The following is a 55,869-nucleotide window of genomic DNA, read 5'->3' on the forward strand; positions in this document are numbered from 1 at the left end:
AGCCTTCTTCTCGGCTCCGCTGCGGCCCTGATCGCAGTATCCGGTGCGCGCGCCGCCGACGCCGTCGTCGTCGCCGAGCCGGAACCGGCTGAATACGTCAAGATTTGCGACGTTTACGGCTCGGGCTACTTCTACATCCCCGGCACCGAAACCTGCCTGCGCATCGGCGGCTATGTCCGTTACGACATCGGCGTCGGCGACGTCGGTTCGTTCGACGGTGCCAGGTCCTTCGACCATAAGGATGGCGACGAGCAGGATACCTTCTACAAGAACGCCCGCTTCACGCTGAAGACCTGGACCGGCCAGGAAACCGAACTCGGCACCTTGAAGACCTACACCGAGACCCGCTTCAACTTCGGCAACCGCAACGGCTACCCCTCGGCAGACGATCCGGCCACGGAAGCAGATGAATTCAACTCCAACCCGGCCGGCAACAAGAATGTCTCTTTGAACTTCGCCTGGATCCAGCTCGGTGGCCTGCGCGTCGGTAAGGACGAATCCGCCTTCGATACGTTCATCGGCTACGCCGGCAACGTCATCCAGGATACGCTGGTTCCCTACGGCGATTTCGACACCAACGTCGTCCAGTACTACTTCGACGCTGGCAACGGCTTCTCGGCCGTGGTCTCTCTCGAAGAAGGTTCGGGCACCGTCGGCACGATCGACAGCTACGTTCCGCATGTCGTCGGCGGTGTGAAGTACACGCAAGGCTGGGGCGCCATCACCGGCGTCGTGGCCTATGACAGCAACTACGAAGAAGTCGCCGGCAAGGTTCGCCTGGACATCACCCCGATGCAGAACCTGTCGCTGTTCATCATGGGCGGCTACGGCACCGACGACAACCTGACGGATCCGAATTACGCGATCGACGCCGGTGGCCGCGGCTTCTACAAGCAGTGGGGTGGCAACTGGGCGGTCTGGGGTGGTGGCACCTACACCATCAACGAGAAGACCTCGTTCAACGCCCAGGTCTCGTATGACGAATGGAAGAACCTCGGCGTCGCCGCGAACATCGCCTACGATGTGGTTCCAGGCTTCACGGTCACGGCCGAAGTCGACTACCTCAATGCAGGCAAGTTCGACGACGCCGACTTCTCCAACTTCACCAACGCCGACAAGAAGAGCAGCATCGGCGGTCTCCTGCGCTTCCAACGTTCGTTCTAAAAGGTCGAACCTAGCTCAAAAATTGAACCCGGCGGGCGACCGCCGGGTTTTTCTTGTAAGATACCCGAATGATGGGCTGCCGCGCGAAATCTTGAGACGATTTCTGGCGCAACCGGCAGTTCGACAAAGGCCCTGCCTTGCGCCCTGGCGGAACTTGCGCCGTTCCGGCTGGCACGCTAGCAAGAAGCCCCTCTTCTCGTGAGCTTTTGCCATGCGCCAGCGCCCTGCCCTCACGCCGCTTGTCGGCGCGCTTCCCTCCACGGTGCCGTTTGTCGGCCCGGAGGCGCAGGAGCGTGATCGCGGCCGCCCGTTTCGCGCCCGCATCGGCGCCAATGAGAGCAGTTTCGGGCCATCGCCACGCGTCATTGCGCGTATGGAGAGCGTCGCGCGTGACCAGTGGATGTATTGCGACCCCGACAATTACGATCTGAAGCAAGCAGCGGCCCGCCATCTCGGCGTCGGCGCCGAGAACGTCGTGGTTGGCGAAGGCATAGACGGTCTGCTCAGCCTGGTGGCGCGCATGTATGCGGCGCCCGGCGACGCGGTGGTCACCTCGCTCGGCGCCTATCCCACGTTCAACTTCCACATCGCCGGCGTCGGTGGCCGGCTGGTCACGGTGCCTTACGAGAACGACAAGGAAAGCCTGGACGACCTGCTGGCTGCGGTCGCCAGGGAGAAGGCGCCGCTGGTCTATCTCTCCAATCCCGACAATCCGATGGGCAGTTGGTGGGAAGCAGGCGAGATCGCCCGCTTCATCGAAGCCTTGCCGGCGACCACCATGCTGGTGCTCGACGAGGCCTATGGCGAGTTGGGGCCGGCCTCGGCGCTGCCGCCGATCGATGTCGCGCGGCCGAATGTCATCCGCATGCGCACCTTCTCCAAAGCCTATGGGCTGGCCGGCATACGCTGCGGTTACGCGGTGGCGGAAGCTGAGGTGATCCGCGATTTCGAGAAGATCCGCAACCATTACGGCGTCAGCCGTATGGCGCAGATCGCCGGCGTCGAAGCGCTTGCCGACCAGGACTGGCTGCGCAGCGTGGTGGCGCGGGTCGCTGCCGGCCGCACGCGCATCGCCGGAATTGCCGAGGCGAACGGGCTGAAGCCGCTACCATCAGCGACCAATTTCGTCACCATAGACTGTGGCCAGGATGGCGCCTTCGCGCTCAAGGTGCTGCAAAACCTGTTGTCACGCGACGTGTTCATCCGCAAGCCGATGGCGCCAGGCCTCGATCGCTGCATCCGGGTGAGTGTCGGCCTCGACCATGAGCTCGACATCTTTGCCGAGGAACTGCCCGGCGCGCTCGCCGCGGCGCGCGGGAATTAGACCGGCCGCTGCAATCATCGCCATGTGGCGACGGCACGACGCGGCGAGCGAACCAGCCGGCAGGCCGGCATCACCTGGCAGCCGGCAGAGCCCGCTATTCCTTGGCGCCACCACCGAGCAGCCGCGTGACCCGTGTCAGCGCCTCCGAAAGCTCGGCCGCTTCATCTTCGGCGAGGCCTGCAGTCAGACAGGCGAGATCACGATTCGCCGCCGCCTGAAGTGTGGCCAGCGCCGCACTGCCCCGGGCGGTCAGTGATAGAATCCGCCGACGCCGATTATCCGGATCGGTACGCAGTTCGGTCAGGCCAGCGGCCATGAATTTCCTCAGGATCCGCATGAGATGGGCCGGCGGGAGTTGGAGTTCGCCGGCAAGGGCCGATGCAACAGGCGCAAGATCGAGATGGAATGCCCTCGCCAGAAAACCCGCCTCGCCGCCGGGGCCAGCAGAAACGTCGGCTGACCGGCGGCCGAGTTCGAACAGCAGCCTGGCTTCGACCAAAGTGTACGCGCTCTGCGTCAGCGTCTCGTCGAGCAGCCCGACCAGGCAGGTGTAGAACCTGTTGAAGCCGCGGATCTCGGCAATCAACGCATTTCGATCGGCCGGCATTTCAGGCACCTCTCCGAACATTTCCGCAGTGTCCGATCTTCATCGTATTAGTTGATTTAGTCAACTATTTGCTGGATGGCGCCATTCACCTCAAAGGCGGGATCTTGGCTTCTGTCCGATCCAGCTGCAATCCAACGACTGAAGCCTGTTGCTTTCGTCCGATTCTGCGCCAGACTCTGTGCATGGGAGACGACGATGGATGATCGGCAAAGGGCGGTGAAGGCGCGCGTCCACGGCAAGGTGCAAGGCGTCGGCTACCGGGTGTGGGCGCGGCGCGAAGCGATAGAGCTTGGCCTGACAGGCTGGGTGCGCAACGAACGAGACGGCACGGTGACGGCCTGGATTGCCGGTGCCGATGCTGCGGTTTCGACAATGATCGAACGGCTGCGGCAAGGGCCGAAGGGAGCTTCGGTTTCAAAGGTCGAGACCGAGGAGTTCGAACTCCGCGACGCGCCGACCGACTTTCGGATCATCGTATAGACGACACGATTCCGATTGCCCACTTGAATTAATTGAACGTTCGTTTTATTGTTGGTCGACATAGAGAGGCCATCATGGCGCGCACCACCGGATCCGACGGTGAGAAGACCGAAGCTGCCGTCCGCGAGGCGGCGGTCAGCCTGATCGCGCGCTTCGGCTACGAGGCGATGTCGATGCGCCAGCTCGCCGCCGAGGTCGGCGTCCAGGCAGCTGCTCTCTACCGATATTTCCCGACCAAGGAAGACCTGTTGTTCACGCTGATGCGCGAGCACATGGAAGGGCTGATCAAAGCTTGGGACGCCTCACGCCCCGATGCCGCCGATCCCGTGACGCGGCTTGCTGCCTATGTCGAGAACCACATCGCCTTCCACATAGAGCGCCGCCACTCCACGCATGTCTCGAACATGGAGTTGCGCAGCCTGTCGCATGACCGGCTGACACAGATCCTGCGCATGCGCACCGCCTATGAGAAGGAACTGCGGGCCATCCTGCGCGACGGTGCGGAGGCAGGCGCGTTCAGCATCGAGGACACCGGGCTCACCGCCATGGCACTGATCCAGATGATGACCGGCGTCATCGTCTGGTTCCGGCCGGGCGAGCGGCTGTCGATGGCTGAAGTCACAGCGACATATCTTTCGATGACAATGCGTCTGGTTGGCGCGACAACAACCCGGGAGGAACGGCATGTATACGAACACGCTCAGCTTCGGGCATGACGAAGACATCGAGGCGCTGCGCGATCTGGTACGCCGCTTTGCCCAGGAGAAAATAGCGCCGATCGCCGCCGAGATCGACCGCAGCAATCAATTCCCGATGCATCTATGGAAAGAACTTGGCGCGCTCGGCCTGCTCGGCATCACCGCCGATCCCGATTTCGGCGGCAGCGGCATGGGCTACCTCGCCCATGTGATCGCGGTGGAAGAGATTTCCCGTGCCTCGGCCTCGGTCGGTCTTTCCTACGGCGCCCATTCGAACCTCTGCGTCAACCAGATCAACCGCTGGGCGACATCGGCGCAGAAGGAGAAATATCTGCCGGCATTGTGCTCGGGCGAAAGGGTTGGCGCGCTGGCCATGTCGGAATCGGGCGCCGGCTCCGACGTCGTCTCGCTCAAATTACGCGCCGAAAAGCGCAACGACCGCTATGTGCTCAACGGCTCCAAAATGTGGATCACCAACGGGCCGGATGCCGAGACACTGGTGGTCTACGCCAAGACCGACCCCGAGCGCCATTCACGCGGCATCACCGCCTTCATCGTCGAGAAGGCGATGGCCGGCTTTTCCGTGGCGCAAAAGCTCGACAAGCTCGGCATGCGCGGCTCCAACACCGGTGAACTGGTGTTCGAGAATGTCGAGGTGCCGTTCGACAACGTGCTGCATGAGGAAGGGCGCGGCGTCGAAGTGCTGATGTCCGGTCTCGACTATGAGCGCACGGTGCTTGCCGGCGGCCCGATCGGGCTGATGGCGGCGTGCCTCGACGTGGCGATCCCCTATGTGCATGAACGCAAGCAGTTCGGCCAGCCGATCGGCGAGTTCCAACTGGTGCAAGGCAAGCTGGCCGACATGTATTCGACGATGAACGCCGCCCGCGCCTATGTCTATGCGGTGGCGGCTGCCTGCGATCGCGGCCAGACGACGCGCAAGGACGCCGCCGGCTGCGTGCTGTTTGCGGCGGAGAAGGCGACGCTGATGGCGCTCGATGCCATCCAGTTGCTTGGCGGCAACGGCTATACCAACGAGTATCCGACGGGACGGCTGCTGCGCGACGCCAAGCTCTATGAGATCGGCGCCGGCACCAGCGAGATTCGCCGCTGGCTGATCGGACGCGAGATCATGGCGGAGGAGGTGTGATGAGCCCCTCCGCCATCTCAGGCGAATGCCCTCGGCAGCTCGTGTGTGGGCTTGGCGACGATCTGGTGCGCATCGCGCCACAGAACTTCGCGCTGAGATGTCGAGGTGATCGACCTCACAGGCAAGCCACCCTCCTCGATCAGCCAAGCGCAGTAACGCGCGCGGCTGATGGCCTCCTTGGCGTCGGGATGAAACCAGCAGATGCCCCAAATCGGGTTGCGGCGCTTGAAATGTCGACCGATCCGGCCCGGAAGGGGCAAATGCCTATCGAACCAGTCGAACTGATCTCCCAATTCACCGTGGATCCAGTCCGCGCAGCCGGTATTGTGGAGGTACCAGGCCGCATGAAAGAAGCCCGTCTCCACCCGGCTGTCGGGATGGATCAGCGGCGTAACAAATCGCACATACATGATGACACTCGCAGTGCGTACTCGCACCGCGTTCCTCTCGCCCAAATTCGGAATATGGAAAGCCGCCCTCCGGCGGCGTTAGCCCATGGCCGAAGGGAGACAGCTTGTGAAATGCATATTCATGCTTTTCATCGTTGCCTCCGAGGAGTGTCAGTTACCAGCGAACGCCGTACCCTGAACAAAGCCCACGGCGTTCCGGCGCGGGCTGATACAACGGTTCCGCTCCGGCATCAAGAGATTTGAGGAAGCGACGACACGATGGCTACGCTCCAGACCCAGATCTCCCCCTCTTCAGAAACCTTCCGCACAAACGCCGAGCGTATGCGCGCACTGGTCGCCGACATCGCCGACAAGGCGGCCAGCGTCGAGCGCGGCGGCTCGGATGAAGCGCGCGAACGTCATGTTTCGCGTGGCAAGCTGTTGCCGCGCGAGCGGCTGGCGCAATTGCTCGACACCGGCTCGCCCTTCCTCGAGATCGGCCAGTTCGCGGCATGGTCGATGTATGGCGAGGACATCTCCTCGGCCGGCATGATCGCCGGCGTCGGCCGTGTCGAAGGCACCGAGGTGATGGTCGTCGTCAACGACGCCACAGTGAAGGGCGGCACCTATTATCCCCTGACGGTGAAGAAGCATTTGCGGGCGCAGGAGATCGCGCTGCAGAACAACCTGCCTTGCGTCTATCTCGTCGACAGCGGCGGCGCCAACCTGCCCAACCAGGACGAGGTGTTTCCCGACCGCGAGCATTTCGGCCGCATCTTCTACAACCAGGCCAACATGTCGGCGGCCGGCATCCCCCAGATCGCCTGCGTCATGGGCTCGTGCACGGCAGGCGGCGCCTATGTGCCGGCAATGTCGGACGAGACGATCATGGTGCGCAACCAGGCGACCATTTTTCTCGGCGGCCCGCCGCTGGTGAAGGCTGCCACCGGCGAAGACGTCAGCGCCGAGGAACTCGGCGGCGCCGACGTGCACACCAGGCTGTCGGGCGTCGCCGACCACTATGCGCTGGACGACGAACATGCGCTGGCCATCTGCAGGCGCATCGTCAAAAACCTAAACCGGCGCAAGACCGTAAGTCTGGCCTTACGACAACCCGCGCCGCCGCGTCACGATCCACATGAACTTTACGGCATCGTGCCAACGGATCTGCGCCAGCCCTATGATGTACGAGAGGTGATCGCGCGCGTCGTCGACGGTTCCGAGTTCGACGAGTTCAAGCAGAATTACGGCACCACGCTGGTCACCGGCTTTGCCCATCTCCAGGGCATGCCGGTCGGCATCATTGCCAACAATGGCGTGCTGTTTTCCGAAAGTGCGCTGAAGGGCGCGCATTTCATCGAGCTGTGCTGCCAGCGCAAGATTCCGCTGATCTTCCTGCAGAACATCACCGGCTTCATGGTCGGGCGAAAATATGAGGCGGGCGGCATCGCCAAGGACGGCGCCAAGCTGGTGATGGCGGTCGCCACCGCGCGCGTGCCGAAGGTGACCATGATCATCGGCGGCTCGTTCGGCGCCGGCAACTACGGCATGTGCGGGCGCGCCTATTCGCCACGTTTCCTGTGGATGTGGCCGAACGCACGCATTTCGGTGATGGGCGGCGAGCAGGCAGCGACCGTGCTGGCGGTGGTCAAGCGCGAAGGCATCGAGCGCAAGGGCGGTGAGTGGAGCGCGGACGAGGAAGCGAAATTCAAGAAGCCGATCCTGATGAAATACGAGCATGAGGGCCATCCGCTCTATTCCTCGGCACGGCTGTGGGACGACGGCATCATCGACCCGGCGAAAACGCGCGAGGTGCTGGCGCTCAGCCTGTCGGCCGCGCTCAACGCCAACATCGAAGAAACGAAGTTCGGCGTTTTCAGGATGTAGGATGAGCAAGTTCGGCGAACGGATAAGCGTCCACACCGGCGACATCACGAAACTGGCTGTCGACGCCATCGTCAATGCCGCCAATTCCTCGCTGCTTGGGGGCGGCGGCGTCGACGGCGCCATTCACCGCGCGGCCGGCCCGGAGCTCGAATTCGAATGCCGGATGCTGAACGGCTGCAAGGTCGGCGATGCAAAGCTCACCAAGGGTTACAGGCTGCCGGCGCGCTACGTCATCCACACGGTCGGACCTGTCTGGCAGGGTGGCGGCAAAGGCGAAGCGGGACTGCTCGCCTCCTGCTACCGCCGCTCGCTTGAAATCGCTCGCGCCCGTGACTGTCGGACGGTAGCCTTTCCGGCGATCTCGACCGGCATCTACCGTTATCCGAAGAATGAGGCGAGCGGGATCGCCGCCGGCGTCGTTGGCAGCTTCCTCGCGCAGCATGCCTTGCCCGAAATCGTTACCTTCTGCTGCTTCGATGAACAGACCGCAGAACTATACCGGCAAGCCGTTGCTGACGTTGAGGAAAGCTGAACTTATGGCACAAAAGTTTCCCCAAAGCAGGCCAAAACGAATTATCGTCGGCGGACTGGCGGCTGCAAGAAATATTCGCTATTGCTTACCCGGCACTGGGCAGTTGGGGTTGGGTGGAAATGGCTTTGAAATATCGCTGCAGATCGACAGCGTCGATACTTGCGGGATTTCTAATATTGATTGCACCTGGCGCCGAGGCGGCCGGCTCGCTGGCGGGGAGCAAGGGCGACGTGCGTTATCCAGTTTACTTTCCGGTCGGCACGACCGGGGGCTGCTTGAAGGCCTACAAGGACTACGTCGCCGCCAGCGGCCATTCCGCCTATGCTTCCACTCCGATCGCCCGGATGACCGAGTTCTTCATTTGCGGCAACCATGTGAACGCCAAGACCCAAAAGGCGGCGGAGGACGCTGCATTGAGATCGTGCCAAGCCGGTCTCAAGAAGTGGAAATTCCAGACCAGCGGAGCGTGCAGCATCGCCGCGTCCAAATAGATGGGCGCCGGTCGGCCTCGGTTCTTTCCAAACGGGTGGAAACAAATGAAATCCGCGAACATCAAACGGGCTGCCGCGTCGATCCTTGCCGGCTTGCTCATAGTCGTGAAAACCGGCATCGCAACGGCGGCGTCGCTGGCGGGAAGCAAGGGCGACACTCATTTCTATCCGTATTTGCCGAAAAACCCGAAAGACCAATGCACCAGGGCTTACAATGCCTATGTAGCGGCTGGCGGCCATTCGGCCTATGCGACAACCCCCTATGCTCGGATCCGTTCCTTGTACATCATCTGCGGCTCGGGCTTGAATGCGCCGTCACAGAAGGCTGCCGAAGACCGGGCGATGAAGTCCTGCGAGGCCGCCCGCAGCCATTACAAGGTCATCACCGGAGCGGGCTGCGAAGTCGCCGCTTCCAAGTAAGGCAGGCCTTCCTTCCCGACCCTTTGACAACGGCCGGGCTGCATTGCAGGGTTCGGCGATGAGAACGCTTGTGCGGATAGGTCGGCTGGACAGCGCCCAATCTCTGCTCCGGGAGGCTCTATGTTCGCCAAGATCCTGATCGCCAATCGCGGCGAGATCGCCTGCCGGGTGATCCGAACCGCATGCAGGCTCGGTGTGCGCACCGTCGCCGTCTATTCCGACGCCGATGCCAAGGCCCTGCATGTCGAAAAGGCCGACGAGGCGGTGCATATCGGCGCTTCGCCCGTCGGCGAAAGCTATCTGCGCGGCGACAAGATTGTCGCGGCCGCACTGGCGACAGGCGCCGAAGCGATCCATCCCGGCTACGGCTTCCTCTCGGAAAACCCCGACTTCGTCGATCAGGTGGTGGCGGCAGGGCTCAACTTCATCGGCCCGTCGGCCGCCTCGATCCGCGCCATGGGTTTGAAGGACGCGGCCAAGCGGCTGATGGAGAAGGCCGGCGTGCCGGTGGTGCCGGGCTATCATGGCGAGGCGCAGGAGATCGTGCTGCTGGCGTCCAAGGCGCGCGAGATCGGTTATCCCGTGCTGATCAAGGCGCGCGCCGGCGGCGGCGGCAAAGGCATGCGCCGCGTCGAGCATCCCGACGATTTCTCGGAAGCGCTGTCGGGTGCACGGCGCGAGGCCAAGGCAGCGTTTGGCGACGACCGCGTGCTGGTCGAAAAATATGTCGACAAGCCGCGCCACATCGAGGTCCAGGTGTTCGGCGACAATTTTGGCAACGCGGTGCATCTCTACGAGCGCGACTGCTCTGCGCAGCGCCGCCACCAGAAAGTAATCGAGGAAGCGCCGGCGCCCGGCATGACACCGGCGTTGCGCAAAGCGATGACGGACGCCGCGGTCAAGGCCGCCAAGGCAATCAGCTATTCCGGCGCCGGCACCATCGAGTTCATCGTCGACGCCTCGCAAGGGCTGAAGCCCGACCGCTTCTGGTTCATGGAAATGAACACCCGCCTGCAGGTCGAACATCCCGTCACCGAAATGGTCACCGGCACCGACCTGGTCGAGTGGCAGCTGCGGGTGGCTAGCGGCGAAAAGCTGCCGAAGACGCAGAGCGAGATCGCACTTTCCGGTCACGCCTTCGAGGCGCGCATCTATGCAGAGGACGCGGCAAAAGGGTTTTTGCCGGCGACAGGCACACTGCATCACCTCACATTTCCCGACAACGCTCCAGAAGGCGCCACGATACGCATCGAGACCGGCGTGCGGGCCGGCGATGCGATCTCGCCCTTCTACGATCCGATGATCGCCAAGCTGGTGGTCCACGCCAAGGACAGGCAAGCCGCGCTCGACGCACTCGGCACAGCCTTGTCGCAGACCGAGATCGCCGGCTCGACCGTCAACACCGCCTTTCTCGCGGCACTTGCCGCGGACACCGACTTTTCCGCCGGCGACGTCGATACCGGCCTGATCGGCAGGCATCAGGAAGCGCTGACCGCGATCGTCCCGCCGAGCAGCGAGATCGTTGCCGCGGCCGCCCTTGCAGCAGCCGGTGCCGGTGCGTTGCCGCCATCAGACGATCCATGGTCGTCGCTGGCAGGCTATGCGCATTTCCACACCGTCGCGAGGCGCACGCGGCTGCGTCATGGCGAGGACGATATTCTGGCACGTGTTTCAGTGCGGCCGGACGGCCGCTTCGAGGTGGCGCTTGATGCGCCCTATGACAGCGTCAACTCGCACGATCTTCGCGCTGCCCCTCGCCTTGCCCGCTGGCCAGGCCACGTCACCGTGTTCGAAGGCGCGGTCGGCCACAGTTTCCTCGTCCCGGATCCGCTGGCGCGGACAGACGAGGCCGCCGCCGCTTCCGGCAGCCTGCGCGCGCCGATGCCCGGCCTGGTCAAGCTGGTGCGCGCGGCAAAAGGCGAGACCGTGAGCAAAGGCCAGCCGCTGCTGATCCTGGAAGCGATGAAGATGGAGCACACGATCGCGGCCAGCCATGACGGCGTCATTGCCGAGATTGCGAGTGAGGGCGCGCAGGTCACCGACGGAACCGTGCTGGTGCGCTTCGTTGAAGAGGCTGCATAGCCCTTAAGCAAAAATGGCCGGGAGAAGCCCGGCCATTTCAGGAGCACGCGGACGATTACTGCGCGATAGGCGCGTATTTGCCGTCATGCCACTGGTTGATGTCGTAGCTGGCATTCTTCAGATCGCCCTTCTCGTCGAAGGTGACCTCGCCGACCACGGTGCTGAACGGCGTGCCGTTCTTCAGCGCTTCGGCAACCTTGACCGGATCGGCGGTTCCGGCGCGCTTGATGCCCTCTGCAAAGGCCTGAACGACGGCGTAGGAGAACAGCGTGAAGCCTTCCGGCACGAAGCCGCCCGCCTTGATCTTGGCGATGGCCTCCTTGGCTTCGGGCTTGGCCTGCGGGTCGGACGGGAAGACGAACATGGTGCCTTCACCGGCCGGGCCGGCGACCTGCCAGAATTCCGGCGTGGCGATCGAGTCCGGCATGATCAACTGGAACTTGACGTTCTGCTCCGCCGACTGGCGCAGGATCAGGCCGGCCTCGGGATGGTAACCGCCGAAATAGACGACGTCGGCCTTGAGGTCCTTCAGCTTGGTGACGAGCGCCGAATAGTCCTTTTCGCCGGCATTGATGCCTTCATAGTCGATTTCCTTGAGACCGCCGGTATTCATCGTCGCCTTGACGGCATCGGCCACGCCCTGGCCGTAGGCGCTCTTGTCATGCAGGATGACGACATTCTTGCCGGCATATTTCTTGGCGATCCACGGGCCCATGAAGGCGCCCTGCGCGTCGTCGCGCGTATAGAGGCGCATGATTGTCGGCCAACCGGCCTTGGCGGCGGCATCGGTCAGCTCGGGATTGGAGGCGGACGGGCTCATCATCAGCGCGCCGGCTTCGGCGTAGACGGCCGAGGCCGGAATGGCGGAGCCCGAGCAGGCGTGGCCATCGACGAACTTGACGCTGTTGGCGACGATGCGATTGGCGACGGAAACCGCCTGCTTGGGATCGCACTGGTCATCCTCGATGTCGAGCTTGATCATCGAACCGTTGACACCGCCGGCGGCGTTGATCGCGTCGGCGGCTGCCGTTGCGCCCTGCTTGAACTGATCGCCGATCGTGGCGAGTTGTCCGGTCATCGGGCCGACCACCGAAATGGTAATGTCATCGGCAAAGGCAACCGGCGCGCTCATCATCAGGCCAAATACGGCCGCGCTCAAAATACCCATTTTTTTCATGGTGATAGAACTCCTCCCACACTCGCGCAGCCGCTCTGGCCGCGCTTCTTTCAGAAGGCGGGACAATTTCATCCTTCACTGGGCCTGTCTAGGCGCATCGGCGCCACTCGATTGGGCCTCTTCAACGCAAAAAGCCACGCCAGCCTTGTTCCGGCCGGTCGTGGCTTTTTGCTCTTGGAGCAGTCCCCATGCGCCCCCGCGCCACGAAAACCTGCTCGTCGTCCCCATTGTGCGCGGCTGGACCTTGTCGGCCTGCCGCGTCCTTGTTCTTCGTTGTCGACCGTCTTGCCGCGGCCCTGTTATTTCACCGGTTCCAGCCGTCTTTTGCGGTTTCGATCCCGGGGCTTCCCTGTTTTAGATAATCTGCCTGCGATCTCAGTGGATGGTCATCCATTCGCGGGCTTCACGCAGCGCCCTGGCGATCTCGACCTTGGACATTGCAGCCGACAGTTCCGAGCGCAGTTCGGCGGCGCGGACCGAGCCCTTGATGGCGGCGATGTTGAACCATTTGTGGGCGGCAACGACATCGGTCTCGCAATCGCGGCCGGTCGCATACATCATGCCCAGTTCGAAGAGAATGTCGGCCTGGGCAGTTGCCCCCATGGCGCCGAAGCCGGCTTCAAGCATTTCAAAACGTGCCATTTTAGTCCCCTGTCTGGCTCCCGAGAGCGGGCCTTTTCTGTCCCCGGTGTCCCCTGGGGAGCCGCTCTTTCGATGCTTTCGAGAATGAAGCCGAGCCTTGAATCCGTCGTTAAACGGCGTGCTTAATTTGGAGAAAACAAAGCTAAAACAAGAGGTAAACGCGGAAATTCGTTAAGGATACAAAGCCAGCAATCGCGCTGTTTCGTACCGGATTTGACGAAAATTTGCCGGGCGTCGGTCAACACTCCGCTAACCACAGGAAGCAAAGCCGGCGCGTCGATCGTTTCATTTCCTGGTCGCCGAGCGTTTTGTCGACCTCATGAAAATTGCAAAACCTTCCCTCACGGCACCCGCTTTTGTTTTGCCGGGAGCTGGATTAGCTTACGTTTGCGTAAGGGGCAGGGAGGCGGCGCTCCACGTAAAACCACAGGGAGGACAGATATGTTTCGCAAAGTGAGCTTGGCCGTGACGGCCACATTGATGATGGCGGGCGCGGCCTGGGCCGATCCGATCGAAGGCAATTGGAAGACGCAAGCCGGCGACACCGCACTCATTGGCGGCAGCGGTTCATTCTCCATCACCCTGAAGACCGGCAAATATGCCGGCAAGACCATCGGTTCGCTCAAGGCGACCGGGAACAACAAATATGCCGGCAACATCACAGATCCGGCAAACGACAAGACCTATTCCGGCAAGGCCACACTGTCGGGTACCTCGCTGAAGATGAGCGGCTGCGTGCTCGGCGGGCTGATCTGCAAGAGCCAGACCTGGCAGAAGCTCTGAGCTTGCTGTTTTGACGCAACGATAACGGGGCCAGCTGGCCCCGTTTCCTTTTCCAGGTGCCCACGGCCTACCGGCATAGGCGCACCTCGCGGCCTGTAATCGGGCCAACGCTCTTCCTAAAACATCGTCAATCACTTTGAACCGCAGATGAACGCCGGCATCAGAGCCGGTTCAGTCGCATCAGGGCATTTTGATGGCGTGTTCAAGGAGACACCACCCAAATGCTCGCTCGCCGCTTCACCATCGTCTGCCTGTTGATGAGCCTGTTCGGCATGTTCTTCGCCATTCTCGTGGCCGAAGCCGGCCGTCCCGCGCGCTCCTGGGATGCAGGAAGTTCCAACGCCTGCCAGTTCAATTGCATGAACCATTTCCGCCCCTGAGACGACAAAGACGTAGATCCAAACAGAAAAGCCAAAGCCATGAACCGCACAGCCATCAACGCCCTCAAGACCCTTCGGCTTCTGCCGCGGGCGGCGCTCGTCCTGATCGTGCTGTCGGCGCCGGTCCTGGCCATGCCCATGATGCGGGCCGACGCCGACACGACGATCGACGCGCCGGCGACGAAGAAGCATGGCGTTGGCTTTGTTCTGCTGGTCAGCCTGCAGCGCGGGTGAGGTGTGCCAGAATAAATCTTCGCCTTGGCCGCCTTGGTGGCCACCCTCCCCCTCCCAAGTGCGGCCTCAAGTCTCTATATTAGGCCATGGAAAAGCGAATCTACCCACAAGCTATCGAATCGGTCGTCATGCCGGAGCCTTTCGGCAAGAAGAGCTTCGACGACGCCAGAAGGGCCGTGGCCGCCTTGCAGGCGCTCTACGACCGCAACACCAAATTCCTGCGTGACTCCTTTGCGGCACTTGCCGCCGGCGGCGACGAAAGCAAGCGCTACCGTGCCTTCTACCCGGAGATCGGCGTCACCACCAATTCATTCACCCAGATCGACTCGCGCCAGGCATACGGCCACATGCCGACGCCGGGGCATTTCTCGACCACCATCACCCAGCCGGCGCTGTTCGAAACCTATCTCGTCGAGCAGCTTCGGCTCATCATGCGCAATCACGGCGTGCCGGTTACGGTTTCGGAATCAACCACGCCGATCCCGCTGCATTTCGCCTTCCTGGAAGGCTCACATGTCGATGGCGCCGCCGCCGAGCGCATCAAGCGGCCGATCCGCGACCTGTTCGACGTTCCGGATCTCGACGGCACCGACGACCAGATCGCCAATGGCACATTCGAAGTGGCGTTCGGCGAACCGAGGCCGCTGGCGCCGTTCACGGCGCAACGCATCGACTATTCGCTGCACCGCATGACGCATTACACGGCGACCAGCCCGCAGCATTTCCAGAACTTCGTGCTGTTCACCAACTACCAGTTCTACATCGACGAGTTCGTCGCCCGCGCCCGGACCCAGATGGCGGAAGGCGGCCACGGCTATACCGAATTCGTCGAGCCCGGCAATGTCGTCACCAAGGCCGGGCAGAGCGCGCCCAGCGAAGGCGTGGCGGCGCCACGCCTGCCGCAGATGCCGGCCTATCATATGAAGAAGCCAAACCATGGCGGCATCACCATGGTCAACATCGGCGTCGGCCCGTCCAACGCCAAGACGATCACCGACCATATCGCGGTACTCAGGCCACATGCCTGGCTGATGCTCGGCCATTGCGCCGGCCTGCGCAACACGCAGGCGCTGGGCGACTATGTGCTGGCGCATGCATATGTCAGGGAGGACCATGTGCTGGATGACGACCTGCCGGTGTGGGTGCCGATCCCGCCGCTGGCCGAGATCCAGGTGGCGCTGCAGGAGGCGGTCGCCGAAGTCACCGGACTTTCCGGCTACGATCTCAAGCGCATCATGCGCACCGGCACTGTCGCCACCATCGACAACCGCAACTGGGAACTGCGCGACCAGCGCGGACCGGTGCAGCGGCTGTCGCAGTCGCGCGCCATCGCGCTCGACATGGAATCGGCCACCATTGCCGCCAATGGCTTCCGCTTCCGCGTTCCCTACGGCACGCTGCTTTGCGTCTCGGACAAGCCGCTGCATGGCGAACTGAAGCTGCCCGGCATGGCGACCGAGTTCTACAAGCGGCAGGTGGCGCAGCATCTGACCATCGGCATCAAGGCGATGGAAAAGCTGGCGGAAATGCCGATGGAAAGGCTGCATTCGCGCAAACTGAGAAGCTTTTCGGAGACGGCGTTCCAGTAGACGGCCTTCCAGTAGACGTTGGCTGCGAGGCATTTCGTCATCTTGATTGGGCCGCATTTCCGCCGATAACAGGCCTGACACCCCTTGGCCCGGCACTCTGGGCAATGCAAAACCTGGTCTGATGGCACGCGTGCGAAACATGATGGCTTCGATGGCGTTCCTGGCAATGCTGGGCCTCTCGGTCGTGCTTGTGGTCGGGTTCTTCGGCGCACTGCATCCCGCCTTCGATTCCTTCGCCCATTTCCGTATCCATCTGGCCGTGCTGATGGCGCTGATCGCGCTGCCGCTGCTTGCCACCCCGTTTCGCCTGCAGGCGGGTGTGGGCCTGCTCTTGGCCGTGGCTGCGTTCGCCAGCACGTTGAGCACCTTGCCGCGGCTGTGGCCGGTGCAGGCCGCCGGTGACGCCGAGCCCGGCAACGAGGTGGTCTATCGGCTGCTGCAGATGAACCTGCGCTTCAACAATCCGACACCCAAGAAGGTTCTTTCGCTGATCGGGCGGACCAACCCCGACGTGATCACGCTCGACGAAGTCTCGGCGATGTGGGCAACCGAACTGGGCTATATCACTGCTGCCTATCCCTATCGCATCCTTTGCGCTTACCCCAACGGCGTTTTCGGCGTGGCGCTCCTGTCCAGGCGGCCGTTTGCCGTCGGTACCGAACCGTATTGCGAACCGCGCGGCGCGATGGCGACCGCCACGGTCGACTTCGGTGGCATCGGCGTCGATGTCGCGGCGATCCATCTGAGCTGGCCGTGGCCGAAGGAACAATACTGGCAGATCGGCGAGTTGACGAAGACGCTCACCTCGCTCGGCGAGACGGCGATCATGGCCGGCGACTGCAACGCCGTGCCGTGGAGCGCTGCGGTGCGGCGCGTCGCCTCGCTCGGCGGACTGACCGTGATGCCGTCGGCCGGGCCGAGCTGGATTCACCGGACGCTGCCCGACTTCCTGCGCCGCTATGCGGGCCTGCCGATCGACCAGGTGTTCTCGAAGGGCGGGGTGACCATCCTGTCGTCAACCCGGATGGAAGACACGGGCTCTGACCATCTGCCGGTGATGGTGGAGTTTTCGCTGAAGCGCGACGAGACCAAGCCGGTCGACGAGGACGCCACCGCCACCGTGTCGCTGATCCAGCCAGGGAAACGCGGCTAGACTAACACGTTACGGCTTGAGGTTTCACAAGCCCACCAGGGCCTCGATGATGCGCTCGACATGGCCGCCTTCGCTGTGCTCGCGTGCGTCGAAGGCGATCTGTTTCGCTTCATAGGCCTTTGACGTGGCTTCCAGGCGCCGCCGGGCTTCGGCGCGGGTCTTGTTGCATTGCGGATCGTTGGCAAATTTCAGGCCGCGACCCGACCGCTCCGCGGCCTGCATCATCTGCCCGGCGATACGGCCATGGGTTTCTTCATGAGCGAGAACGCCGGTGAAAAACCGGTTCCAGCGTTTGTGCAGCGCCGGCGTTACGGGCGAGGCCACGCGCGGATAGGTGTAGGTGATGTTGAGCGTTCCGTTGGCCTGGCGCAGGCGGCAGACGCCGTTGGCCTGGCCGAGATCCAGGTTCCAGTCCGCGGTGTAGCTCGTCTGCGCAATGGCGTGGGTCATGAAACCGCGCTTGGGTCCCTTGCGGTTCATGGCTATGACCAGACCAGCACCAGTAGTGCCGGTGATATCGTAGGTTCGCGTCTTGACGACGGTTTTCACGCCGGCTGACGCCGTGCCGCAGGCCGCGCCGATGACGGCGACGCAAAACAAGACCAACATGCGCATGCCACTATCCCCCATGGACGTGGCAATGAGACCACAAGCAGACGACGGTTTCAACAATCATGGCACCGAGCGCCTTACATGCCCTGGTAGACCGGCCCCTCGCCACCATTTTTGCTGGCGGCGGTCGAGACGGCCCGGTCGGTGAGGCTCACATGCCCTGGTAGACCGGGCCTTCGCCACCTTGTGGCGGCACCCAGTTGATGTTCTGGTTGGGATCCTTGATGTCGCAGGTTTTGCAGTGCACGCAATTCTGCGCGTTGATGACGAAGCGCACATCCTTGGCCGCCGGATCGGCGGCGGCGTTGCCGTCCTTGTCGACCCATTCGTAGACGCCGGCCGGGCAATAGCGGGTCGACGGCCCGGCAAAGACGTCGTGCTCGGAGCGCTGCTGCAGGCCCATGTCGCCGACGATGAGATGCACCGGCTCGTTTTCCTCGTGATTGGTGTTGGACAGGAACACCGAGGACAGCCGGTCGAAAGTCAGCACGCCGTCCGGCTTGGGATAGGCGATCTTCTTGTGCCTGGCGGCGGGCTCCAGCGTCGCGTAATCCGCCTTGCCATGCTTCAGCGTGCCGAAGGGCGAGAAGCCGAACAGCGTGTTCAGCCACATGTCGAGGCCGCCGAGGCCGACGCCGAGCACAGTGCCGAAACGCGACCAGAGCGGCTTGACGTTGCGGACCTTCTTCAAATCCTTGCCGATATCGGTTGCCCGCCAGGCGTTCTCGTAGGAGGACAGCTCGTCATTGGCGCGGCCGGCGCCGATCGCTTGCGCGATATGTTCGGCCGCCAGCATGCCGGACAGCACCGCATTATGCGAACCCTTGATGCGCGGCACGTTGACGAAGCCCGCCGCACAGCCCATCAGCACGCCGCCGGGGAAGGACAGTTTCGGCACCGACTGCCAGCCGCCTTCGGTAATGGCGCGCGCGCCATAGCCGATGCGCTTGGCGCCCTCGAAGGTGCCCGATATCTTCGGATGCGTCTTGAAGCGCTGGAATTCCTCGAAGGGCGACAGATACGGGTTCTTGTAGTTGAGATGCAGGACGAAGCCGACCGCGACCTGGTTGTCCTCCAGATGATAAAGGAAGGAGCCGCCGCCGGTCTTCAGGTCGAGCGGCCAGCCGAAGGAGTGCTGCACCAAGCCCGGCCGATGGTTCTCCGGCTTGACCTGCCACAGTTCCTTGAGGCCAATGCCGTATTTGCCGGGCTCGCGGCCGTCGGACAGCTTGTACCTGGCGATCAACTGCTTGGACAGCGAACCGCGCGCGCCCTCGCCGATCAGCACATATTTGCCCATCAGCGCCATGCCCGGCGCAAAGCCCGGGCCGTGCGTGCCGTCCTTCTCGACGCCCATGTCGCCGGTGATGACACCCGTGACGGCGCCGGCATCGTTGTAGACGAGGCTGGCGGCAGCAAAGCCCGGATAGATCTCGACACCCAGCGCTTCGGCCTTGGTTGCCAGCCAGCGGCAGACATTGCCGAGCGAGACGATGTAGTTGCCGTGATTGTTCATCAGCGGCGGCATCAGGATGTTGGGCAGGCGGAATGAGCCGGCGGGACCGAGCACCAGGAAATGGTCGGCCGTAACCGGCGTCTTGAAGGGATGGCCGTCTTCCTCGCGCCAGCCAGGCAACAGGCGGTCGATGCCAATGGGATCGACGACGGCGCCGGACAATATGTGGGCGCCGACCTCGCCGCCCTTTTCCAGCACGACGACGGAAAGCTCGGGATTGACCTGCTTCAGACGGATCGCCGCGGCAAGGCCCGCCGGGCCGGCCCCGACGATGACCACGTCGAATTCCATGCTCTCGCGTTCGATCTCGCTCATCAACCCCTCCGCACTGGCTAACCGTTTCCGGGCATTTTGCTGGCTCCTGCGCTGCATAGCGCATCAATCCGCGACAGGAAACCGGCGCTGACGTGACAATCCCGTTTTCGCCAAAAAGTCGCGGATAACAACAGTGCTGCAAGCGTTTCTGCAGTGACTGGATTTTCGGTTCCCATATTTTAATTGTTCGACGGCTCGCTTATCGGCCATACTTCTGCCCATGCGCACGCCGTCCGGCTTTTCATTGACGCGCTTTCCCCTTCCGCCCGGCCGGATCTGCCGCGCGCTTCTTCTCGGTCTTTCGGTGCTGGCGTCGGTTGAGGTTCATGCCGAGCCGGTGAAGGTGTGGACGACTGGGGCCTATTCCTTTTCCGACGAGCTTGGCGGTTTCCAGATTACCGGCGCCTCGGGCCTCGGCACCAAGGACGACCCGCTGGTCATCACCGAGGAGCTGAATTCGTCGACGCCGGTGACGCTCACCATCCGCACCACAAAGCCGATCCAGCCGTTCAGCACCAATGGCGAATTCGCCAACGGCGTCCTCTACATGCGCATTGACGTGCTCAACAACAGCGGCCAGGCCTGGGTCGAATTCCAGTTCGAGCTGCAGGAGATCCTCAACCAGCCGAGCGTGTTCGGCGACGGCCTGTCCTTCGACCAGCGCAACAAGACGCCCGACAATATCGTGTCGAGCGCCTATGCCGATTTCGACCGCGATTTCGAACCCTATGACCGGCTGCTGTTCAAAAACGGCAAGATCGACCCGCTGAAGAGGGGCCGCTTCGAATTTCTGATCACCGACTATACGCCGCGCTGGACGTTCTATCTGGTTCAGGATCCGCGAATACCGACGGGTTAGCGATCTCCCCCCTACGATCTCGCCACTTGTGGGGGAGATCAGCTTTCAGCGCCGCTTTCGCCAATCAGCGTTGTTGCAAATCGCCTCTCGGCGGACGAATGTGCCGGGCATGACTGCCGCCTCCCCCAACAACCGCTCCGACCTCGCCGACCTGCTGGCATTCTACGCCAGCGCAGGCGTCGACGAGGCGTTGGAAGAGGCGCCGGTGAACCGGTTTGCCGAGGCCGCGCCAAGGCCTGCCGAGCGGGCACCAGCCGTGCCACCTCGCGAAAACAAGGCACCGGAGCAAGCCGCGGCAGGCCCGGGGCTGGATGCGAGCCGGGTGCCGGACGCGCCGGCGCGCTCCGTGCCGGCCACGGCAACCGTGCCCGACGAGGCGCAGGCAGCACTTGCCCGGCAAATGGCGACGAGCGCGGCGACGCTCGAGGAACTGCGCCAGCACATGGCCTCCTTCGATGGCTGCAACCTCAAATTCACCGCCAAGAACCTGGTTTTCGCCGACGGCAATCCGGACGCTTCTCTGATGCTGGTCGGCGAGGCGCCCGGCCGCGACGAGGACATTGAGGGCCTGCCCTTCGTCGGCCGCTCCGGCCGGCTGCTCGACCGCATGCTTGCGGCGATCGGGCTTGACCGCACGTCCGCCTATATCGCCAACGTCATCCCCTGGCGGCCGCCCGGCAACCGCACGCCGACGCCGCACGAGACCGAGATCTGCCGTCCGTTCATCGAGCGGCAGATCGAATTGGTCAATCCCAAGGTGCTGGTCAATCTCGGCGGCCCATCGGCCAAGACCTTGCTCAACACGAGTGAAGGCATCCTGCGGCTACGCGGCAACTGGCGCGTCCACACCACGGCATCCGGCACTGCCATCCCGGCGATGCCGACGCTGCACCCGGCCTATTTGTTGCGAACGCCCGCGCACAAGAAGCTGGCTTGGCGGGACTTTCTCGAAGTGAAGGCGAAGCTGCGAGGACTGGCGTGATTGGTCAATCTCCCCCCACAAGGGGGAGATCGGATGACCTCGGAGGTAATTGAAATAGGTCCCTCCCCGGCCTAATCATCCCCCATGACAACACCGCAAACCTCCGCCGGCAGCCTGATCCGCGAATGGCGCACCCGCCGGCGCATGAGCCAGCTCGACCTCGCCATGGAAGCCGAGATTTCGCAGCGGCACCTCTCCTTCGTCGAAAGCGGCCGCGCGGCCCCCTCGCGCGAGATGGTGCTGCATCTGGCGGAACAGCTTGAGATTCCGCTCAGGCAGCGCAACCAGCTGCTGCTTGCCGCCGGTTTCGCGCCGAGTTTCGGCGAACGGCCGCTCACCGACGCGACGCTGGCGCCGGCGATGGCGGCGGTCGAGACCGTGCTCAAGGGGCATGAGCCGTTTCCGGCGCTCGCCGTCGACCGGCACTGGAACCTGGTTTCAGCCAATGCCGCCATCGGCCCGTTCCTCGCCGACGTGGCCGAGCCGGCGCTACTCCAGCCGCCGGTCAATGTCCTCCGGCTCAGCCTGCACCCGAACGGCATCGCGCCGCGCATCGTCAATCTCGCCGAGTGGCGCGCGCATCTGCTGGAGCGGCTAAAACACCAGAACGATGCCGCCGGCGATCCCGTGCTGGTCGAGCTGGAGCGTGAATTGCGAACCTATCCGTCCGGCCTCAAAGGCGCGCGGCCTGTGCCGGTCGAGCCCAACGGCATCGTCCATCCGCTGCGGCTGGCGCATGGCGATCAGGTGCTGTCCTTCATCAGCACCATCACCGTCTTCGGCACGCCGCTCGACGTGACGTTGTCGGAACTGGCGATCGAGTCTTTCTTCCCGGCCGACGAGCCGACGCGGGCGGTGCTGGTGCGATTGGGCGAAGGAGCGGGCGGAAGCCAACTGAGCCAGCCCCTGCCCTTCGCTGTTGCACCCGGCCCTTCGGGCGTTCAAGTCCTTTGAAAGGTCCGCCGGACCTTTCAATCCGCCCGACGCCGGACAGAACTTTCACCGTTCGTCGTTCGGAAAGCCAGGCAAATGGCTTTCGGTCCGCTGCGCGGACCTCTCCTCACCCTTGCGGCGGCGCTGCCTTCCTTGTGCGGGTTCGCTCCAGCCCGAGCTGGCGCTCGCGCCAGATGATAAAGATGCCGGCGGCGACGACGATGACGCCGCCGACCAGCGTGTTGATGGTGGCGATATCGCCGAAGGTGAAATAGCCGACGACAACGCCAAGGATCATCGAGGTGTATTCGAACGGCGCCACCACCGAGGCCTCGGCGTGGCGGTAGGCGGCCGTCATCAGGATCTGCGCCAGCCCACCGCAGAACCCGGCAGCGATCAGCAGACCGGCCTGCAGAGGCGTCAGCGCCTGCCAGCCGAAGGGCAGCGTAAACAGCGCCATGACGCTCGCCGTCGCCGAAAACCACAGCACGATGGTCGCCGTCCGTTCGGTCTGGACGAGATTGCGCACGAGCAGGATGGCATTGGCGGAGATTGCCGCCGAGACAAGAGCAGCGATGACACCCAGCACCTCCTGGTCGCCGAGCGCCGCGCCCGACGTGAGCAGCGTCAGTTCCGGCCAGGAGATGATCAGCACGCCGACCAGACCGACCGCAACCGCACTCCAGCGATAAATGCGGATGGCCTCACCCAGGAAAAGCGAGGAGAACACCACCACCAGCAGCGGCTGGGCATAGTTGAGCGTGATCGCCTCCGGCAACGGCAACCTGGTCAGTGCGAAGAAGCCGAGCCCCATGGCGCAAACGCCGACGACACCACGCGCAATGTGATTCAGTGGGCGTTTGGTGGCAAACGCCGTGCCCAGTTTTCTCCTGAAAGCCAGGAAGATGATGATCGGGAAGATGGCGAAGAAGGAGCGGAAGAAGACGATCTGGCCGGCCGGCAAAGTGCCGGCCGCCTTGATGCAAGTCTGCATACCGACAAAGACCGCCACCGACATGACCTTGAGCATGATTCCGGTCAGCACGCGGCCGGGGTGATCGGACAGTCTCCCGGTCGCCTCGTCTCTCGACCCTGAAGTCACGCTCCCGCCGCTTCCTGGATTGATACCGAGAAGCGCCTCACACGACGCAGCACAGAGGCGTCCATGCCGAACTTCGGTCTGACGACAGTCATCAAGGCCTCGCGATGATGGTGGAGTGGAACGCCCGAAATAGGCATTGGCGCAGTTTTGTCGAGTGGCCGTTTCGTGTAAAGAGCGCGCACTTTAGATTTCTTGGGCCAGCGGATACCTCCGCAGGCTCCGATAACGACAGGGAAACCCCAGGGAATGCGAACCGATACCGGCCAGGTCTTCAAGCTCGAAGACTATCGCCCCAACGACTTTTCCATTCCGAAAACCGGCCTCACCTTTCGCCTTTCGCCAGACGCAACGCGCGTTAACGCCATGCTGACGATCGAACGCCGCGATAATGCTGGCATCTCGGCACCGCTGGTGCTGGACGGCGATGGGCTGGTGCTCAAGCGCATCGCCATTGACGGCCGCGAGCTCTCGCCGGCCGATTATCTGGCAACCCCCGACCAGCTGACCATTTTGAAGCCGCCGGCCCGCTTCGAGCTGCTGCTCGAGACCGAGGTCGCTCCGGCCAGCAATGAGGCGCTGATGGGCCTTTACCGCTCCAGCAATGTCTATTGCACGCAATGCGAGGCCGAGGGCTTTCGCCGCATCACCTATTTCCTCGACCGCCCCGACATCCTCTCGGTCTACACCGTGCGCATCGAGGCCAAGCTGGACGAGGCGCCGCTGCTGCTCTCAAACGGCAATCCGGTGGAAAGCGGCGCGCTTGCCGAAGGCTGGCACTATGCTGTCTGGCACGACCCCTTCCCCAAGCCGTCCTATCTGTTCGCGCTGGTGGCCGGCACTCTCGGCCAGGTCGCCGACAGTTTCGTCACCGCATCCGGCCGCAAGGTCGAGCTCGGCATCTATGTCGAGCCGGGCAAGGAAGGGCTCGCCGGCTACGCCATGGATGCGTTGAAGCGCTCGATGCGATGGGATGAGCAGGCATTCGGCCGCGAATACGACCTGGACGTCTTCAACATCGTGGCCGTCTCCGACTTCAACATGGGGGCGATGGAGAACAAGGGCCTCAACATCTTCAACGACAAATATGTGCTGGCAGACCGGGAGACCGCGACCGACGCCGATTTCGCCAATATCGAGGCGATCATCGCGCATGAGTATTTCCACAACTGGACCGGCAACAGGATCACCTGCCGCGACTGGTTCCAGCTCTGCCTGAAGGAAGGGCTGACGGTCTTTCGCGACCACGAATTCTCGGCCGACCAGCGCTCGCGCGCGGTCAAGCGCATCGCCGAGGTGCGTACGCTGAGGGCGCACCAATTCCCCGAAGATCAGGGGCCGCTGGCGCATCCTGTGCGGCCGCGCCGCTACCGCGAGATCAACAATTTCTACACGGCGACAGTCTATGAAAAGGGCTCGGAAGTGGTGCGCATGATCCGCACTATCCTCGGGGCCGAGACCTTCCGCGCCGGCATGGATCTCTATTTCGAGCGTCATGACGGTGAGGCGGCGACAATCGAGGATTTCCTCAAAGTGTTCGAGGACGCCTCCGGGCGCGACCTGTCGCAATTCGCGCTGTGGTATCACCAGGCTGGCACGCCAAACCTGACCGTCAGTTCGACGCACAATCCGGCCACGCACGAGTTCACGCTCGAGATCGAGCAGTCGGTGCCGCCGACGCCGTCGGAAAGCCGCAAGCGGCTGATGCACATTCCGCTCGCCTTCGGTCTGGTAGGCGCCGGCGGCGAGCCGGTCGCCTATGGCGGCGTCGAAGGTGCCGTCGTCGAGGACGGCGTCATCCATATCCGCAAGCGCCGTCACATGGTGCGCTTCTCCGGCGTTGCCGAGCGGCCGGCAGTGTCGCTCAACCGCGGCTTTTCGGCGCCGATCACGCTTTCGGTCGAGCAGAAGGCCGACGACCAGTTCTTCCTCGCCGGCCATGATAGCGACGCTTTCGCGCGCTGGCAGGCGTTCAACACGCTGCTCACCGATGCGCTGATAGCGGCCTTCCGACAGATCCTTGGTGGTGCGAAGCCGGCCTTCAGCGCCAGGCTGACCGGACTTGCCGGCAAGATCGCCGACGATGAGACGCTCGAGCCCGCCTACCGGGCGCTGGCGCTGTCGCTTCCCGGTGAGGCCGACATTGCCCGCGACATCGGCAGGAACATCGATCCCGACGCCATCTTCGCCGCCCGCGAGGCGCTGGCGCTGGAGATCTCGCGCGTCAATCAGGGCGCCTTTGCCAACCTTTACGATCGCCTGGCCGACGACGGTCCGTTCAGCCCTGATGCGGCAAGTGCGGGACGGCGTGCGCTGCGCAACATCCTGCTCGACTATCTCTCGCTGTTGCCAGCTGGCGCCAGGCTCGCCGCCCGGCATTTCGAGGCCGCGACCAACATGACCGACCGCGCCGCAGCGCTCACGGTGCTTGCGCATCGTCATGACGGAACGCCCGAGGCGGTCAAGGCGCTGGCCGGCTTCAAGGCGCGCTATGGGGCCGATCCGCTCGTCATGGACAAATGGTTCCAGGTCCAGGCCAGCGTGCCGGGACCACGGACCGTGGACACTGTGCGCAAGCTCATCGGCCACACTTCCTTCTCGATGGCCAATCCGAACCGGGTGCGCTCGCTGGTCGGCACATTTTCCAGCGCCAACCAGACCGGCTTCCACCGCGCCGACGGCGAGGGCTACCGGTTCTTCGCGCAGACCGTGCTCGAGGTCGAAAAGCGCAACCCGCAGGTGGCAGCGAGGCTGGCGACGGCACTGCGCTCCTGGCGCTCGCTGGAACCGGGCAGACAGGCCAAGGCCAGGGAGGCGCTGCTGGCGATCGCCGGTGCCGAGAACCTCTCGGCGGATTTGCGCGATATTGTCGAGCGGACGCTGGCTTGAGGCGCATAATCTCCCCCCTTGCGGGGGAGATGCCCGGCAGGGCAGAGGGGGGCGCGAAGAATCGCGGCTTCGGCGTTATTTCAATCAATTTTTAATGTTTTTCGTCCGCGCCTCTGGACAAGGCGAATCACCTTTGATTCTTTACAGACGATTCGGACGTGCGGTGTTGCCAGATCGTCAAGCGTACGGAAATTCGGGGAGTGCCATTTATGGCCAAGGCGGACGCGTGGGGCGCGCCCGGAGGGACGGCTTTTGAGCGGCGTACGGCGCGGGGCGACGGCCTCGCCGGCAATACGCGGCTCATCGCTGAACCAGCCTACCGGCGGCTCCTGGCTGCTGAACCGCTTCTGCGCCGATCGATACCGGCGCTCATCATCATCTTCCTGATCGTCATCGCCGCTTTGCGCGTCCTGTCGCTGATGAACGAGCGCGACGAGGTCGAGCGCGACGTCAAGGCGGTGCTGGGGCTCGCCGCCGGCCAGATGGCGAACGCAATCTCGGCCGACCCGAACGCGGCCGCCGGCGGCGCCATCGACCTGCTGGAAAGCACCAGCCGCCAGGGCGCCATGGGCAGAAGCCACGTGCTTGTCATCACCGACAGCGCCTTCAAGATCATTGCCGTGTCGCCGCTGTCGACCGGATGGCAGGGGCGATCGCTCGACAGCCTGGCGCTGGACGGCCAGCCGCTGTTCATGTTCGGCGACCGCGCCGGCGTCATGGATGTCAGCATCGGCGGGCAGGACTGGTATGCGGCCGTGAGCCTGACCCGGGACCGCAAGAACGCCGCCGCAGTGCTGGTGCCACAGGAAGCGGTGTTCGACAGCTGGCGCAAGACCGTCTCGCTCAACGTTACGCTGTTCGTGCTGACGGCGGGCGTGCTGATCATCATCCTCTACGCTTATTTCGGCCAGGCATCGCGCGCCCAGACGGCCGACCGCATCTATCTCGAAGCCCACCAGCGCATCGACATGGCGCTGGTGCGCGGCCGCTGCGGCCTGTGGGACTGGGACATGGTGCGCGGCAAGATGTACTGGTCGCGCTCGATGTATGACATGCTGGGCTACGAGCCCTGCAACTCCATGCTGTCGTTCGGCGAGGTCGACGACATCATCCACCCCGAAGACGGCGACCTGTTCCAACTTGCCAACCGGATCGTCGAGCGCGAGATCGACCATATCGATCAGGTGTTCCGCATGCGTCACGCCGACGGCCAGTGGGTGTGGATGCGCGCCAGGGCTCAGGTGATCGATCCGGAAGCGCCTGAAATCCAGCTGATCGGCATCGCCGTCGACGTCACCGAGCAACGGCACCTGGCACTGCGCTCGGAGGCGGCCGACCTGCGGCTGCGGACCGCGATCGAGAATATCAACGAATCCTTCGTGCTGTGGGATGCCGCCCAGCGCCTGATCATGTGCAATTCCAAATACCAGAAGGACAATGGCCTGTCGGACCGCGACGTCATGCCGGGCGCGGCGCGCGCCGTGCTGGAAGATCGCATGCTGGCCTTCGCCTCGGAACGGCGGTTGGCCAACACCAACGGGCCGCAAGGCGGCGCAACCTTCGAGCGGCAACTCTCGGACGGGCGCTGGCTGCAGGTCAACGAACTGAGAACCCGGGACGGCGGCACCGTCTCCGTCGGCTCCGACATCACCCAGATCAAACTGCACCAGGAAAAGCTGGTCGACAGCGAACGCCGGCTGATGGCGACCATCCACGACCTCAGCCTTGCCCGGCGGGCCGAGGAAGAACGCGCCAAGGAACTGGTCGAACTGAACCGCAAATACATGAAGGAGACCGAGCGCGCCGAGGCTGCCAACCGGGCCAAGTCCGAGTTCCTGGCCAACATGTCGCATGAACTGCGCACGCCGCTCAACGCCATCATCGGCTTTTCCGAACTGATGGAACAGGGCCTGTTCGGGCCGCTCGGTTCGCCGCGCTACGAGGAATATGCCAATGACATCAACGGCAGCGGCAAGTATCTGCTGGGGGTCATCAACGACATACTCGACATGTCGAAGATCGAAGCCGGCCAGTTCTCGATGGATCGCGAGGAAATCGATCTCTGTCCGCTGATCCGCGAGACGGTGCGCGTCATCTCGCTGCAGGCGGCTGAGAAATCGATCACTGTCGAAACCCGCATCGCCGATACGATGACACTGTTTGCCGACCGCCGGGCGATCAAGCAGATCGCCATCAACCTTCTCTCGAACGCAGTGAAGTTCACCGGCCAGGGCGGCCATATATTGGTGCGCGCCCGCAACACCTCCGGCGCGCTGGTGCTGACCATCGAGGACACTGGCTGCGGCATTCCGAAGGAAGCGCTGAGCAAGCTTGGCCGGCCATTCGAACAGGTGCAGAACCAGTTCTCCAAGAACCACGCTGGCTCCGGCCTCGGCCTCGCCATCTCGCGCTCGCTCGCCGAGTTGCAGGGCGGGGCGCTGAAAATCCGCTCGACCGAAGGTGTCGGCACCATCGTGTCGGTGCGCATCCCGGTGAAGAAGGCGCAGCGGGCGGTGAAAGCGGCGGCCTGACTTCATCGAGGCATGGCTGCCCGGCGGCTTTCGCCACCGGAGCCCTGTCACCATTCACTGCATGCTGTCGTCGCCGCCGTCCCATTGGCGATGACGGCCCATGCGGCCGTTCTTCGGCAATTCGTTACGCTCGATCTTGCCGTCATTGTTGCGGTCGAGCATGGCGAACACTTTTTTCTCACGCCCGGTGATGTCTTCCGTGGTCAATGTGCCGTCGCCCTTGGTGTCGTAGCGAGCGACGATGCGCTTGGCCATTTCCTCGAACCGCGCCTTCTCCAGTGCGTCGGCGAGCTGGGCGACGGTCAGCTTGCCGCCATTGTCGGCGACCAGCTTCTTCAGCCGCGCGTTCATGGCGTCGGAGAACTGGTCGAAGCTGATGGTGCCGTTGGAATCCTTCATCGCCTTGCTGAGGCGCATCATCGTGCCCTCGCGCATTCTGGCGCTGGCATTGTTCTCGGCATAGGCGGTGGTGCCGACGGCGCCGGCGAGCGCGACAAAGGCAAGGGCAAGTCCGGTTGTCTTTCTCATGGGTATTCTCCTGTTGCATCGTCACCCCCGATGCGATCCGAAACAGCCGTCAGCGCTTCACGCCCTCACGACCGCTCCGTACGAAGCAGAAGGTCGAAATCCTTTCTGACCTTTTGCGACGTCTCCTTGAGATGTGCTTCCAGCACACCGAAATCCGGCAGGCCAGTCACCGCCAGAAGCAGATCCGACAATCCCGGCGGAACGTCGTCGCGTTCGAAGGCACCGGTGAGGCAAAGCCGCGTCATCTGGGTCAGCGCCAGATAGAGCTGGTAGGCTTCGCAAAGCTCTTGCCTGACATCAGTGTCCGTGAAATCCGGGGCCAGATGCGAGAGGATTTCGCCGGTCGCGGTCACCCCGCGGCCGGCTTCGACCTGGCCGGTGATGACGGCCACCTGCGCGATGAATTCGAGGTCGACGAGGCCGCCGGAGATCAGCTTGATGTCCCAGAGATCGCGCGGCGACTTTTCCTTCTCGATCAGAGCGCGCATCTCTAGTGCCTCGGCCTTCACCTTGGCGATGTCGCGCGGCAGGGCCAGCAGTGCGGCCACCTCGGCCTCGACCTCGGCGCAGAGCGCCGCGTCGCCGCCAATGACGCGTGCGCGGGCCAGCGCCATGTGCTCCCAGGTCCAGGCCTCCTGGCGCTGGTACTTCTTGAAGGCGTCGACATGGGTTGCCACCGGCCCCTTGTTGCCGGACGGCCGCAAGCGCAGGTCGAGTTCGTACAGCACGCCCTCGGCGGTCGGCGCCGAGACAGCTGCGATCAAGCGCTGCGTCATCCTGGCGTAGTAATGCGACGGCGCCAGCGGCTTGTCGCCGTCGGATTCTTCAGCATCGGCGTCGTGATCGTAGAGCAGGATGAGGTCGACATCGGAGCCGGCCGTCAATTCGCGGCTGCCGAGCTTGCCCATGCCGAGCAGCGAAACCGTGCCGCCGGCGATGCGGCCGTGGCGCAGCGCGAATTCGGCCGTCACCGCTTGCAGTGCGGCGTCGATGGTGAGGTCGGCGAGGTCGGAAAAGGCACGGCCGGCACGGCTCGGGCTGATCGAGCCTGCGAGCAGGCGCACACCGATCAGGAACTTCTGCTCGGAGGCAAAGATGCGCAAGCGGTCGAGCACATCCTCGTAAGCGCTGTCACCTTCGATGAAAGCCGCCAGTCGCGCCGATAGATAGGCGCGATTGGGCAGTTCGGTCAGCAACGCCGGATCGAGCAGACCGTCGAAGACATGTGGGCGCCTGGTGATGATCGCAGCCAGCCGGGGCGCGGCGCCCATGATGGTCGCCATCAGCTTCAGCAGAGCGGGGTTCGATTGTAGCAGCGAAAACAGCTGAATGCCGGCTGGCAGACCGGCGAGGAATTCGTCGAAGCGAACAAGCGCCTCATCAGCGCGGCGCGTCTGGCCGAAGGCTTTGAGCAGCGCCGGTGTCAGTTCGGTCAGCCGCTCGCGCGCCTCGGCCGACTGGGTGACGCGGTAGCGGCCGAAATGCCAGCCGCGGATGACGCGGCAGATATCGCTCGGCCGCTTGAAGCCGAGGCCGTGCAAGGTCTGCAGCGTGTCGGGGTCGTCGACATCGCCGGTAAAGACCAGATTGCCGATGCCGGCCGACAGTTCCGGCGCGGTTTCGAACAGCGCAGCGTAGTGGCGCTCAACTTCATGCAAAGCCGCGCGAAAAGTTTCGGAAAATTTGGCGGCATCGGCAAAGCCCAGCATGTGGGCGATGCGTTCCAGTCCCTCATCATCGTCCGGCAGGATATGCGTCTGCTCGTCGGCGACCATCTGGATGGCATGTTCGACGCGGCGCAGGAACCAGTATTGGCGGGTGAGTGTGTCGCGGGCATCGGCGGTGATCCAGTTGCGCGCGGCCAGCGCGCCCAGCATCGGCACGGTCTCGCGGCCGCGCAGCTCGGGAAAACGGCCGCCGGCAATCAGCTGCTGGGTCTGGACGAAGAACTCGATCTCGCGAATGCCACCGCGGCCGAGCTTGACGTTGTGCCCCTTCACCGCGATCTCGCCATGGCCCTTGTGGGCATGGATCTGGCGCTTGATCGAATGGACATCGGCGATCGCCGCGTAGTCCATGTATTTGCGCCAGACATAGGGCTGCAGCTCCCGCAGGAAGGCCTCGCCGGCGGCGAGGTCGCCGCCCACGGGGCGCGCCTTGATCATGGCGGCACGTTCCCAGTTCTGGCCGCGCGCCTCATAGTAGCGCAGCGCCGCCTCGACCGGGATCGCCAGCGGCGTCGAGCCGGGATCGGGGCGGAGCCTGAGGTCGGTGCGGAAGACATAGCCGTGCTCGGTGCGGTCGTGCAGGATGCGGACCAACCTGCGGGTCAGCCGCGCAAACAGCTCGGTGGCATCGAGCGGATCGACGATCGCCTTCGCTTCTGGATCGAAGAAGACGACGAGGTCGATGTCGGAGGAAAAATTCAGTTCATGCGCGCCGAGCTTGCCCATGCCGAGCAAGATCCAGCCGGACCACCACGACGGATTGTCGGGATCGGGCAATTTGAGCTTGCCCTGGCTGTGCGCCTCGCGCAGCAGGAAATCGACGGCAGCGCGGGTGCATGCGTCGGCGAGATCGCTGAGACGCCTGACCGTCAGCGCGGTCTCCGCCTCGCCGGCGAGATCGGCGAGCGCAATCAGGAAGTGAGCTTCCCCCTTCCAATGCCTGAGCTCCATCATCAGGCTCGATTCCGAAACAGTCTCGGTAAAGGCGGCCTTGCCGATCGCTTCGGCAATGCTGAGCAACCTGGCCTCGACACCGTGATCGAACAGCGCGTCGAGGATTTGCAGCCGGCGGCGCGCGATATCGCGCAGGAAGGGCGAGAGGTCGAAGACGGCAGCGAGAAAATCCTGGGCGGCGCCCTTGCCGCCCAAAAACTTCGCCAGCCGTGGCAGGCCTTCGTCCTCGGCGTCGCCGGCGATCTCCGACAGTTCACGCCGGGCGCGGCTCCCGTCCAGCGGCGCCAGTTGCGCCGCCAGCTGCAGGTGCCAGTCCGTCTCGGTCCGTTTCGCCGCCATCCTCACCGCCATCAATGGTCCTCCCGCACCGGGAAACTCATGATAACGGACAATCCGGGATTGGCAGGCAGAAGTTCGAGCCTGCCATTGTGAAACGTCATGATCGCCTTGGCGAGGCTGAGGCCGAGGCCCGAACCCGGCTGCGAGCGGCTCTTTTCCAGCCGAACGAAGCGCTCGGTCGCCCTGGCGCGGTCGGCGTCGTCAGGGATGCCATGCCCATTGTCGGCGACAGAAAGGCGGATGTCGTGGCCGACGCGCTGCAGGGCCACGTGCACAGAAGGCTTTTCCGTCGCGTCGGTGGAGTATTTGATTGCGTTGTCGACGATGTTCGACAGCGCCTGGCCGATCAGCTCGCGGTTGCCATGGACGGAGAATTCCCCGGCCACAGAGGTTTCGAGCTCGACGCCAGCCTCCTCCGCCACGGGCTCGTACAGCTCGACGACATCGCGCACGGCGGCGGCGAGATCGACCTTGCTGGTGCTTTCCGAGGAGTAGCCCGCCTCCAGCCTGGAGATCATCAGGATGGCGTTGAAGGTTCTTATCAGCTGGTCGGACTCGGCGATGGTGCCTTCCAGTGCCTGCCGGTAGTCGGTGTTCTTGTGCTTGCCCGAAAGTGTGGCCTCGGCGCGGTTGCGCAGTCTGGTCAGCGGCGTCTTCAAATCATGGGCGATGTTGTCGGAGACCTGCTTCAGGCCTTCGTTCAGCGTAGCGATCCTGGCCAGCATGGTGTTAAGGTTTTCCGACAGGCGGTCGAACTCATCGCCGGCGCCGGTCACCGGCAACCGGCCTGTCAGGTCGCCGCCCATGATGCGGCGGCTCGCCTCCGAGACGCTGTCGATGCGCTTCAGCGCAGCACGGCCGACAAAGAACCAGATCAGCAGCCCGCCCAGCCCCATCATGCCCAGCGCCAGCATCAGGGCGCGGCGGATGACGGCTCGGAAGCGCTCGGGTTCGCCGAGATCGCGGCCGACAAGCATGATCATCTGGTTGGGCAGCCGCAGCACCAGGGCGATGGCGTTGTGGCCCTTCTCGCCTTCGGACTGAATTTCGGTCTCGCCGGGCTGCGTCCCGTTGGGATCGGCAGCCTGATTGCGCTGCCGCTCGAGCTCGCCTTCGCCGAAGCGGCGATAGGAGAATGGCTCGGTTGTCCAACCGTCGGTCTCGAGCACGCCCGGCTCCAGGCTCTGCACGTTGCCGGTCAGGATCTGGCCGTTGGCGTCGGCGATCAGATAGAGGTTGGCGCCAGGCTGGCGCGAGCGCTGTTCGACCACGCGCACCAGCACCGGCAGGCCGCCGCGCTGATAGGCCCGTGCCAGGCCGAGCACCTCGTCATTGATGGTCTGCTGGGTCTGGCCGGTCAGCATGCGCGCGGACAGCGACGTCATGTAGAACACCAGCAGCACGGCGCAGAGCGCGAAAAGCAGGAAATAGAGCGCCGAAAGCCGCGCCGCCGTCGTCCTCATGATGGCCGGCAAGGATAGGGCCATTGAGTTTCTAGCCGCTCTTCAGCATATAGCCGGCACCGCGCACGGTATGCAGGATCGGTTTGTCAAAACCCTTCTCGATCTTGCCGCGCAGCCGCGAGACATGCACGTCGATGACGTTGGTCTGCGGATCGAAATGGTAGTCCCAGACATTTTCGAGCAGCATGGTGCGCGTCACGACCTGGCCGGCATGGCGCATCAGATATTCGAGCAGGCGGAATTCGCGCGGCTGCAGCGTGATCTCGCGCGCGGCACGCTTCACGGAATGAGAGAGACGGTCAAGCTCGAGATCGCCGACCCGGTAGACGGTTTCGGCTTCCCTGGCGCTGGCGCGGCGGTTCAGCACCTCGACGCGGGCGAGCAGTTCGGAAAAGGCATAAGGCTTGGTCAGATAGTCGTCGCCGCCGGCTCGCAGGCCGGTGACGCGGTCGTCGACCTCGCCCAGCGCCGACAGGATCAGCACCGGCGTGGTGTTGCCGCGCGAGCGCAGCCCGGCAATGACCGAGAGCCCGTCGCGGCGCGGCATCATACGATCGACGACCATGACGTCATAGTCGCCCGCATCGGCCAGCGCAAAGCCGGTTTCACCGTCGCCGGCGACATGGGCGGTATGCCCGGCCTCGCCGAAGGCCTTCTGCATATAGTCGGCCGCCTCGCGATCGTCTTCTATGACGAGAATCTTCATAGAGCCGTTATACGCGATTTCGCTGGAAGATTGAGGGGCCGCCATGTTCGCACAACTTTGCTGTTAGAGCGGCAGCGGGCGATGGGAGCCCGCTGCCGCCGGGGGCAGAACACGATGACTGACTAACGCGTTCGGCCCCTTGCTTTCCCATGCGGCGGCTCGGGGGTGTTGAAACCGCCGCACTGGAAACTGTGTGATGTCATCCCTTGGCGACCGGCAGGGCGACGAAGCGATTGCTATCGTCGCGGGTGATCTGCATCAGCACCGCCTTGCGGCCGGACTTGGCTGCATCGGCCATCGCCCTGGTGACGTCCTCGGTGCCGTTCACCTCCGTCGAATTGACCGAGGTGATGACATCGCCGGGCTGGATGCCACGGTCTGCGGCATCGCTGTCGGGATCGACATCGGTCACCACCAGGCCCTTGCCGTTCTCCGACTTGGTAACGGTGAGACCGAGATCGGCGAGTGCTGCGGGCTTTGCCGGTGCCGCAGGCTGTTGCTGGTCGGCCGAGGCCTGCTTGTCGGTGGACGGCAGCGTGCCGAGATCGACCTTGATCGTCTCGCTCTTGCCGTCGCGCCACACCGTGACGTCGATCGCCTTGCCGGGCGAATAGGCGCCGATCAAGCGGGCCAGCTCCTTCGGCGATGCAACGTCCTTGCCTTCGACCTGGGTGATCACGTCGCCGGCGGTGATGCCGGCCTTCTTGCCGGGTCCGCCATCCTGGGCGCTGGAAACCAGGGCGCCGTTCTGCGACTTCAGGCCCAGCGATTCGGCGATATCGGAGGTGACCGGCTGGATTTCCACGCCGAGCCAGCCACGCTGCACCGAACCGCTCTTCATCAGATCCTGCACCACCTGCTTGGCGGTCGAGGCCGGAATGTCGAAGGCGATGCCGACGCTGCCGCCCGAGGGCGAGAAGATCGCCGTGTTGATGCCGACGACCTGGCCGTTGAGGTTGAAGGTCGGGCCACCCGAATTGCCGCGGTTGACCGACGCGTCGATCTGGATGAAATCGTCATAGGGGCCGGCGCCGATGTCGCGGCCACGGGCCGAGACGATGCCGGCGGTGACGGTGCCGCCGAGGCCGAACGGATTGCCGACGGCAACCACCCAGTCGCCGACGCGAACCTTGGAATCGTCGGCGAAATCGACATAGGTGAACTTGCCGACGCCATCGACCTTGAGCACGGCGAGATCGGTGCGCGGATCGGTGCCGATCAGCTTGGCATCGAGTTCCTTGCCGTCGTTCATCACAACAGTGAAGGCCGAGCCTTCCTCGACGACATGGTTGTTGGTGACGAGATAGCCGTCATCGGAGATGAAGAAGCCGGAGCCCTGCGCCACTGGGCGGGGCTGGTCGTTGTTGTGGTCGCGGTGGTTGAACCGGCGGTTGCCGAATTGGCCGTTCTGGTCGCCGAAGCCGCGGAATTGCTTGAAGAACTGGCGCAGTTGCGGATTGTCGGGCAGAGGGTTGCCGTCCGGATCCTGCATCTGGTCGGAACCGTCATCGGCGGCAGGCTCGATCTTGGCCTTGACCTTGACGCTGACCACGGCGGGCGAAACGCGCTCGACGACATCGGCAAAGCCAGGCACCTGCGGCGCCTCGACCCGCACGGCGTCGGCCAGGACAGGGGCCGTGCCGGTGGCGACGGCGCCGAAACCAATGGTGCCGGCAATGGCCAGCGATGCGGCGGCAGCCAACAGGCGCTTACGGGTGCGGGAATATGAATTGGGGGCAATAGACATGGATCTGTATCCTCTTTTCACTGGATGCGGCTCAGGCAGAGCATCCTCGGAGAAGAGGAATAGAGCGGCGCACATTACGGCGCCATTTCCGGTTCATGAAAGTTTTGTAATGTTGGGCTTCAGTCGCGCCGCAGGATGGTGTCCAGCGCCGCCTGTTCCTCGGCGCTCAGCGCCTTGCTCGCAAGCGAGCGGCGGGAGCGCGTGGTGAGCACAATGAAAATGCCGCCGATCAGAAGCAGAATCACCGGCGTGCCCCACAGCAAAGCGTTTCGCGGGTTGAAGCGCGGCTTCAGCAGCACGAACTCACCGTAGCGCGATACGATATAGTCCATCACCTGCTGGTCGGTGTCGCCGGCAACCAGGCGCTGGCGCACCAGGATGCGCAGGTCGCGGGCAAGATCGGCGTCGGATTCGTCGATGGACTGGTTCTGGCAGACCATGCAGCGCAGGCCTTCCGACAGCAGACGCGCCCGCGCCTCAAGCGTCGGGTCAGCGAGAACCTCGTCCGGCTTGACTGCCTGGGCGGCGCCGGCAAACAACAGTGCCAGCAACAAGATCAACGAAGCCAGCGAGACCCTGGTGCTCACGGCACGCCCGCCGACGGCATGGCGGAAGCCTGCTTGCGGCGGCGCGACGGCGCGCCGACACGCAGGCGGCGGTCGAACAGCGACATTGCCGCGCCCGCCATCATCACGAGAGCACCGCCCCAGATCAGCGTCACCAGCGGCTTCCACCAGAGGCGCACGACGACCGAACCGTCGGTGCCCTCGTCGCCCAGCGACAAATAGAGCTGGCTGAACCCGATCGTCTCGATGCCGGATTCTGTCGTCGTCGTCTGCCGCACCGGAAAGAAGCGCTTGGCCGAGGTGATCTCAGCCGAAACACCGCCATCAGCCCCGATCACGGAAAAGCGGCCGCGATCTTCGCTATAGTTCGGGCCTTGCGCGGGATAGAGCCCTTCGAAGCGAAGCGTGTGGCCGGACAGTTCGACGCTCTCACCGGCATGCATCGACAGGATTTTTTCGGTGCCGAAGCACAGCGTGCTGACAATGCCGAGCGTCGTCAGCCCAAGACCGAGATGGGCAAGTGCCGTGCCGAACACCGAACGCGGCAGGCCGGCGAAACGGCGCAGCATGATGGCCGGCGACACATTGCCAAAGCCGGATTTGACGGCAAGGTCGGTGAGCGCGCCGCAGACCAGCCAGCAGGCGAGGCCGACGCCGAGGGCCGCGAACACCGAGGCGCCGTCGATGAACAGGCCGGTGACCAGTATCGCCGAGAGGGCGACAGCAAAGGCGGCCATGAGGCGCTGGGCGACGGCATAGAGGTCGCCGCGCTTCCAGGCGAGCAGCGGCCCGAACGGAACCAGGACCAGCAGCGGCAGCATCAGCGGGCCGAATGTCAGGTTGAAGAACGGTGCGCCGACCGAGATTTTGCCGGCCGAAAGCGCCTCGACCGCCAGAGGATAGAGCGTACCGACCAGCACGGTGGCGGTCGCCGTGGTCAGGAACAGGTTGTTGAGGACCAGCGCGCCTTCGCGCGAGATCGGGTGGAACAGGCCGCCGGCGGTCAGCCTTGAGGCGCGCAGCGCAAACAGCGCCAGCGAGCCGCCGATGAACAGCGTCAATATGCACAGGATGAAGATGCCGCGCGTCGGATCGGTGGCGAAGGCATGCACCGAGGTCAGCACGCCAGAGCGCACCAGGAAGGTGCCGAGCAGCGACAGCGAAAAGGTCAAAATGGCGAGCAGCAGCGTCCAGATTTTTAGCGCCGACCGCTTTTCCATGACGATGGCCGAATGCAGCAGCGCGGTGCCCGCAAGCCACGGCATGAAGGAGGCGTTCTCGACCGGGTCCCAGAACCAGAAGCCGCCCCAGCCGAGCTCGTAATAGGCCCAGTATGAGCCCATGGCGATGCCGCCGGTCAAAAACATCCAGGCGACCAGCGTCCATGGCCGCACCCAGCGCGCCCAGGACGCATCAATGCGGCCTTCAATCAGAGCCGCGACCGAGAAGGAGAAGCAGATGGAGAAGCCGACATAGCCCAGATAGAGCAGCGGCGGGTGGATGGCGAGGCCGAGATCCTGCAGGACCGGGTTGAGATCGCGGCCCTCAATCGGTGCCGGATTGAGCCGGATGAACGGATTGGACGTCGCCAGGATGAACAGGAAGAAGGTGGCGCCGATCGCCCCTTGCACGGCTAGTACATTGGCGCGCAGTGTTGTCGGCAAATTGGAGCCGAAGACGGCGACGAGCGCGCCGAAGAAGGTCAGGATCAGCACCCAGAGCAGCATCGAGCCTTCGTGATTGCCCCAGGTTCCGGTGATCTTGTAGATCAGCGGCTGCAGCGAATGCGAGTTTTCCCACACGCTCGCCACCGAGAAATCGGAGCTTGCATAGGCGCCGGCAAGTGCGGCGAAGGACAGCGCCGTCAGCGCGAAGCCGGTAACCGTGACAGGCCCGCCGACGGCCATCAGCCGCTGGTTGCCAGTGCGGGCGCCGATGAGCGGCACGAGCATCTGCACCAGCGACAGTGCGAAGGCGAGGACGAGCGCGAAATGTCCGGTCTCTACCATTATCAGTTCGTGCTTTCCTGCCAGACGCCCTTGGCCTTCAGCCCGTCGGCCACTTCCTTGGGCATGTAGCGTTCGTCATGCTTGGCCAGCACGCTGTCGGCGACAAAGACGCCGTCGGTGTCGAAAGAACCCTCGGTGATGACGCCCTGCTCCTCGCGGAACAGGTCGGGCAGGATGCCGGTGTAGGTGACCTTGACCGATTTGTGCGTGTCGGTCACCGAGAACGCAACGGTTGCGCCCTCCCCGCGCACGACCGTGCCCTTTTCGACGAGGCCGCCGAGCCTGATGCGCTGACCCGGCTCGAGGCTGGCGGTGGTCAGATCGGCAGGCATGTAGAAATAGGAGGCCTTCTGGCCGAGCGCATAGAAGGTCAGTCCGGTGGCGGCGCCGAGGAAAGCCAGCCCTCCGACAATCACAGACAATCGCTTCTGCTTGCGGGTCATGTCCTACTCCGTCGCCGTCAGGCCGAGCGAGGCGGCAAAGGCGGTGAATTTCTTCGCTTCGTCACTGTCGGCGCCGAAAACGGCAATACCGCGATGCAGCGCGTCGCGGGCCTGGTCGGCCTTGCCCAGCACCACATAGGAACGAATGAGCCGCATCCATCCTTCCGTGTCGCGCGGATTTTGCCGCAGTTTTTCATCAAGACCAGCGACCATGGTGTCGATCATGGCCTGCCTGTCCCGCGGCGCCATCGACGAAGCAGCATCGACGGCAGCCGCATCGGGGCCTTTCGCGGGCTCTCCTGACGCGACGCTGCGGTTGGAAGCCTCGGCCAGCGCCTGCTGGACGGCACCGCGCCAGGGTGAGTCCGGCGGCAGGAGCCCGAGCATCTTCTGCCAGGCAGCGGTTGCCTCTGCCAGACGGTCTTCCTGCGCCAGCGCCATCGCCAGGTAGAAGGACGCTTTCGGGTTTGCCGGATCAAGCTTCAACGCCTGCTCGAAAGCGGCTTGGGCATCGGCCGAGACAATACCGCCGGCCGCATTGGCGATCGCCTCGCCGAGCCCGGCCTCGCGTGCAGCGGTATCGCCGTCGAGGCGGATGGCGTTGCGATAGGCGGTCACGGCATCGGAAAAACGCTGCAGGCGCAGATAGATCGGGGCCAGCACGTCCCAGCCCCGGCCGTCGGTCGGGTTGGCCGCAAGATGAGCCTCGGCGCGTGCCACCAACTCATCCACTGAGCTGTCGGCCGGATTCTTGGCCAGCCGTTCGGCAAGCGGCTGCGACGGCAGATCCGGCGAGCCCAGCTGGCTGTACAGGCTCCAGCTGAGCAGCGGGACCAGCAACACAGCTCCCGTCGCCACCGGCCTGGCCGCCCTCGACGGCTGCCGCATGCCGGGTGCATGGGCCTGACCAACATCCCCCAGGCGAAGGATGCGGCGGGCGATTTCGGCACGCGCCTCCTCGGCTTCCGCCGGCTGGATCAGGCCGCGCGCGGCGTCACGCTCGAGCTCGGCCAACTGGTCGCGATAGACTTCGAGATCGTGCTCGCTGCTGGTCGAAGCGCCCTTGCCACCGCCTGTCAGCGGCAGCAGCACCGCCAGGCTTGCGCCCAGCGTGAGGATTGCGGCTATGACCCAGAACAGCATGGTTCTTCCAATAGAACGAGTGCCCTGCCCTGCCAACACGGGCATGCTGCGACGCTTTGACGGGACATCAAGTCCCGATCAAGGCAAGGCCCGGTTCCGATCCGCCGGACCGGGCTGTCAGGTCAGCGGCGTCCAGCTGCCGTCGGTGTTGCGGCATGCGGTGCCGCGCGCGGTCTGGCCGGCCGTGCCGGTAAACACCGTATGGGTGTACTGGCGGCAATCCTGCGAGCCGACGCGATAGGGCTGGGCCGCGACGACTTCGCCGGAATGGGCCGAACTGTCGCTCTTCCACGTCACCTTCTGGCCGCTCGCCGTGTATTCGAGCGCCTTGTATTCCGCCTCGAGCGCCTTGCGCTTCTCGGTCTCGTTGAGGCCACTGCCGATGGAGCCACCGACGAGCCCGCCGGCCATGGCCGAAATGATCGTCGTCGCGACTTTGGCCCCTGAAGGAGGCGACGCGGGTGGGTTGGTGATGGAAATATCCGGGCCGCCGCCTTTGCTCAGCGTTCCGCAGCCGGAAAGAGCGAGCAGTGCGGAAACGAGCGCAACGCGAATCTTCATGCCTACAACCAGTTTTCTTGAACGGGATGCGCCGGGGGGCCGCGTCATCGGGGATATCTGGAGGCCATACTATTGATATTTGTCGGAAATTTGGCCGTTTTTCATGGCTTTTGTGCAATCGATGGGCCGCCATAACACAGGCGTTCGGCCATGTCGATTGGCTCCCGGGAAGAGCATCATGGAAGGCTGCGCAAGCGCACTACCGCCTTCAACCCGCCCATTGCGGAGCGGTCCAGCGCAAGCGCGCCGCCATATTCGTTGACAAGGTCGGCGACGATGGCAAGGCCGAGCCCGGTGCCTGGCTTGGTCTCGTCGAGGCGCCGGCCGCGTTTCACCGCATCGCGGGCCTTGTCCTCGGGAATGCCTGGACCGTCATCCTCAATCGCAATCTCGAACAACCCGGCCGCGCCGGCCGGCTTGACGGACACGGCAACAGTGCTCTTTGCCCATTTCATCGCATTGTCGAGGAGGTTGCCGAGCAGTTCCTCGAGATCCTCACGCTCGCCGGCAAAGACGATGTCGGCCGCCGGCAGCGCAAGCGACAGGCTGACATCAGGCTTGAGTTTCTGCAGCACGCGCACCATGCGCTGCACAAGGGGCGTCACGGGGGTGCGGTAGACGACGCTGTCGCGCTGCGCCGCGACCCGGGCCCGCTGCAGATAATGATCGACCTGCTTCTGCATCGAGGCGGCCTGGTCGGCGATGAGCTGGCCCTTAACGCCGCCCAGTGCCCGCCCCTCATTAATCAGCACCGCCAGCGGCGTCTTCAGCGAATGGGCAAGGTTGCCGACCTGCGTGCGCGAGCGCTCGACGATGCGCTTGTTGTTTTCGATCAGTGCGTTGGTCTCGTTGGCCAACGGCTCGATCTCGGCGGGGAACTGGCCGTCGAGCCGCTGCGCCGTACCTTCGCGCACCAAAGCAAGCGCGTTGCGGACCCGGCGCAAGGGCTGCAGGCCGAGCAGGATGGCGATCGCATTGATGGCGATCATGCCGACGCCGAACAGGCTAAGATAGGTCAGCAGGCGGCCCTGGAAGGTGGCGATCTCCTGCTCGAGCTCCGTCTTGTTGCCCATGACGCGGAAGCGCGCGGCGCGGTTCTTGGCGTCGAGGACGAACTCGCTTTCGAACACCTGCAGTTCCTCGTCACCGATGCCGTCGGTGGAATAGCTGCGCTGGAAACTGGAATTGAAAGGCACCTCGGCGACGGTCGGCGACGGTATCGTCGTGGTCATCGAGGACGAATGAAGGTTGCCGTGCACGCCTTCGGACGCCGGCTCCACCGACCAGTACCAGCCCGAATTCGGTTCCGAGAAGCGCAGGTCGCCCAGGTCGGGAGCGCCGGTGAGCTGGCCCGATTCGGAAACGCCGACTGAGCCGATCAGGTTGAACAAATGCGCCGACAAAAGGCTGTCGAAGCCGCGCTCGCTGGCCTGGCGGTAGAGCGTGGTGATCAGGGTGAAGATGACGACCAGGGTGAGGATCGCCCAGATCGTGGAAAAGCCGATGACGCGGAAAGCCAGCGAGCGCGGCCAGAGCCGTGCCGAAAAAGGCTTCCGTGCTGGTATGGGGAGCGGTTCCGCCTTACGCCTCCGGCTCACGCATGCGATAGCCCATGCCGCGCACGGTTTCGATCATGTCGATGCCCATCTTCTTGCGCAACCGGCCGACAAACACCTCGATGGTGTTGGAATCGCGGTCGAAATCCTGGTCGTAGAGATGCTCGACCAGTTCGGTGCGCGACACCACCTCGCCCATATGGTGCATGAGATAGGCAAGCAGGCGGAATTCATGCGAGGTCAGCTTCAGCGGCTGGCCGTCGACATCGGCCTTGGAGGCCTTGGTGTCGAGGCGCAGTGGCCCGCAGGTGAGCTCGGACGAGGCATGGCCGGCGGCGCGCCGGATCAGCGCCCTCACCCGCGCCAGCACCTCCTCGATGTGGAACGGCTTGGTGACGTAGTCGTCGGCGCCTGCATCGATGCCCGACACCTTGTCGCTCCAGCGGTCGCGCGCGGTCAGGATCAGCACCGGCATCTTGCGGCTGTTGCGGCGCCAGCGCTCGACGACACTGATACCATCCATCTGCGGAAGGCCGATGTCGAGCACGACGGCGTCGTAAGGCTCGGTGTCGCCGAGGAAATGGCCCTCCTCGCCGTCATAGGCGCGGTCGACGACATAGCCGGCATCGACCAGCGCGTCGGCCAGTTGCCTGTTCAGATCCTTGTCATCTTCGACGACGAGTACGCGCATGATCGGTCAGGCCTGTTGATGACTCAGATATAGGCCGATTCCGGCGGCCTGGGAAACGAGCCCTGCGAGAGGGAAGATGGCATCAGTTCGCCGGGACGACGATCTCGGAGCGGCGCGGGCGCTGACCGTCCTTGCCAGGAACGAGCACGACGATAACGCAGACCTCCTGGCCGCCACGGGTCGACTGCGAAGCCTTGGCCAGCGTGCCGCCATACTGCTCGGCAACCTGCTGGCCGATCGCATAGCAATCTGCCGCGGCTGCCGGCACCGACGCCAAAACTCCGGCCGCTGCAAGCGCCAGTGTCGCGGTTCCGAAAAGAGAGCGAAGCGTTTTCATGGTCGGCGTTGTAACGCAACTGTGCTGAACGTGAAATGAACGTTGAACGGTCGGAAATCCATCGCCGCAATTCCCCCTGCGCGCGAAACGAATGAATGCAATCATGTTACCCCTGTCCCCTCAGACCGGGCGTGGGATTCATAGCCGGAAAACCGGCTGCGCGGCTATGATTTTTGCGAACGGGCTTCAAATCGTAGGTGGATTGGGAACAGGTCAAGGCGCGACCATTCTCAGAGGCGCCCTAATTAGCCGAGGAAACGCCAAACCATCGGAGTGCGCCATGACGGATAGTGACCTTGCCGACCTCTACCGGGGCTACATCGCCTGCCTGAATACCCAGGAGTGGGCCTATCTCGGAATGTTTGTCGACAATGAAGTTCAGCACAATGGCGAAATGCTCGGCCTGTCAGGCTATCGCCGCATGCTCGAAGGCGATTTCGAGGCCATTCCCGATCTCAGTTTCAATATCGAACTGCTGGTCTGCCAGCCACCGCGCGTGGCGGCACGCCTGCATTTCGACTGTCATCCCAAGGGCATGCTGTTCGGCCTGCCGGTGAACGGCAAGCGCGTGACGTTCACTGAGAATGTTTTCTACGAATTCGGAGAGGGGCGCATCCGCGAGGTGTGGTCGGTCATCGACAAGGCCGAGATCCAGGCGCAGATTTAGAGCAATTCCAGGAAAAGTGCGAAGCGGTTTCCCGGCAAAAGCGCCTAGCGCTTTCCCTTGGGAATTGCGTCAAACAAACAGATAGAGCGGTTCGCCGTTTCCGCGAAACGCTCTAGGGTGCGCTTTGCGTGAGGGCGCGAATCCGCAGCACCCCGTGATGGAGCGCCAGGTCCTCGTCATAGCGCGCCTCGGCAAACTCGAGGGACAGTCGGGTCTGCTCGCGCGAGCCGGTGGCGAATGCAGCGCCGTCGAGGCGCGCCCGGATGCTGTCCATGATCAGACGCGTCTCGGCCTCGCCTTGCGCCTTCGACCAGACATGCAACGTGATGAGCTGGTCGGCATCATTGTCGGCGCCGGTGTCGAGATCGAACGCACTGGTCCGGCCATAAGTGACATAGGGGAAGGCAGCGCCGTCGGCCGCCTGCTCGCGCAACCCGGCGCCGCCGAGCAGCGCCGTCAGCGAGGCGTCGCTCTTCAATCTCATGAACAAGGCTTGCAGCAAATCGCCGGGCGCCGTCATCGTCGTCTCCGTTCGCCTGTCTCTCCTAAGAGCATGATGTCGTCCGAAAACCGCCTCACACTTTCGGTATCATCCTCTGGAACAAACCTCATGCCGCACCAGTTTCGCGCGCAACCTAACCGCGTTGCACCGGTTTCGCCAGATGACGACCGGCCCGACGCAAGTTGCAAATCGGGCGGCATGGCCGTTTCACAGACCGGTTTGTATTTGGCATGCAGGGAGTTTCAAGAAGGGTGTTATGAGGGGGCCTGTTTGGTGGGCATGACAATACGCGATGCCGAAGCGATGGCCGACCGCCTGAACAGCCGGGTCGTCAAGCGGCGGCAAAAGCGGACCGCAAAGCCTGATCCAGGCTGATCCCAGCCGTCCTGATTGCGTGGCGAAAGAGCTAGCCGAAATCCGCGGCGGTGAGCACATATATGCTCTTGCGGGTGCGGGCATAGGCCTTGCTGGCAATGTCATGGATGGAGCTGGACGCCGTATCGAAGGCGGCCAGATAGGTGGCTTCCGCGGTCGCAGTCCCCGATGGCGCCTTCGAGATTGCATCGGCGGCGACAGAGAAGGAGATCTGGAACATGCCGTCATGGCCGACAAAGCGGATGCGCTTGCCGGCCTCGTCATAGCTGCGGCTTGGATTGGGGAATGTCAGGCTCATGACTTGGCTCCCTTCGGTGCGGCGGCGGCCTTCTTGACTGTCGCCCGCTTCTTCTTCGGTGTCGGGTTCAGGGCTTCCTCAACGCGGTCGGCCTCTTCCTTGGCCAGGCGCAATCCCCTGAGCCTTGCGGTCTTGATCTCCCTGGCTCTGGCCTCGGATATGTAATCGGAGGTTGCCTTGTTGCGGTCGGCCGTCTTCTTCTGCTTGTCCATGAAGCGGGCCTCAGCTTTTTCCATGATACTCTGATTGCCGTCGACCATCGCTTAAATCTCCCTTGTTCCTGAAACCGTCGAAATGAAACTTTCCATATAAATAGTCGCTTTGGTGCGGAAATTCAATTTTTTGAATTATTTAAACCGAGCGCGATATCTCGAAATTCGCATGCCAAATAATACTTTTTAATATTTTGAGTTGCCCGCGAATAATTTTCGGCACTCCTATCTATCGAGTGCCAACGCGCCTATAAGAGCGGGGTGGCCACCTGTGCAGGGCATTATGGGCGTCATCGACAAGAGCGAGGCGGTCGAGAAGAGCGTCAAAGCCAAGAAAGCCGCCTGACCGGCCTGGCTTTGCCAGGCTCCGGCCAGCCGCTTGTTTCACCACACGAACGGGATTGAAAAAATGTCTGCCAAGGAAATCAAATTCTCCACCGACGCGCGCGACCGCATGCTGCGCGGCGTCGAGATCCTCACCGATGCGGTGAAGGTCACGCTTGGGCCCAAGGGCCGAAACGTCGTCATCGACAAGGCCTATGGCGCGCCGCGCATCACCAAGGACGGCGTCACGGTGGCCAAGGAAATCGAGCTTGCCGACAAGTTCGAGAACATGGGCGCGCAGATGGTGCGCGAAGTGGCTTCGAAGACCAACGACCTCGCCGGTGACGGCACCACCACCGCCACGTTGCTGGCCGCCTCGATCCTGCGCGAAGGCGCCAAGCTGGTTGCCGCCGGCATGAACCCGATGGATCTCAAGCGCGGCATCGACCAGGCCGTCGCCGCCGTGGTCAAGGACATCAAGGCGAAGGCCAAGAAGGTCAAGTCGTCGGCCGAGATCGCCCAGGTCGGCACCATCGCCGCCAATGGCGACGCCACCGTCGGCGCCATGATTGCCAAGGCGATGGACAAGGTCGGCAATGACGGCGTCATCACCGTCGAAGAGGCCAAGACCGCGGACACTGAACTCGACGTCGTCGAAGGCATGCAGTTCGACCGCGGCTATCTCTCGCCGTATTTCGTCACCAACGCCGACAAGATGCGTGTCGAGATGGAAGAGCCTTACGTCCTCATCCACGAGAAGAAGCTCGGCAATCTGCAGGCGATGCTGCCGATCCTCGAAGCGGTGGTGCAGAGCGGCAGGCCGCTGCTGATTATCTCCGAAGACGTCGAGGGCGAGGCTCTGGCCACGCTGGTCGTCAACAAGCTGCGCGGCGGCCTCAAGGTCGCGGCCGTCAAGGCGCCAGGCTTCGGCGACCGCCGCAAGGCGATGCTGGAAGACATCGCGGTGCTGACATCGGGGCAGATGATTTCCGAAGATCTCGGCATCAAGCTCGAAAACGTCACCATCGAGATGCTCGGCCGCGCCAAGCGCGTGCTGATCGAGAAGGACGCCACCACGATCATCGACGGCGCCGGAACCAAGGCCACCATCCAGGCGCGGATCGCACAGATCAAGGGCCAGATCGATGAGACGACGTCCGACTATGACAAGGAGAAGCTGCAGGAGCGGCTGGCCAAGCTGGCTGGCGGCGTTGCCGTCATCCGCGTCGGCGGCGTCACCGAGTCGGAAGTGAAGGAAAAGAAAGACCGCATCGACGACGCGCTGAACGCGACGCGCGCGGCGGTCGAGGAAGGCATTGTGCCCGGCGGCGGCGTGGCGCTTCTGCGCGCCAGGTCGGCGCTGGCCGGACTGACCGGCGCCAATGACGATGTGACGGCGGGCATCTCGATCGTGCTTCGCGCGCTCGAGGCGCCGATCCGCCAGATCGCCGAGAATTCCGGTGTCGAAGGCTCGATCGTGGTCGGCAAGCTCTCCGACAGCAAGGATCACAATCAGGGCTTTGACGCCCAGAACGAGGTCTATGTCGACATGATCAAGGCGGGCATCGTCGATCCGGCGAAAGTGGTGCGCACCGCACTGCAGGATGCCGGCTCGATTGCAGCGCTTCTGATCACCGCCGAGGCCATGATCACCGAGGTTCCGGCCAAGGATGCGACGCCCGCGGGTGGTGGCGGCGGCATGGGCGGCTATTGACCGTCGGCTGAAGTCTCCGCCTGGCAAGCCGGGCGGGCCAGACCTGCCGGGTTAGCATCCTGCGCTGACCCTCGAGAGACCGGGTGCTGCCTCGACCCTGTTCGGCGTGCTGCGCTATGAATTCGCAGCCATCGGCCGCCCTGGGCAGGTCCTTGAAGGTCATTTGAAGCGTAATTATATCAACAACTAAGCGTGCGGTGCACGCGACACATAGTGCTTTGGTCAAGCTTCTCTGTGGAGGTTGTCATGGCCAATAAACTCATGGAAGGAAAACGTGGCCAGGATCTGATTAATCTGATCCTTGCCGTTTGCCTGTTCGTCTCACCCTGGATAATCGGCTTCGCCGCTGAAACCACTGCCGCCTACAACGCCTGGATTGTTGGCGTCGTGCTCGGTGCGCTGGCTTTCGCGACGCTTTCCGTATTCGCCGAGTGGGAAGAGTGGGTGAATCTTGTTCTCGGGCTCTGGCTGATCGTCTCGCCCTGGCTGCTTGGTTTCATGGCGAACGCAAACGCAATGGGGACCCATGTGGTTCTCGGCGTGCTGGTGGTTCTCGCATCGGCCTGGGCAGTCTGGGACTTCCGTCACCCGCACGCCCATGCGTGATCGGTGACGACAAAAGAAGGAGCCCGGCGCGTGAGCGGCGGGCTCCGCTGATCGCTGAGAGCGATACGCCGGCCCGTGAGCCGGGCCGCGTGCATATAGCGTGAAAAACAGGACCGCCCGGTCAATATCCCGGCGGCCGCCGCAGAGCAGCATTGCCGGTTGCGTTCCCTTCACGAGACCGGCGCTGCCCCGCCCTGTTCAATGCGCCGCGCTATGAATTCATCGAGAATACCCGATGTAGCAGCCGCCGAAGCCGGCGGCTGGAACTCGGCCAACGCCCGCTTCCAGATGCCGGTGGCGCGCTCGGTCGCCGACTTCGAACCGGACTGCGTCCAGTTGCCGAAATTCGACCAGTCGGCAACCAGCGGCTCGTAGAAGGCGGTACGGTAGCGCGCCATGGTATGGCCGGCGGAGAAGAAATGCCCGCCTGGCTGCACTTCGGCGATCGCCTCGAAACCGATCGCATCGTCGTCGCCGGGAGTTGACGCGCAAAGCTCGGCAATCGACTGCACTGCCTCGATGTCGGTGATCAGCTTCTCGAAAGAGACGCTCAGGCCACCCTCCAGCCAGCCCGCCGCATGGATGCAGACGGTGGCGCCGGCAAGCACCGAACCCCAAAGGGCGAACTGCGACTCATGCGCTGCCTGCGCATCGGAAATGTTGGCGGCACTGCCGGCGCCCGAACGCCAGGGAAGGCCGATGAAGCGCGCCAATTGGCCGGCCCCAAGTGTCGCCTTGACGTGTTCGGGCGTTCCGAATGCCGGTGCGCCCGACTTCATGTCGACATTGGAGGAGAAGGAACCGTAAAGCACGGGTGCGCCCGGACGTACGATCTGCGCCAGTGCCAGACCGGCCAGCGCCTCGGCATGCTGCAGCGTCAGCGCGCCGGCGACCGTGATCGGCGCCATGGCCCCGGCCAGACAGAACGGCGTGATGACCAGGACCTGCCCGGCGCGGGCGAAGTCGATGATGCCTTGCGCCATCGGAATGTCGAGCTGGCGCGGCGAATTGGTGTTGATGATGGTGTAGCAATGGGCGCCAGCGCGGAATTCATCCTCTGACAGCCCGCGCGCCAGCCGGATCATCTCAAACCCATCCTCGACCTGCGGCGTTCCACGAGCGAAGACAAAGGGGAATTTGTCGGACAGCGTCAACTGCGCGCGGTTGACAGCATAGTGGCGTAAACGGTTATCGACATCCTGCGGCTCGATGCAGGGGCAAAGCATGTGCAGTACGTCGAAATGCTGGATGAGCTTGGTCAATTCCTCGAAGGCGCCGAGCGTTCCCGGCCGGCGGCCGCGTTCGAGATCGGTGACGTTAGGCGCGCCGGCGCCGGCGAGGAAGGTCATGGAGCCGAGTTCGAGCGTGAGGTCTCGGCTGCGATCGCCGGCCAGCGCCGGGATCGACTTTGGCGCCGAGGCCAGTGCGGCCGCGACGATGTCTCGGCCGATGCGCACCATCTGGCTGTCCTCATCGACCAGCGCACCGGCTTTCGCGTAGATCGCGCGCGCCTCGGGAAGCAGCACCTTGATGCCGAGCTCTTCCAGCGCCCGCAGCGCCGTGTCGTGGATGGCGGCGACGCGATCGTCCGAAAACACCGGCTGCGGCAGGAACGGGTTTTTGAGCGAACGGTAGTTGGGATGGCGGCTCGACCCGCTCCCGGCCTCTCCGCTGTGCCCGCGCCGGCGCTCGCGCCTGGTCTCCCTTATGACATCATCGACCATGGCCACCACTCCTCATTGCCGCATTGCGTTGCCGTCGGGGTCGTAGGGCGAAGCCGCAATGACACGCGCCGGTCGCTCGACGCCGACAATGTGCACCGAAAGCTCGGTCCCCTCGCCTGCGAAATCGTCGTCGACCAACGCCAGCGCGACGCTTTTACGAACCGTGTAGCCGTAGCCGCCCGAGGTGACGAAGCCGACGCGCCGGCCCTTGTGCCAGACCGGCTCGAAGCCGCCGGCGTCGGCATCGACGGCGTCGACTTCCAGCGTCACGATCCGTTGTATGACGCCGGCATCACGCTCCTTCAGCGCCGCCTCGCGGCCGATGAAACCGCTTTTGTCGAAGGCGATGAAGCGGTCGAGCCCGGTCTGTCCGGGCGTATAGCCTTGCGTGAACTCGCGCGACCAGATGCCAAAACTCTTTTCCAGCCGCAGCGCGTTGAGCGCGTAGTAGCCGATTTCGGCGAGGCCGAGATCCTCGCCGGCGGCGAGCAGGGTCTCGCGCAAGGTCGCATGCATGGTTGCCGGGCAATTGATCTCGAAGCCGAGCTCGCCGGCGATCGACAGCCGCGCCACGCGAGCGGTCACCATGCCGATGCCGAACCGGCCGCAAGCCATGAAGGGCAAGGCGCCTGCCGAGACATCCTGATGCGTGGTCCGCGCCACGATATCCCGCGCGTTCGGCCCGGTGACGAGGAAACCGCTGACTGTGTCGGAGATGTCGGCGACTGAGACGCCTTGCGCCGCATGCGCCTCGAACCAGCGCATGTGGAATTCCCGGAGATAGTAGGAGCCCATGAGCCAGTACTCGCCGCCGCCCCAATTGAGCACGGTGAGATCGCCTTTCAGCCGACCGTCCGGCCCAAGCATCGGCGCCAGTTTCGCGCGCCCCGGCTTCGGCAGCCTGCAGGCAAGCAGCCGGTCGAGCCAGGCTTCCGCACCCGGCCCCGATACAGCATAGCGCGAGAAGGCCGAGGTATCGACGAGGCCGGCGGCGCGGCGGACCTGCAACGCCTCGTCGCCAACAATGTCGAAAGCGTTGGAGCGCTTCAGTGTCGTCTCCTCGCGAAAGCCGATCGGCGCGAAATAAGCAGGGGTTTCCAGCCCCCAGGAGGACGTCCATTCGCAGCCGGCAGCGCTCATGCCGTCATAGGCGCCCGGGCGCTTCAGCGGCCGGCCAGCGGGCAGGCGCTCGTTGGGGAACGTCATGACGAAGCGGCGGGCATAGAACTGGCGCGTCGTCTGCCTGAGATATTCGCGGTTTGCAGCAAAAGCGCCGTAGCGGGCGATGTCCATGCCGAATATGTCGGCTTGCGGCTCGCCATGGACCATCCACTCGGCCAGCGACTTACCGACGCCGCCGCCCTGGCTGAAGCCGGCCATAACGCCGCACGCAACCCAATAGTTCTTCAGGCCGCGAACCGGGCCGACGAGCGGGTTGCCGTCGGGCGTGAAGGTGAAGGCGCCGTTGACCCATTTGCGAATGCCGGCCGTGGCCAGGCACGGGAAGCGCTCATAGGCTTTCGTCAGCTCCGGGCTGATGCGGTCGATGTCTTCCGGGATCAGCTCGATGCCGTAATCCCAGGGCGCGCCGTCCATATTCCAGTGCTTCGGGTTTTGCTCATAGACGCCGAGCAGGACGCCTTTGCGCTCCTGCCTGAGATAGGAGAAGCCGTCGAGGTCGACGGCGAGGCCGAGCTCCTTGTCGAGCGCGGCCACCTCCGGAATGTCCTCGGTGACGAAGTAGTGATGCTCCATCGGCGTCACCGGCAGCTCGACGCCGGCCATGCGGCCGACCTGTTTGGCCCACAGACCAGCGGCATTGACGACATGCTCGGCGACGATCGTGCCCTGCTCGGTCAGCACATCCCAGCCGCCATCGGGGCGCGCCTTCAGATCGAGCACCCGGTTGCGCAGGATGACATCCGCGCCACGTTTTTTCGCAGCACCGGCATAGGCGTGCGTCGTACCGTAGGGGTCGAGGTGCCCCTCGTTGGAATCGTAGAGGCCGCCCAGCACGCCGCTGACATCGACGATCGGGCAGATTGCCTTGATCTCCTCCGGCGTCACCAGCCTGGCAGTCTCGATGCCGACCGACTGGAACACAGCCCAGGCCGATTTCAGCCACTCCCAGCGCTGCGGGTCGCTCGCCATGTTGACGCCGCCGGTCATGTGCAGGCCGGCATTCTGGCCGGACTCGGCCTCGATCTCGCGATAGAGCTTGATCGTATAATCCTGCAGTGCCGCGACGTTGGGATCGGCGTTCAGCGCATGGAAGCCGGCCGCGGCGTGCCAGGTCGAGCCGGCGGTCAGCTCGGCGCGCTCGATCAGCGCCACGTCGGTCCAGCCGAAGCGCGCCAGATGATAGAGCACTGAGGCGCCGACCACGCCTCCTCCAATGACGACCGCCCGATAATGCGACTTCACGAGCCTCTCCTCTCGTTGGATGCCCCACGATACATATACTGGACACATGTGTCTAGACACTTATGTCCAGAGCTTGCGCAGAAGTCCGCGTCATGGCACTTGTGGGTTCATGATCATGATTGCTCCGCAGGCCGAGCCGGCACCCGGCAACATCAAGGTGACGCGCCAGGACTGGATCGATCTGGCGCTGCAGACCCTCATCGCGGACGGCATCGAAAGCGTGCGGGTGCTGACGCTCGGCCAGAAGCTCGGCGTCTCGCGCTCGAGCTTCTACTGGTACTTCCAGAGCCGCCAGGACCTGCTCGACCAGTTGCTCGCCCATTGGCATGACACCAACACCAAGGCGATCGTCGAGCGCGCAAAGCGGCCGGCCGAGACAATCATCATGGCCGTCTTGAACGTCTTCGAATGCTGGGCCGACGAGCGCCTGTTCGATCCGCGGCTCGATTTTGCCGTTCGCGAATGGGCAAGGCGCTCCGACGATGTTCGTGTCGCCATCGACCAGGCCGACAACGACCGTCTCGGCGCCATCCGCGCGATGTATCGCCGGCACGGCTATGATGAGGAAGACGCTTTCATCCGGGCACGTGTGCTCTACTACATGCAGATCGGCTATTACGTGCTCGACCTCAAAGAGCCGGTCGAGGCGCGGGTCAGCCATCTCGCCGCCTATCTGCGCGCCTTCACCGGTCAGGAGCCGAGCGAAGCGGATGTGGCGCATTTCATGCACTTCATCGCCGCGCGCTGATATCGGCCGGCGTGCCCATGCTCAACAATCCGTGCGGTGCGGCCCGGCTGCCCTTGTGAGCGGGCTGAAATGGATGAATAGTCTTCGCCGGGTTGTGCCCGCCCTGAAATTGCCCGCTTAGGGTTTTCAGGTCGTGGGTGGGGTGAGTTTCGGGAATGGCCAGTCCTTTAGAACGACGTCCAAGACGAAGAAGAGGTCGGATCGCGGCGGCGCTGCTGGCGGTGGATGCGTGGATCGATTCCTCGCTCTACGAGATCCGCTTCAAGGCCGGCCAGTTCTGGGAATCGGCAACCATTTTTTCTCGACGCTTTCGCGTCACCGGCTGGCGGCGCGGCATCATCGAAGTGCTGAGCGAAGGTTTCACCATGGGCGCGGGCGGCTTCGTGGTGCTCCTGGCGCTGGCGATGCCGGCCTTCCAGATCACCACGGGCGACTGGCGCAGCCAGGGCGATTTCGCCGTCACTTTCCTCGATCGCTACGGCAACGAGATCGGCCAGCGCGGCATCATCCAGCGCGATTCCGTGCCGGTCGACGAGATGCCGGACCATGTCATCAAGGCGGTGCTGGCAACCGAGGACCGGCGTTTCTTCGAGCATTACGGCATCGACGTGCTCGGCCTGTCGCGCGCCATCTTCGAGAATGTGCGGGCCAATTCCGTCGTCCAGGGCGGCTCCAGCATCACCCAGCAGCTGGCCAAGAACCTGTTCCTGTCGAATGAGCGGACCTTGCAGCGCAAGATCAAGGAAGCCTTCCTGTCGCTGTGGCTGGAAGCCAATCTGTCGAAGAAGGAGATCCTGCAGCTCTATCTCGACCGCGCCTATATGGGCGGCGGCACGTTCGGCATCGAGGCGGCGGCGGATTTCTATTTCGGCAAGAGCGTCAAGGATCTGAACCTCGCCGAGGCGGCGATGCTGGCCGGCCTGTTCAAGGCGCCGACCAAATACGCCCCGCACATCAACCTGCCCGCCGCCCGTGCTCGCGCCAATGTGGTGCTGTCGAACCTCGTCGATTCCGGCTTCATGACCGAGGGCCAGGTGCTGCAGGCAAGGCTGCATCCGGCCGACGTCGTCGACCGCGGCGAGCAGAAAAGCCCAGATTACTTCCTCGACTGGGCCTTCGACGAGGTCAAGAAGATCGCCAAGCCCGGCCAGCATTCGCTGGTCGCCCACACCACCTTCGACGCCAACATCCAGAAGGCGGCCGAGGAATCCGTCGAATTCCATCTCCGCCAGTTCGGCAAGGAATACAACGTCACCGAGGGCGCCGTGGTGGTGATCGAGACCAATGGCGCGGTGCGCGCCATCGTCGGCGGCCGCGACTATGGCGCCAGCCAGTTCAACCGCGCCACCAAGGCGCTGCGCCAGACCGGCTCTTCGTTCAAGCCCTATGTCTATGCGACCGCGATGGAGCACGGCTTCACGCCGGACTCGGTCGTCTCCGGAGGCGCAATCAGTTGGGGTGGCTGGTCGCCGCACAACTACAATGGCGGCTCGGCCGGCAACGTGACGCTGATCACGGCGATCGCCAAGTCGATCAACACCGTGCCGGTGCGGCTGGCCAAGGACCATCTCGGCATCGGGCCGATCAAGGCGATGGCCGAATCGATGGGCGTGGAATCGCCGCTTGAAGGGCACAAGACCATGGTGCTCGGCACGTCGGGCATGACGGTGATGGACCAGGCGACGGGCTACAGCGTCTTTGCGCAAGACGGCCTCGTCGGCTCGAGGCACGGCATCACCCAGCTCGTCACCCGCACCGGCGATGTCGTCTATGACTGGGCCAAGGACGCGCCGCCGCCGCACCGGGTGCTGTCGGAGCAGGCGCTGAAATACATGAACACGATGCTGGCAGCGGTACCGGTGATCGGCACGGCACGGCGCGCCCAACTTCCCAACATCGTCGTCGCCGGCAAGACCGGCACGACGCAATCCTATCGCGATGCCTGGTTCGTCGGTTTCACCGGCAACTACACGGCCGCCGTCTGGCTTGGCAATGACGACTTCACGCCGACCAACAAAATGACCGGCGGCACTCTGCCGGCGATGGTGTGGCAGCGGCTGATGGTCTATGCGCACCAGAACATCGACCTGAAGCCGATCCCCGGCCTCGACAAGCCCTTCGTCGACGAAGAGATCGCGGCCAAGGCCGAGGAAGTAGAGAAGAAGAATACCGAGCAGGCGGCCGCCGACGCCGCGGCCGAGCGCCCGCCGGTGCTGTCCAGCCGCACGACGCAGACGCTGCGCGAGATGACCAAGGTATTCCAGGCAGCACCCGCGCTCTACGCACCATCGGCGCCGGAGACCCTGTCGGCGCTCTGATCCGCCATTCCACTGGGCCGCTTGCCCTGCGGCCTGCCCCGCTATATCCCGAACGACAATTCTCTCGTCCCGGTTCTTCATGCTCAAGACCGCCTTTCTCACGCTGCTTTCGCTTGCCATAGCCATCGGCCTCGGCAGCGGCAGCGTCTGGTATGCGCTGCAGGCGCAGAGCGGCGTCGGCGCGATCAGCATCGGCCAATGGACCGCCTTCCCCGAGATCGGCACGCAAGATGCCGACCCCTATTCGAAGGCGCGCGTGGCGCGCGAGG

At 63.6% G+C, this 55,869-nt stretch carries 52 protein-coding genes (1 of these 52 only partly in view); 27 read left to right on the forward strand and 25 right to left on the reverse strand.

The window, feature by feature from the left end; translation table 11 throughout:
- Both ACWGTI_RS07385 and ACWGTI_RS07390 read left to right on the forward strand, forming a co-directional pair.
- On the forward strand, positions 1-1,164 hold a 1,164-nt coding region (locus ACWGTI_RS07385), incomplete at its 5' end, for a porin (RefSeq protein WP_454586498.1).
- Between the two features lie 211 nt (positions 1,165-1,375).
- Positions 1,376-2,488 (forward strand): pyridoxal phosphate-dependent aminotransferase, encoded by a 1,113-nt coding sequence (locus ACWGTI_RS07390; protein WP_454586499.1) that lies wholly within the window; start codon positions 1,376-1,378, stop codon positions 2,486-2,488.
- Between the two features lie 94 nt (positions 2,489-2,582).
- On the opposite strand, the gene ACWGTI_RS07395 is transcribed toward ACWGTI_RS07390, so the two are convergent.
- Positions 2,583-3,095 (reverse strand): MarR family winged helix-turn-helix transcriptional regulator, encoded by a 513-nt coding sequence (locus ACWGTI_RS07395; protein WP_454586500.1) that lies wholly within the window; start codon positions 3,093-3,095, stop codon positions 2,583-2,585.
- 195 nt (positions 3,096-3,290) lie between these two features.
- On the opposite strand from ACWGTI_RS07395, the gene ACWGTI_RS07400 reads away from it, so the two are divergent.
- The 3 genes from ACWGTI_RS07400 to ACWGTI_RS07410 all read left to right on the forward strand — a co-directional run bounded on the left by ACWGTI_RS07400 (position 3,291) and on the right by ACWGTI_RS07410 (position 5,423).
- Positions 3,291-3,575, forward strand: a complete 285-nt coding sequence (locus ACWGTI_RS07400; RefSeq protein ID WP_454586501.1) for an acylphosphatase — start codon at positions 3,291-3,293, stop codon at positions 3,573-3,575.
- 74 nt (positions 3,576-3,649) lie between these two features.
- The gene (locus ACWGTI_RS07405; protein ID WP_454586502.1) at positions 3,650-4,291 is read left to right on the forward strand and encodes a TetR/AcrR family transcriptional regulator; all 642 of its coding nucleotides are present in this window, start codon (positions 3,650-3,652) and stop codon (positions 4,289-4,291) included.
- Complete coding sequence (locus tag ACWGTI_RS07410; protein ID WP_454586503.1) at positions 4,260-5,423, forward strand: isovaleryl-CoA dehydrogenase; 1,164 nt, start codon at positions 4,260-4,262, stop codon at positions 5,421-5,423. The genes ACWGTI_RS07405 and ACWGTI_RS07410 overlap by 32 nt, the downstream gene beginning before the upstream one ends.
- A gap of 17 nt (positions 5,424-5,440) precedes the next feature.
- Here the strand turns inward: ACWGTI_RS07410 and ACWGTI_RS07415 are convergent, their stop codons facing one another.
- On the reverse strand, positions 5,441-5,833 hold the full coding sequence (locus ACWGTI_RS07415; RefSeq protein ID WP_454586504.1) for a hypothetical protein: 393 nt from the start codon (positions 5,831-5,833) through the stop codon (positions 5,441-5,443).
- Positions 5,834-6,091: 258 nt separating this feature from the next.
- On the opposite strand from ACWGTI_RS07415, the gene ACWGTI_RS07420 reads away from it, so the two are divergent.
- From ACWGTI_RS07420 to ACWGTI_RS07440, 5 genes are all read left to right on the forward strand, one after another.
- Positions 6,092-7,699 carry a carboxyl transferase domain-containing protein gene (locus ACWGTI_RS07420; protein ID WP_454586505.1) on the forward strand — a complete coding sequence of 536 codons (1,608 nt, stop codon included), beginning with the start codon at positions 6,092-6,094 and terminating at the stop codon, positions 7,697-7,699.
- Position 7,700: 1 nt separating this feature from the next.
- Positions 7,701-8,231 carry an O-acetyl-ADP-ribose deacetylase gene (locus ACWGTI_RS07425; protein WP_454586506.1) on the forward strand — a complete coding sequence of 177 codons (531 nt, stop codon included), beginning with the start codon at positions 7,701-7,703 and terminating at the stop codon, positions 8,229-8,231.
- 119 nt (positions 8,232-8,350) lie between these two features.
- A complete protein-coding gene (locus tag ACWGTI_RS07430) occupies positions 8,351-8,722 on the forward strand; it encodes a hypothetical protein (RefSeq protein ID WP_454586507.1) in 372 nt (123 codons plus the stop codon).
- A 45-nt stretch (positions 8,723-8,767) separates the two neighbouring features.
- Entirely contained in the window at positions 8,768-9,142 is a 375-nt protein-coding gene (locus ACWGTI_RS07435; RefSeq protein ID WP_454586508.1) for a hypothetical protein, read from the forward strand.
- A 120-nt stretch (positions 9,143-9,262) separates the two neighbouring features.
- Positions 9,263-11,224, forward strand: coding sequence for an acetyl/propionyl/methylcrotonyl-CoA carboxylase subunit alpha (locus ACWGTI_RS07440; protein ID WP_454586509.1), 1,962 nt, complete (start codon positions 9,263-9,265; stop codon positions 11,222-11,224).
- 55 nt (positions 11,225-11,279) lie between these two features.
- Here ACWGTI_RS07440 and ACWGTI_RS07445 read toward each other — a convergent pair whose 3' ends face one another.
- Entirely contained in the window at positions 11,280-12,401 is a 1,122-nt protein-coding gene (locus tag ACWGTI_RS07445) for a branched-chain amino acid ABC transporter substrate-binding protein (protein ID WP_454586510.1), read from the reverse strand.
- 375 nt (positions 12,402-12,776) lie between these two features.
- Positions 12,777-13,043: a sel1 repeat family protein gene (locus ACWGTI_RS07450; RefSeq protein ID WP_454573946.1), complete on the reverse strand. Its 267-nt coding sequence runs from the start codon at positions 13,041-13,043 to the stop codon at positions 12,777-12,779.
- 441 nt (positions 13,044-13,484) lie between these two features.
- On the opposite strand from ACWGTI_RS07450, the gene ACWGTI_RS07455 reads away from it, so the two are divergent.
- The 5 genes from ACWGTI_RS07455 (at position 13,485) to ACWGTI_RS07475 (ending at position 17,182) form a co-directional block, all read left to right on the forward strand.
- Positions 13,485-13,826: a DUF2147 domain-containing protein gene (locus ACWGTI_RS07455; RefSeq protein ID WP_454586511.1), complete on the forward strand. Its 342-nt coding sequence runs from the start codon at positions 13,485-13,487 to the stop codon at positions 13,824-13,826.
- A gap of 221 nt (positions 13,827-14,047) precedes the next feature.
- A complete protein-coding gene (locus tag ACWGTI_RS07460) occupies positions 14,048-14,206 on the forward strand; it encodes a hypothetical protein (protein ID WP_454586512.1) in 159 nt (52 codons plus the stop codon).
- A 39-nt stretch (positions 14,207-14,245) separates the two neighbouring features.
- The gene (locus ACWGTI_RS07465; RefSeq protein ID WP_142866595.1) at positions 14,246-14,440 is read left to right on the forward strand and encodes a hypothetical protein; all 195 of its coding nucleotides are present in this window, start codon (positions 14,246-14,248) and stop codon (positions 14,438-14,440) included.
- A 128-nt stretch (positions 14,441-14,568) separates the two neighbouring features.
- Positions 14,569-16,029 (forward strand): AMP nucleosidase, encoded by a 1,461-nt coding sequence (locus tag ACWGTI_RS07470; protein ID WP_454586513.1) that lies wholly within the window; start codon positions 14,569-14,571, stop codon positions 16,027-16,029.
- Positions 16,030-16,168: 139 nt separating this feature from the next.
- Entirely contained in the window at positions 16,169-17,182 is a 1,014-nt protein-coding gene (locus ACWGTI_RS07475) for an endonuclease/exonuclease/phosphatase family protein (protein WP_454586902.1), read from the forward strand.
- A gap of 24 nt (positions 17,183-17,206) precedes the next feature.
- On the opposite strand, the gene ACWGTI_RS07480 is transcribed toward ACWGTI_RS07475, so the two are convergent.
- Both ACWGTI_RS07480 and ACWGTI_RS07485 read right to left on the reverse strand, forming a co-directional pair.
- Positions 17,207-17,797 carry a DUF922 domain-containing protein gene (locus ACWGTI_RS07480; protein ID WP_454586514.1) on the reverse strand — a complete coding sequence of 197 codons (591 nt, stop codon included), beginning with the start codon at positions 17,795-17,797 and terminating at the stop codon, positions 17,207-17,209.
- A 148-nt stretch (positions 17,798-17,945) separates the two neighbouring features.
- Entirely contained in the window at positions 17,946-19,625 is a 1,680-nt protein-coding gene (locus ACWGTI_RS07485) for an electron transfer flavoprotein-ubiquinone oxidoreductase (RefSeq protein ID WP_454586515.1), read from the reverse strand.
- A 220-nt stretch (positions 19,626-19,845) separates the two neighbouring features.
- Here ACWGTI_RS07485 and ACWGTI_RS07490 point away from each other — a divergent pair, with 220 nt between their 5' ends.
- From ACWGTI_RS07490 to ACWGTI_RS07500, 3 genes are all read left to right on the forward strand, one after another.
- A complete protein-coding gene (locus ACWGTI_RS07490) occupies positions 19,846-20,484 on the forward strand; it encodes a hypothetical protein (RefSeq protein WP_454586516.1) in 639 nt (212 codons plus the stop codon).
- Between the two features lie 109 nt (positions 20,485-20,593).
- Positions 20,594-21,466: a uracil-DNA glycosylase family protein gene (locus tag ACWGTI_RS07495; RefSeq protein ID WP_454586517.1), complete on the forward strand. Its 873-nt coding sequence runs from the start codon at positions 20,594-20,596 to the stop codon at positions 21,464-21,466.
- 84 nt (positions 21,467-21,550) lie between these two features.
- Complete coding sequence (locus tag ACWGTI_RS07500) at positions 21,551-22,420, forward strand: helix-turn-helix domain-containing protein (RefSeq protein WP_454586518.1); 870 nt, start codon at positions 21,551-21,553, stop codon at positions 22,418-22,420.
- A gap of 106 nt (positions 22,421-22,526) precedes the next feature.
- Here ACWGTI_RS07500 and ACWGTI_RS07505 read toward each other — a convergent pair whose 3' ends face one another.
- Positions 22,527-23,429: a DMT family transporter gene (locus tag ACWGTI_RS07505; RefSeq protein WP_454586903.1), complete on the reverse strand. Its 903-nt coding sequence runs from the start codon at positions 23,427-23,429 to the stop codon at positions 22,527-22,529.
- 318 nt (positions 23,430-23,747) lie between these two features.
- On the opposite strand from ACWGTI_RS07505, the gene pepN reads away from it, so the two are divergent.
- A complete protein-coding gene (gene pepN, locus ACWGTI_RS07510) occupies positions 23,748-26,387 on the forward strand; it encodes an aminopeptidase N (protein WP_454586519.1) in 2,640 nt (879 codons plus the stop codon).
- Between the two features lie 209 nt (positions 26,388-26,596).
- Complete coding sequence (locus ACWGTI_RS07515; protein WP_454586520.1) at positions 26,597-28,918, forward strand: PAS domain-containing sensor histidine kinase; 2,322 nt, start codon at positions 26,597-26,599, stop codon at positions 28,916-28,918.
- A 54-nt stretch (positions 28,919-28,972) separates the two neighbouring features.
- Here ACWGTI_RS07515 and ACWGTI_RS07520 read toward each other — a convergent pair whose 3' ends face one another.
- From ACWGTI_RS07520 to ACWGTI_RS07580, 13 genes are all read right to left on the reverse strand, one after another.
- Entirely contained in the window at positions 28,973-29,446 is a 474-nt protein-coding gene (locus ACWGTI_RS07520; protein ID WP_454586521.1) for a hypothetical protein, read from the reverse strand.
- A gap of 65 nt (positions 29,447-29,511) precedes the next feature.
- Positions 29,512-32,478: a bifunctional [glutamine synthetase] adenylyltransferase/[glutamine synthetase]-adenylyl-L-tyrosine phosphorylase gene (locus ACWGTI_RS07525; RefSeq protein ID WP_454586522.1), complete on the reverse strand. Its 2,967-nt coding sequence runs from the start codon at positions 32,476-32,478 to the stop codon at positions 29,512-29,514.
- Positions 32,478-33,953, reverse strand: a complete 1,476-nt coding sequence (locus ACWGTI_RS07530; RefSeq protein ID WP_454586523.1) for an ATP-binding protein — start codon at positions 33,951-33,953, stop codon at positions 32,478-32,480. Before ACWGTI_RS07530 ends, ACWGTI_RS07525 begins: the two co-directional genes overlap by 1 nt.
- Before the next feature lie 7 nt (positions 33,954-33,960).
- Positions 33,961-34,635 carry a response regulator transcription factor gene (locus ACWGTI_RS07535; protein ID WP_454586524.1) on the reverse strand — a complete coding sequence of 225 codons (675 nt, stop codon included), beginning with the start codon at positions 34,633-34,635 and terminating at the stop codon, positions 33,961-33,963.
- A gap of 199 nt (positions 34,636-34,834) precedes the next feature.
- A complete protein-coding gene (locus ACWGTI_RS07540) occupies positions 34,835-36,382 on the reverse strand; it encodes a Do family serine endopeptidase (protein WP_454586525.1) in 1,548 nt (515 codons plus the stop codon).
- A gap of 119 nt (positions 36,383-36,501) precedes the next feature.
- Positions 36,502-36,969: a cytochrome c-type biogenesis protein gene (locus tag ACWGTI_RS07545; protein ID WP_454586526.1), complete on the reverse strand. Its 468-nt coding sequence runs from the start codon at positions 36,967-36,969 to the stop codon at positions 36,502-36,504.
- Entirely contained in the window at positions 36,966-38,957 is a 1,992-nt protein-coding gene (locus ACWGTI_RS07550) for a heme lyase CcmF/NrfE family subunit (RefSeq protein WP_454586527.1), read from the reverse strand. The genes ACWGTI_RS07545 and ACWGTI_RS07550 overlap by 4 nt, the downstream gene beginning before the upstream one ends.
- A 2-nt stretch (positions 38,958-38,959) precedes the next feature.
- Positions 38,960-39,400 carry a cytochrome c maturation protein CcmE gene (gene ccmE / locus ACWGTI_RS07555; RefSeq protein WP_454586528.1) on the reverse strand — a complete coding sequence of 147 codons (441 nt, stop codon included), beginning with the start codon at positions 39,398-39,400 and terminating at the stop codon, positions 38,960-38,962.
- A gap of 3 nt (positions 39,401-39,403) precedes the next feature.
- Positions 39,404-40,543 (reverse strand): c-type cytochrome biogenesis protein CcmI, encoded by a 1,140-nt coding sequence (ccmI, locus tag ACWGTI_RS07560; protein WP_454586529.1) that lies wholly within the window; start codon positions 40,541-40,543, stop codon positions 39,404-39,406.
- A gap of 117 nt (positions 40,544-40,660) precedes the next feature.
- Positions 40,661-41,104, reverse strand: coding sequence for a hypothetical protein (locus tag ACWGTI_RS07565; RefSeq protein WP_454573924.1), 444 nt, complete (start codon positions 41,102-41,104; stop codon positions 40,661-40,663).
- 176 nt (positions 41,105-41,280) lie between these two features.
- Positions 41,281-42,702, reverse strand: coding sequence for an ATP-binding protein (locus ACWGTI_RS07570; protein WP_454586530.1), 1,422 nt, complete (start codon positions 42,700-42,702; stop codon positions 41,281-41,283).
- Positions 42,686-43,351, reverse strand: coding sequence for a response regulator transcription factor (locus ACWGTI_RS07575; RefSeq protein WP_454573922.1), 666 nt, complete (start codon positions 43,349-43,351; stop codon positions 42,686-42,688). Before ACWGTI_RS07575 ends, ACWGTI_RS07570 begins: the two co-directional genes overlap by 17 nt.
- Before the next feature lie 82 nt (positions 43,352-43,433).
- Positions 43,434-43,688, reverse strand: a complete 255-nt coding sequence (locus ACWGTI_RS07580) for a hypothetical protein (RefSeq protein ID WP_454573921.1) — start codon at positions 43,686-43,688, stop codon at positions 43,434-43,436.
- Between the two features lie 280 nt (positions 43,689-43,968).
- On the opposite strand from ACWGTI_RS07580, the gene ACWGTI_RS07585 reads away from it, so the two are divergent.
- The gene (locus tag ACWGTI_RS07585; protein WP_454586531.1) at positions 43,969-44,355 is read left to right on the forward strand and encodes an ester cyclase; all 387 of its coding nucleotides are present in this window, start codon (positions 43,969-43,971) and stop codon (positions 44,353-44,355) included.
- A 112-nt stretch (positions 44,356-44,467) separates the two neighbouring features.
- Here ACWGTI_RS07585 and ACWGTI_RS07590 read toward each other — a convergent pair whose 3' ends face one another.
- A complete protein-coding gene (locus ACWGTI_RS07590) occupies positions 44,468-44,875 on the reverse strand; it encodes a DUF3168 domain-containing protein (protein WP_454573919.1) in 408 nt (135 codons plus the stop codon).
- Between the two features lie 90 nt (positions 44,876-44,965).
- Between ACWGTI_RS07590 and ACWGTI_RS07595 the strand changes: the two genes are divergently transcribed.
- Positions 44,966-45,232, forward strand: a complete 267-nt coding sequence (locus tag ACWGTI_RS07595; protein WP_454586532.1) for a hypothetical protein — start codon at positions 44,966-44,968, stop codon at positions 45,230-45,232.
- A 31-nt stretch (positions 45,233-45,263) separates the two neighbouring features.
- Here ACWGTI_RS07595 and ACWGTI_RS07600 read toward each other — a convergent pair whose 3' ends face one another.
- The gene (locus ACWGTI_RS07600; RefSeq protein WP_454586533.1) at positions 45,264-45,530 is read right to left on the reverse strand and encodes a DUF1488 domain-containing protein; all 267 of its coding nucleotides are present in this window, start codon (positions 45,528-45,530) and stop codon (positions 45,264-45,266) included.
- A complete protein-coding gene (locus ACWGTI_RS07605) occupies positions 45,527-45,790 on the reverse strand; it encodes a hypothetical protein (protein WP_454586534.1) in 264 nt (87 codons plus the stop codon). Before ACWGTI_RS07605 ends, ACWGTI_RS07600 begins: the two co-directional genes overlap by 4 nt.
- Positions 45,791-46,151: 361 nt before the next feature.
- Between ACWGTI_RS07605 and groL the strand changes: the two genes are divergently transcribed.
- Both groL and ACWGTI_RS07615 read left to right on the forward strand, forming a co-directional pair.
- Positions 46,152-47,780 carry a chaperonin GroEL gene (groL, locus tag ACWGTI_RS07610; protein WP_454586535.1) on the forward strand — a complete coding sequence of 543 codons (1,629 nt, stop codon included), beginning with the start codon at positions 46,152-46,154 and terminating at the stop codon, positions 47,778-47,780.
- Between the two features lie 246 nt (positions 47,781-48,026).
- Positions 48,027-48,386, forward strand: coding sequence for an SPW repeat protein (locus tag ACWGTI_RS07615; RefSeq protein ID WP_454573914.1), 360 nt, complete (start codon positions 48,027-48,029; stop codon positions 48,384-48,386).
- A 170-nt stretch (positions 48,387-48,556) separates the two neighbouring features.
- On the opposite strand, the gene ACWGTI_RS07620 is transcribed toward ACWGTI_RS07615, so the two are convergent.
- Positions 48,557-50,110, reverse strand: coding sequence for a trimethylamine methyltransferase family protein (locus tag ACWGTI_RS07620; protein ID WP_454586536.1), 1,554 nt, complete (start codon positions 50,108-50,110; stop codon positions 48,557-48,559).
- 12 nt (positions 50,111-50,122) lie between these two features.
- Complete coding sequence (locus tag ACWGTI_RS07625; protein ID WP_454586537.1) at positions 50,123-52,534, reverse strand: GcvT family protein; 2,412 nt, start codon at positions 52,532-52,534, stop codon at positions 50,123-50,125.
- Positions 52,535-52,643: 109 nt separating this feature from the next.
- On the opposite strand from ACWGTI_RS07625, the gene ACWGTI_RS07630 reads away from it, so the two are divergent.
- From ACWGTI_RS07630 to ACWGTI_RS07640, 3 genes are all read left to right on the forward strand, one after another.
- Complete coding sequence (locus ACWGTI_RS07630; protein ID WP_454586538.1) at positions 52,644-53,282, forward strand: TetR/AcrR family transcriptional regulator; 639 nt, start codon at positions 52,644-52,646, stop codon at positions 53,280-53,282.
- 155 nt (positions 53,283-53,437) lie between these two features.
- Positions 53,438-55,600 carry a transglycosylase domain-containing protein gene (locus ACWGTI_RS07635; protein WP_454586539.1) on the forward strand — a complete coding sequence of 721 codons (2,163 nt, stop codon included), beginning with the start codon at positions 53,438-53,440 and terminating at the stop codon, positions 55,598-55,600.
- 79 nt (positions 55,601-55,679) lie between these two features.
- Positions 55,680-55,869: the beginning of a DUF1214 domain-containing protein gene (locus ACWGTI_RS07640; protein ID WP_454586540.1), read on the forward strand. It continues 395 nt past the right edge of the window; 190 of the gene's 585 nt are visible here — the first part of the coding sequence; the start codon lies at positions 55,680-55,682; the stop codon falls past the right edge of the window.

This window comes from Mesorhizobium sp. ArgA1 (assembly GCF_053714375.1).

Excerpts from the sequence above, each read along its gene's own strand:
- ACWGTI_RS07390 (WP_454586499.1), top strand. The coding sequence starts at position 1,376 with ATGCGCCAGCGCCCTGCCCTCACGCCGCTTGTCGGCGCGCTTCCCTCC.
- ACWGTI_RS07395 (WP_454586500.1), bottom strand. The coding sequence starts at position 3,095 with ATGCCGGCCGATCGAAATGCGTTGATTGCCGAGATCCGCGGCTTCAAC.
- ACWGTI_RS07400 (WP_454586501.1), top strand. The coding sequence starts at position 3,291 with ATGGATGATCGGCAAAGGGCGGTGAAGGCGCGCGTCCACGGCAAGGTG.
- ACWGTI_RS07405 (WP_454586502.1), top strand. The coding sequence starts at position 3,650 with ATGGCGCGCACCACCGGATCCGACGGTGAGAAGACCGAAGCTGCCGTC.
- ACWGTI_RS07410 (WP_454586503.1), top strand. The coding sequence starts at position 4,260 with ATGTATACGAACACGCTCAGCTTCGGGCATGACGAAGACATCGAGGCG.
- ACWGTI_RS07415 (WP_454586504.1), bottom strand. The coding sequence starts at position 5,833 with ATGTATGTGCGATTTGTTACGCCGCTGATCCATCCCGACAGCCGGGTG.
- ACWGTI_RS07420 (WP_454586505.1), top strand. The coding sequence starts at position 6,092 with ATGGCTACGCTCCAGACCCAGATCTCCCCCTCTTCAGAAACCTTCCGC.
- ACWGTI_RS07425 (WP_454586506.1), top strand. The coding sequence starts at position 7,701 with ATGAGCAAGTTCGGCGAACGGATAAGCGTCCACACCGGCGACATCACG.
- ACWGTI_RS07430 (WP_454586507.1), top strand. The coding sequence starts at position 8,351 with ATGGCTTTGAAATATCGCTGCAGATCGACAGCGTCGATACTTGCGGGA.
- ACWGTI_RS07435 (WP_454586508.1), top strand. The coding sequence starts at position 8,768 with ATGAAATCCGCGAACATCAAACGGGCTGCCGCGTCGATCCTTGCCGGC.
- ACWGTI_RS07440 (WP_454586509.1), top strand. The coding sequence starts at position 9,263 with ATGTTCGCCAAGATCCTGATCGCCAATCGCGGCGAGATCGCCTGCCGG.
- ACWGTI_RS07445 (WP_454586510.1), bottom strand. The coding sequence starts at position 12,401 with ATGAAAAAAATGGGTATTTTGAGCGCGGCCGTATTTGGCCTGATGATG.
- ACWGTI_RS07450 (WP_454573946.1), bottom strand. The coding sequence starts at position 13,043 with ATGGCACGTTTTGAAATGCTTGAAGCCGGCTTCGGCGCCATGGGGGCA.
- ACWGTI_RS07455 (WP_454586511.1), top strand. The coding sequence starts at position 13,485 with ATGTTTCGCAAAGTGAGCTTGGCCGTGACGGCCACATTGATGATGGCG.
- ACWGTI_RS07460 (WP_454586512.1), top strand. The coding sequence starts at position 14,048 with ATGCTCGCTCGCCGCTTCACCATCGTCTGCCTGTTGATGAGCCTGTTC.
- ACWGTI_RS07465 (WP_142866595.1), top strand. The coding sequence starts at position 14,246 with ATGAACCGCACAGCCATCAACGCCCTCAAGACCCTTCGGCTTCTGCCG.
- ACWGTI_RS07470 (WP_454586513.1), top strand. The coding sequence starts at position 14,569 with ATGCCGGAGCCTTTCGGCAAGAAGAGCTTCGACGACGCCAGAAGGGCC.
- ACWGTI_RS07475 (WP_454586902.1), top strand. The coding sequence starts at position 16,169 with ATGATGGCTTCGATGGCGTTCCTGGCAATGCTGGGCCTCTCGGTCGTG.
- ACWGTI_RS07480 (WP_454586514.1), bottom strand. The coding sequence starts at position 17,797 with ATGCGCATGTTGGTCTTGTTTTGCGTCGCCGTCATCGGCGCGGCCTGC.
- ACWGTI_RS07485 (WP_454586515.1), bottom strand. The coding sequence starts at position 19,625 with ATGAGCGAGATCGAACGCGAGAGCATGGAATTCGACGTGGTCATCGTC.
- ACWGTI_RS07490 (WP_454586516.1), top strand. The coding sequence starts at position 19,846 with ATGCGCACGCCGTCCGGCTTTTCATTGACGCGCTTTCCCCTTCCGCCC.
- ACWGTI_RS07495 (WP_454586517.1), top strand. The coding sequence starts at position 20,594 with ATGACTGCCGCCTCCCCCAACAACCGCTCCGACCTCGCCGACCTGCTG.
- ACWGTI_RS07500 (WP_454586518.1), top strand. The coding sequence starts at position 21,551 with ATGACAACACCGCAAACCTCCGCCGGCAGCCTGATCCGCGAATGGCGC.
- ACWGTI_RS07505 (WP_454586903.1), bottom strand. The coding sequence starts at position 23,429 with ATGCTCAAGGTCATGTCGGTGGCGGTCTTTGTCGGTATGCAGACTTGC.
- pepN (WP_454586519.1), top strand. The coding sequence starts at position 23,748 with ATGCGAACCGATACCGGCCAGGTCTTCAAGCTCGAAGACTATCGCCCC.
- ACWGTI_RS07515 (WP_454586520.1), top strand. The coding sequence starts at position 26,597 with ATGGCCAAGGCGGACGCGTGGGGCGCGCCCGGAGGGACGGCTTTTGAG.
- ACWGTI_RS07520 (WP_454586521.1), bottom strand. The coding sequence starts at position 29,446 with ATGAGAAAGACAACCGGACTTGCCCTTGCCTTTGTCGCGCTCGCCGGC.
- ACWGTI_RS07525 (WP_454586522.1), bottom strand. The coding sequence starts at position 32,478 with ATGGCGGTGAGGATGGCGGCGAAACGGACCGAGACGGACTGGCACCTG.
- ACWGTI_RS07530 (WP_454586523.1), bottom strand. The coding sequence starts at position 33,953 with ATGGCCCTATCCTTGCCGGCCATCATGAGGACGACGGCGGCGCGGCTT.
- ACWGTI_RS07535 (WP_454586524.1), bottom strand. The coding sequence starts at position 34,635 with ATGAAGATTCTCGTCATAGAAGACGATCGCGAGGCGGCCGACTATATG.
- ACWGTI_RS07540 (WP_454586525.1), bottom strand. The coding sequence starts at position 36,382 with ATGTCTATTGCCCCCAATTCATATTCCCGCACCCGTAAGCGCCTGTTG.
- ACWGTI_RS07550 (WP_454586527.1), bottom strand. The coding sequence starts at position 38,957 with ATGGTAGAGACCGGACATTTCGCGCTCGTCCTCGCCTTCGCACTGTCG.
- ccmE (WP_454586528.1), bottom strand. The coding sequence starts at position 39,400 with ATGACCCGCAAGCAGAAGCGATTGTCTGTGATTGTCGGAGGGCTGGCT.
- ccmI (WP_454586529.1), bottom strand. The coding sequence starts at position 40,543 with ATGCTGTTCTGGGTCATAGCCGCAATCCTCACGCTGGGCGCAAGCCTG.
- ACWGTI_RS07565 (WP_454573924.1), bottom strand. The coding sequence starts at position 41,104 with ATGAAGATTCGCGTTGCGCTCGTTTCCGCACTGCTCGCTCTTTCCGGC.
- ACWGTI_RS07575 (WP_454573922.1), bottom strand. The coding sequence starts at position 43,351 with ATGCGCGTACTCGTCGTCGAAGATGACAAGGATCTGAACAGGCAACTG.
- ACWGTI_RS07580 (WP_454573921.1), bottom strand. The coding sequence starts at position 43,688 with ATGAAAACGCTTCGCTCTCTTTTCGGAACCGCGACACTGGCGCTTGCA.
- ACWGTI_RS07585 (WP_454586531.1), top strand. The coding sequence starts at position 43,969 with ATGACGGATAGTGACCTTGCCGACCTCTACCGGGGCTACATCGCCTGC.
- ACWGTI_RS07590 (WP_454573919.1), bottom strand. The coding sequence starts at position 44,875 with ATGACGGCGCCCGGCGATTTGCTGCAAGCCTTGTTCATGAGATTGAAG.
- ACWGTI_RS07595 (WP_454586532.1), top strand. The coding sequence starts at position 44,966 with ATGCCGCACCAGTTTCGCGCGCAACCTAACCGCGTTGCACCGGTTTCG.
- ACWGTI_RS07600 (WP_454586533.1), bottom strand. The coding sequence starts at position 45,530 with ATGAGCCTGACATTCCCCAATCCAAGCCGCAGCTATGACGAGGCCGGC.
- ACWGTI_RS07605 (WP_454586534.1), bottom strand. The coding sequence starts at position 45,790 with ATGGTCGACGGCAATCAGAGTATCATGGAAAAAGCTGAGGCCCGCTTC.
- groL (WP_454586535.1), top strand. The coding sequence starts at position 46,152 with ATGTCTGCCAAGGAAATCAAATTCTCCACCGACGCGCGCGACCGCATG.
- ACWGTI_RS07615 (WP_454573914.1), top strand. The coding sequence starts at position 48,027 with ATGGCCAATAAACTCATGGAAGGAAAACGTGGCCAGGATCTGATTAAT.
- ACWGTI_RS07620 (WP_454586536.1), bottom strand. The coding sequence starts at position 50,110 with ATGGTCGATGATGTCATAAGGGAGACCAGGCGCGAGCGCCGGCGCGGG.
- ACWGTI_RS07630 (WP_454586538.1), top strand. The coding sequence starts at position 52,644 with ATGATCATGATTGCTCCGCAGGCCGAGCCGGCACCCGGCAACATCAAG.
- ACWGTI_RS07635 (WP_454586539.1), top strand. The coding sequence starts at position 53,438 with ATGGCCAGTCCTTTAGAACGACGTCCAAGACGAAGAAGAGGTCGGATC.